The sequence below is a fragment of the Halomonas sp. KM072 genome (genome assembly GCF_050710315.1).
In the GTDB taxonomy this organism is placed as follows: Bacteria; Pseudomonadota; Gammaproteobacteria; order Pseudomonadales; family Halomonadaceae; genus Vreelandella; species Vreelandella hamiltonii.
Window position 1 is genome coordinate 1363353 of record NZ_CP136132.1, and the last position, 55732, is coordinate 1419084.

At 59.2% G+C, this 55732-nt stretch carries 56 protein-coding genes, 1 tRNA gene and 1 pseudogene (2 of these 58 only partly in view); 25 read left to right on the top strand and 33 right to left on the bottom strand.

The genetic code is table 11. The annotated features are described in order from the left end of the window. Positions 1-13: the beginning of a bifunctional acetate--CoA ligase family protein/GNAT family N-acetyltransferase gene (locus RVM26_RS06390; RefSeq protein ID WP_498941436.1), read on the bottom strand. Its footprint begins 2735 nt before the window's first position; 13 of the gene's 2748 nt are visible here — the first part of the coding sequence; it begins with the start codon at positions 11-13; its stop codon lies off the left edge, out of view. Between the two features lie 106 nt (positions 14-119). On the opposite strand from RVM26_RS06390, the gene RVM26_RS06395 reads away from it, so the two are divergent. Both RVM26_RS06395 and RVM26_RS06400 read left to right on the top strand, forming a co-directional pair. Continuing rightward, positions 120-1061: a histone deacetylase family protein gene (locus RVM26_RS06395; RefSeq protein ID WP_287805289.1), complete on the top strand. Its 942-nt coding sequence runs from the start codon at positions 120-122 to the stop codon at positions 1059-1061. 85 nt (positions 1062-1146) lie between these two features. Continuing rightward, positions 1147-1779, top strand: coding sequence for a helix-turn-helix domain-containing protein (locus RVM26_RS06400; RefSeq protein ID WP_287805287.1), 633 nt, complete (start codon positions 1147-1149; stop codon positions 1777-1779). Between the two features lie 27 nt (positions 1780-1806). Here the strand turns inward: RVM26_RS06400 and RVM26_RS06405 are convergent, their stop codons facing one another. The 6 genes from RVM26_RS06405 to RVM26_RS06430 all read right to left on the bottom strand — a co-directional run bounded on the left by RVM26_RS06405 (position 1807) and on the right by RVM26_RS06430 (position 4498). Further along, positions 1807-2157, bottom strand: a complete 351-nt coding sequence (locus RVM26_RS06405; protein ID WP_287805284.1) for a TusE/DsrC/DsvC family sulfur relay protein — start codon at positions 2155-2157, stop codon at positions 1807-1809. A gap of 1 nt (position 2158) precedes the next feature. After that, a complete protein-coding gene (tusB, locus tag RVM26_RS06410) occupies positions 2159-2440 on the bottom strand; it encodes a sulfurtransferase complex subunit TusB (RefSeq protein ID WP_287805282.1) in 282 nt (93 codons plus the stop codon). 13 nt (positions 2441-2453) lie between these two features. Next, positions 2454-2816: a sulfurtransferase complex subunit TusC gene (gene tusC / locus RVM26_RS06415; RefSeq protein WP_287805279.1), complete on the bottom strand. Its 363-nt coding sequence runs from the start codon at positions 2814-2816 to the stop codon at positions 2454-2456. A 9-nt stretch (positions 2817-2825) separates the two neighbouring features. Next, positions 2826-3215 carry a sulfurtransferase complex subunit TusD gene (gene tusD, locus RVM26_RS06420; RefSeq protein ID WP_498941437.1) on the bottom strand — a complete coding sequence of 130 codons (390 nt, stop codon included), beginning with the start codon at positions 3213-3215 and terminating at the stop codon, positions 2826-2828. A gap of 101 nt (positions 3216-3316) precedes the next feature. After that, positions 3317-3994 (bottom strand): Bax inhibitor-1/YccA family protein, encoded by a 678-nt coding sequence (locus RVM26_RS06425; RefSeq protein WP_039177898.1) that lies wholly within the window; start codon positions 3992-3994, stop codon positions 3317-3319. A gap of 339 nt (positions 3995-4333) precedes the next feature. Continuing rightward, complete coding sequence (locus tag RVM26_RS06430; protein ID WP_016913867.1) at positions 4334-4498, bottom strand: hypothetical protein; 165 nt, start codon at positions 4496-4498, stop codon at positions 4334-4336. A 70-nt stretch (positions 4499-4568) separates the two neighbouring features. Here RVM26_RS06430 and RVM26_RS06435 point away from each other — a divergent pair, with 70 nt between their 5' ends. After that, a complete protein-coding gene (locus tag RVM26_RS06435; protein WP_498940534.1) occupies positions 4569-5606 on the top strand; it encodes an IS630 family transposase in 1038 nt (345 codons plus the stop codon). 93 nt (positions 5607-5699) lie between these two features. Here RVM26_RS06435 and RVM26_RS06440 read toward each other — a convergent pair whose 3' ends face one another. Next, the gene (locus RVM26_RS06440) at positions 5700-6698 is read right to left on the bottom strand and encodes an aldo-keto reductase family protein (protein WP_498941438.1); all 999 of its coding nucleotides are present in this window, start codon (positions 6696-6698) and stop codon (positions 5700-5702) included. Between the two features lie 29 nt (positions 6699-6727). Next, the gene (locus tag RVM26_RS06445) at positions 6728-7180 is read right to left on the bottom strand and encodes an alpha/beta fold hydrolase family protein (RefSeq protein WP_498941439.1); all 453 of its coding nucleotides are present in this window, start codon (positions 7178-7180) and stop codon (positions 6728-6730) included. Between the two features lie 223 nt (positions 7181-7403). Between RVM26_RS06445 and RVM26_RS06450 the strand changes: the two genes are divergently transcribed. Beyond that, on the top strand, positions 7404-7598 hold the full coding sequence (locus RVM26_RS06450) for a hypothetical protein (protein ID WP_016913870.1): 195 nt from the start codon (positions 7404-7406) through the stop codon (positions 7596-7598). 2 nt (positions 7599-7600) lie between these two features. Here RVM26_RS06450 and RVM26_RS06455 read toward each other — a convergent pair whose 3' ends face one another. From RVM26_RS06455 to RVM26_RS06475, 5 genes are all read right to left on the bottom strand, one after another. Next, positions 7601-7783 (bottom strand): hypothetical protein, encoded by a 183-nt coding sequence (locus tag RVM26_RS06455; RefSeq protein WP_498941440.1) that lies wholly within the window; start codon positions 7781-7783, stop codon positions 7601-7603. 72 nt (positions 7784-7855) lie between these two features. Then, complete coding sequence (locus tag RVM26_RS06460; RefSeq protein WP_152607577.1) at positions 7856-8575, bottom strand: DUF6694 family lipoprotein; 720 nt, start codon at positions 8573-8575, stop codon at positions 7856-7858. Between the two features lie 37 nt (positions 8576-8612). Then, positions 8613-9590 (bottom strand): Abi family protein, encoded by a 978-nt coding sequence (locus RVM26_RS06465; RefSeq protein ID WP_498941441.1) that lies wholly within the window; start codon positions 9588-9590, stop codon positions 8613-8615. A gap of 316 nt (positions 9591-9906) precedes the next feature. Further along, a tRNA-Ser gene (locus RVM26_RS06470) sits at positions 9907-9997 on the bottom strand. A gap of 58 nt (positions 9998-10055) precedes the next feature. Beyond that, on the bottom strand, positions 10056-11762 hold the full coding sequence (locus RVM26_RS06475; protein WP_096922970.1) for a potassium/proton antiporter: 1707 nt from the start codon (positions 11760-11762) through the stop codon (positions 10056-10058). A gap of 259 nt (positions 11763-12021) precedes the next feature. Between RVM26_RS06475 and RVM26_RS06480 the strand changes: the two genes are divergently transcribed. Both RVM26_RS06480 and RVM26_RS06485 read left to right on the top strand, forming a co-directional pair. Then, positions 12022-13107, top strand: a complete 1086-nt coding sequence (locus tag RVM26_RS06480) for a type 2 periplasmic-binding domain-containing protein (RefSeq protein WP_498941442.1) — start codon at positions 12022-12024, stop codon at positions 13105-13107. Between the two features lie 21 nt (positions 13108-13128). Next, positions 13129-13635 carry a 3'-5' exonuclease gene (locus RVM26_RS06485; protein WP_498941443.1) on the top strand — a complete coding sequence of 169 codons (507 nt, stop codon included), beginning with the start codon at positions 13129-13131 and terminating at the stop codon, positions 13633-13635. 11 nt (positions 13636-13646) lie between these two features. Here RVM26_RS06485 and RVM26_RS06490 read toward each other — a convergent pair whose 3' ends face one another. From RVM26_RS06490 to RVM26_RS06500, 3 genes and pseudogenes are all read right to left on the bottom strand, one after another. Continuing rightward, complete coding sequence (locus RVM26_RS06490) at positions 13647-14453, bottom strand: alpha/beta fold hydrolase (RefSeq protein ID WP_498941444.1); 807 nt, start codon at positions 14451-14453, stop codon at positions 13647-13649. 17 nt (positions 14454-14470) lie between these two features. Next, positions 14471-15139 (bottom strand): 7-cyano-7-deazaguanine/7-aminomethyl-7-deazaguanine transporter, encoded by a 669-nt coding sequence (locus tag RVM26_RS06495; RefSeq protein WP_498941445.1) that lies wholly within the window; start codon positions 15137-15139, stop codon positions 14471-14473. Positions 15140-15277: 138 nt separating this feature from the next. Next, positions 15278-17215 (bottom strand): annotated as a pseudogene (locus RVM26_RS06500) (propionyl-CoA synthetase); the annotation flags it as partial. Positions 17216-17470: 255 nt separating this feature from the next. On the opposite strand from RVM26_RS06500, the gene RVM26_RS06505 reads away from it, so the two are divergent. Next, positions 17471-17791, top strand: coding sequence for an ArsR/SmtB family transcription factor (locus tag RVM26_RS06505; protein WP_039177873.1), 321 nt, complete (start codon positions 17471-17473; stop codon positions 17789-17791). A 10-nt stretch (positions 17792-17801) separates the two neighbouring features. On the opposite strand, the gene sohB is transcribed toward RVM26_RS06505, so the two are convergent. Next, the gene (gene sohB / locus RVM26_RS06510; protein WP_498941446.1) at positions 17802-18848 is read right to left on the bottom strand and encodes a S49 family peptidase; all 1047 of its coding nucleotides are present in this window, start codon (positions 18846-18848) and stop codon (positions 17802-17804) included. Positions 18849-19010: 162 nt separating this feature from the next. Between sohB and RVM26_RS06515 the strand changes: the two genes are divergently transcribed. Continuing rightward, complete coding sequence (locus RVM26_RS06515; RefSeq protein WP_144984837.1) at positions 19011-19322, top strand: SCP2 sterol-binding domain-containing protein; 312 nt, start codon at positions 19011-19013, stop codon at positions 19320-19322. Positions 19323-19326: 4 nt separating this feature from the next. Here the strand turns inward: RVM26_RS06515 and nudC are convergent, their stop codons facing one another. The 4 genes from nudC to RVM26_RS06535 are packed head-to-tail and all read right to left on the bottom strand — an operon-like array spanning position 19327 to position 22093. Further along, positions 19327-20100, bottom strand: coding sequence for an NAD(+) diphosphatase (gene nudC / locus RVM26_RS06520; RefSeq protein ID WP_287804260.1), 774 nt, complete (start codon positions 20098-20100; stop codon positions 19327-19329). Further along, positions 20093-20842: a DNA polymerase III subunit epsilon gene (gene dnaQ / locus RVM26_RS06525; protein ID WP_287804261.1), complete on the bottom strand. Its 750-nt coding sequence runs from the start codon at positions 20840-20842 to the stop codon at positions 20093-20095. Before dnaQ ends, nudC begins: the two co-directional genes overlap by 8 nt. Then, entirely contained in the window at positions 20830-21312 is a 483-nt protein-coding gene (rnhA, locus tag RVM26_RS06530) for a ribonuclease HI (RefSeq protein WP_287804262.1), read from the bottom strand. The genes dnaQ and rnhA overlap by 13 nt, the downstream gene beginning before the upstream one ends. Beyond that, positions 21305-22093, bottom strand: a complete 789-nt coding sequence (locus tag RVM26_RS06535) for a class I SAM-dependent methyltransferase (protein ID WP_287804263.1) — start codon at positions 22091-22093, stop codon at positions 21305-21307. Before RVM26_RS06535 ends, rnhA begins: the two co-directional genes overlap by 8 nt. 110 nt (positions 22094-22203) lie before the next feature. Here RVM26_RS06535 and gloB point away from each other — a divergent pair, with 110 nt between their 5' ends. Genes gloB through RVM26_RS06565 form a run of 6 tightly spaced genes read left to right on the top strand, consistent with a single transcriptional unit; the run spans position 22204 to position 29922 of the window. Then, positions 22204-22971, top strand: a complete 768-nt coding sequence (gene gloB / locus RVM26_RS06540) for a hydroxyacylglutathione hydrolase (RefSeq protein ID WP_498941447.1) — start codon at positions 22204-22206, stop codon at positions 22969-22971. 29 nt (positions 22972-23000) lie between these two features. Beyond that, positions 23001-24224 (top strand): lytic transglycosylase domain-containing protein, encoded by a 1224-nt coding sequence (locus RVM26_RS06545; RefSeq protein WP_498941448.1) that lies wholly within the window; start codon positions 23001-23003, stop codon positions 24222-24224. A gap of 52 nt (positions 24225-24276) precedes the next feature. Continuing rightward, entirely contained in the window at positions 24277-26142 is a 1866-nt protein-coding gene (locus RVM26_RS06550; protein ID WP_498941449.1) for an extracellular solute-binding protein, read from the top strand. A gap of 46 nt (positions 26143-26188) precedes the next feature. Next, the gene (locus tag RVM26_RS06555; protein ID WP_498941450.1) at positions 26189-27262 is read left to right on the top strand and encodes a microcin C ABC transporter permease YejB; all 1074 of its coding nucleotides are present in this window, start codon (positions 26189-26191) and stop codon (positions 27260-27262) included. A 1-nt stretch (position 27263) separates the two neighbouring features. Then, entirely contained in the window at positions 27264-28337 is a 1074-nt protein-coding gene (locus tag RVM26_RS06560; protein ID WP_287804271.1) for an ABC transporter permease, read from the top strand. After that, entirely contained in the window at positions 28330-29922 is a 1593-nt protein-coding gene (locus tag RVM26_RS06565) for an ABC transporter ATP-binding protein (RefSeq protein WP_498941451.1), read from the top strand. The genes RVM26_RS06560 and RVM26_RS06565 overlap by 8 nt, the downstream gene beginning before the upstream one ends. Positions 29923-30075: 153 nt before the next feature. On the opposite strand, the gene RVM26_RS06570 is transcribed toward RVM26_RS06565, so the two are convergent. Continuing rightward, the gene (locus tag RVM26_RS06570; protein WP_287804275.1) at positions 30076-30780 is read right to left on the bottom strand and encodes a pseudouridine synthase; all 705 of its coding nucleotides are present in this window, start codon (positions 30778-30780) and stop codon (positions 30076-30078) included. Continuing rightward, on the bottom strand, positions 30780-31595 hold the full coding sequence (locus RVM26_RS06575; RefSeq protein ID WP_287804277.1) for an amidohydrolase: 816 nt from the start codon (positions 31593-31595) through the stop codon (positions 30780-30782). Before RVM26_RS06575 ends, RVM26_RS06570 begins: the two co-directional genes overlap by 1 nt. Positions 31596-31667: 72 nt before the next feature. Here RVM26_RS06575 and rarD point away from each other — a divergent pair, with 72 nt between their 5' ends. Then, positions 31668-32573: an EamA family transporter gene (rarD, locus tag RVM26_RS06580; protein WP_498941452.1), complete on the top strand. Its 906-nt coding sequence runs from the start codon at positions 31668-31670 to the stop codon at positions 32571-32573. Here rarD and RVM26_RS06585 read toward each other — a convergent pair. Continuing rightward, positions 32547-34193, bottom strand: a complete 1647-nt coding sequence (locus tag RVM26_RS06585; protein WP_498941453.1) for a methyl-accepting chemotaxis protein — start codon at positions 34191-34193, stop codon at positions 32547-32549. The genes rarD and RVM26_RS06585 overlap by 27 nt on opposite strands. 236 nt (positions 34194-34429) lie before the next feature. Between RVM26_RS06585 and RVM26_RS06590 the strand changes: the two genes are divergently transcribed. Continuing rightward, positions 34430-36133: a SulP family inorganic anion transporter gene (locus tag RVM26_RS06590; RefSeq protein ID WP_498941454.1), complete on the top strand. Its 1704-nt coding sequence runs from the start codon at positions 34430-34432 to the stop codon at positions 36131-36133. Then, positions 36117-36308: a hypothetical protein gene (locus tag RVM26_RS06595; protein ID WP_498941455.1), complete on the top strand. Its 192-nt coding sequence runs from the start codon at positions 36117-36119 to the stop codon at positions 36306-36308. Before RVM26_RS06590 ends, RVM26_RS06595 begins: the two co-directional genes overlap by 17 nt. Here the strand turns inward: RVM26_RS06595 and RVM26_RS06600 are convergent, their stop codons facing one another. Beyond that, on the bottom strand, positions 36309-37346 hold the full coding sequence (locus RVM26_RS06600) for an IS630 family transposase (RefSeq protein WP_498940534.1): 1038 nt from the start codon (positions 37344-37346) through the stop codon (positions 36309-36311). It lies immediately after the preceding gene. A 208-nt stretch (positions 37347-37554) separates the two neighbouring features. On the opposite strand from RVM26_RS06600, the gene RVM26_RS06605 reads away from it, so the two are divergent. The 7 genes from RVM26_RS06605 to RVM26_RS06635 all read left to right on the top strand — a co-directional run bounded on the left by RVM26_RS06605 (position 37555) and on the right by RVM26_RS06635 (position 46670). After that, entirely contained in the window at positions 37555-38715 is a 1161-nt protein-coding gene (locus tag RVM26_RS06605; RefSeq protein WP_498941456.1) for a TAXI family TRAP transporter solute-binding subunit, read from the top strand. A 49-nt stretch (positions 38716-38764) separates the two neighbouring features. Continuing rightward, positions 38765-40771: a TRAP transporter permease gene (locus RVM26_RS06610; protein ID WP_498941457.1), complete on the top strand. Its 2007-nt coding sequence runs from the start codon at positions 38765-38767 to the stop codon at positions 40769-40771. Positions 40772-40791: 20 nt separating this feature from the next. Continuing rightward, entirely contained in the window at positions 40792-41937 is a 1146-nt protein-coding gene (locus tag RVM26_RS06615) for a TAXI family TRAP transporter solute-binding subunit (protein WP_498941458.1), read from the top strand. 184 nt (positions 41938-42121) lie between these two features. Then, entirely contained in the window at positions 42122-43561 is a 1440-nt protein-coding gene (locus tag RVM26_RS06620; RefSeq protein WP_498941459.1) for a Clp protease/crotonase-like domain-containing protein, read from the top strand. Next, a complete protein-coding gene (locus tag RVM26_RS06625; RefSeq protein WP_498941460.1) occupies positions 43558-44751 on the top strand; it encodes an acyl-CoA dehydrogenase family protein in 1194 nt (397 codons plus the stop codon). The genes RVM26_RS06620 and RVM26_RS06625 overlap by 4 nt, the downstream gene beginning before the upstream one ends. 10 nt (positions 44752-44761) lie before the next feature. Next, positions 44762-45880, top strand: coding sequence for an acyl-CoA dehydrogenase family protein (locus RVM26_RS06630; protein ID WP_498941461.1), 1119 nt, complete (start codon positions 44762-44764; stop codon positions 45878-45880). Positions 45881-45890: 10 nt separating this feature from the next. After that, positions 45891-46670 carry an enoyl-CoA hydratase/isomerase family protein gene (locus RVM26_RS06635; RefSeq protein ID WP_287804291.1) on the top strand — a complete coding sequence of 260 codons (780 nt, stop codon included), beginning with the start codon at positions 45891-45893 and terminating at the stop codon, positions 46668-46670. Here the strand turns inward: RVM26_RS06635 and RVM26_RS06640 are convergent. From RVM26_RS06640 to RVM26_RS06670, 7 genes are all read right to left on the bottom strand, one after another. Further along, a complete protein-coding gene (locus RVM26_RS06640; protein WP_498941462.1) occupies positions 46652-47611 on the bottom strand; it encodes an NAD(P)H-dependent flavin oxidoreductase in 960 nt (319 codons plus the stop codon). The two genes, RVM26_RS06635 and RVM26_RS06640, sit on opposite strands and share 19 nt — an antisense overlap. A gap of 70 nt (positions 47612-47681) precedes the next feature. Beyond that, positions 47682-48608: an electron transfer flavoprotein subunit alpha/FixB family protein gene (locus RVM26_RS06645; protein ID WP_498941463.1), complete on the bottom strand. Its 927-nt coding sequence runs from the start codon at positions 48606-48608 to the stop codon at positions 47682-47684. Positions 48609-48622: 14 nt separating this feature from the next. After that, positions 48623-49372: an electron transfer flavoprotein subunit beta/FixA family protein gene (locus RVM26_RS06650; protein WP_498941464.1), complete on the bottom strand. Its 750-nt coding sequence runs from the start codon at positions 49370-49372 to the stop codon at positions 48623-48625. A 124-nt stretch (positions 49373-49496) separates the two neighbouring features. After that, positions 49497-50882 (bottom strand): hypothetical protein, encoded by a 1386-nt coding sequence (locus RVM26_RS06655; protein WP_498941465.1) that lies wholly within the window; start codon positions 50880-50882, stop codon positions 49497-49499. Beyond that, the gene (locus RVM26_RS06660) at positions 50879-51349 is read right to left on the bottom strand and encodes a PaaI family thioesterase (RefSeq protein WP_498941466.1); all 471 of its coding nucleotides are present in this window, start codon (positions 51347-51349) and stop codon (positions 50879-50881) included. The genes RVM26_RS06655 and RVM26_RS06660 overlap by 4 nt, the downstream gene beginning before the upstream one ends. Then, complete coding sequence (locus RVM26_RS06665; protein WP_498941467.1) at positions 51346-52947, bottom strand: class I adenylate-forming enzyme family protein; 1602 nt, start codon at positions 52945-52947, stop codon at positions 51346-51348. The genes RVM26_RS06660 and RVM26_RS06665 overlap by 4 nt, the downstream gene beginning before the upstream one ends. Next, complete coding sequence (locus tag RVM26_RS06670; protein WP_498941468.1) at positions 52947-54098, bottom strand: acyl-CoA dehydrogenase family protein; 1152 nt, start codon at positions 54096-54098, stop codon at positions 52947-52949. Before RVM26_RS06670 ends, RVM26_RS06665 begins: the two co-directional genes overlap by 1 nt. Positions 54099-54292: 194 nt before the next feature. Between RVM26_RS06670 and RVM26_RS06675 the strand changes: the two genes are divergently transcribed. Further along, on the top strand, positions 54293-55732 hold the 5' portion of the coding sequence (locus RVM26_RS06675) for a 3-hydroxyacyl-CoA dehydrogenase (protein ID WP_498941469.1). Its footprint extends 93 nt past the window's final position; 1440 of the gene's 1533 nt are visible here — the first part of the coding sequence; its start codon is at positions 54293-54295; its stop codon lies off the right edge, out of view.

Genomic DNA, 55732 nt, shown 5'->3' on the forward strand with positions numbered 1-55732 from the left:
AGCGTGTGCTCACGAAGGCATCTCCTCTGACATGGGTCCCTACTGTGTACGACTTATTGACACTGTCGCGCAAGCCCCCGGGGCGATTAAGGTGGCTTTACCGTCACCGGAGCACTTGCATGATTACCGCCTACCTTACCCACCCCCATTGCGTATTGCACCACATGGGGCCGGAACATCCCGAAAGCCCTGAGCGATTGGAAGCCATTCGTGCACGCCTGTCGCTGAGCGGATTGCTGCAACAAACCATGCAGGGGGATGCCAAGGAAGCGGATGATGAAGCGCTTGCGCGGGTGCACCCCCTGCGCCACCTGAAAGCGCTGGAAAAGTGCGTGCCCGATGAAGGTATCGTGACGCTGGACAGCGATACCATGATGAACCCGGAGAGCCTGAAAGCGGCCAGAGTGGCGGCCGGCGCGGTGATTCGTGGTGTCGATCAGGTTTACAAACGACAGGCAGACAACGTGTTTTGTGCGGTCCGCCCTCCTGGGCATCATGCGGAAGCTGCCGACGCCATGGGCTTCTGCTTCTACAACAACGTGGCGGTGGGCGCTGCCCATGCCCGCGCAAAATATGGCGCTCGGCGTATCGCCATACTCGATTTCGATGTCCATCAGTGCAACGGCACCATCGATATTTTCAAGAATGACCCCGATGTGCTGGTCTGTACCAGCTTCCAGTACCCCTTCTATCCATGGCGTTACCTGCGCAGCGAGTGGCAGAACGTAGTCAACACCCCGCTGGAGGCCGGTACCGACAGCGCGGCGTTTCGCAGCGCCATCGAACGCCAGTGGCTACCGGCGCTGCATGCGTTCAAACCAGACCTGGTGATGCTCTCGGCGGGGTTCGATGCTCACCGCGATGACCCCATGGGCGACCTATGCCTGGAGGACGAGGACTTTTACTGGGTGACGCACCTGGCCATGGAGATAGCGGCCCTGTATGCCGACAACCGAGTGGTGTCCGTGCTGGAAGGCGGCTATAACCTGACTTCATTGGCCAGTAGCAGTGAAGCACATCTAAAGGCCCTGCTGGGGTTACCTTTCACCGATACGCCCTAGGGCGCCACCGCGCCCCTTTTGCCTGTGGTACCATGCGGCTTTCGTTGACGTTCTCTCTCATTGACGCTCTCACTACGTGACCTTTATGACCGCGACTTCCGAAGAGCATGCCGCGCTGCGCATTGCCTCAGGGCGAAAACCTTTTGTCGAACCGCTGCGCCTGGGTGAGCGGTTGAAGCAGATTCGTCTGGCCAACCAGTGGACCCTTGAAGATGTGAGCCAACGTACCGGCATTGCCCGTTCGACGCTGTCCAAGATCGAAAATGATCAGGTTTCGCCTACGTTCGGGGTGGTTCAGAAGCTGATCAGCGGTTTGAATATCGACCTGCCTCAGCTGTTTACGCCGCCCAAGCGTGAGCGCTACACCATGGGGCGTCGCGATCTTACCCGCAAAGGCAAAGGGCAACTGCACCCCACCCCCACCTACGAACACGAGCTACTGGGGCATCAGTTGGCGCAAAAGCGCATGATCCCGTTCAAGACCATCGTGCGCGCCCGTAGCTTTGATGAATATCATCAGTGGGTACGTCACGATGGCGAAGAATTTTTGATGGTATTGCATGGCGATATCATGCTGTACACCGAGTTCTATGCTCCGCTGATACTGGCAGAGGGTGACAGCATCTATTTCGACAGCGACATGGGCCACGCGCTGGTGTCGACCAGCCAGGACGATGCCGTAGTGCTCTCGGTCTGTACGCGTGGAGATCTGGTATAGCGCCTGCCATGGCCAGCAGGCGCATACTCATAGGCAGTTGGTGGGCTTGGGCAAGCCGGCAATCCTCGCAATACGTTTCGGCGGGCTGCCAGGAAAGAGTGTCATCAGATAGATCGAGCGCCCTTTTTCTGCTCCCAGTGCTTGTGTGGTGGCCTTGACCAACGGGCGCATGGCAGGTGCCATCTCGTAACGGGCGTAGAAGTCTCGTACCACATGGATGATTTCCCAGTGTTCCGCCGTCAACGACATGCCTTCGTCGTTAGCCAGCCACTCCGCTACTTCTTCTGACCACTGGCTTTGCTCTACCAGGTAGCCTTCAGGGTCGAGTTGAATTGTTTTCTCTGAATCAAGATAACGGTATAAATCTTTATCGCTCATATCAATACCAGGTCAAGATCTGCGGGTGCTGTTCGGTCAAGCGGACAAACATCTGCATATCCGCCAACGACTTGTCAGATACATATCCACTCAACCCGCGGGCTATCACATCGTCATGCAGCGCCAGCATCTCCACGCCTTCCATGCGCCAGCCCTGCCAGGCATCGTGCAGCACGGCCTGAACGGCGTCTTCGATGAGCAGCACCGTGTCACCCGGGGAAACGACTGCCAGCATCTGGTGTGCGGCACTGTGCTCAGGTGGTTTATTGACTATATGCAGCATCGTATGTCGCCCATTAAAAGGTGAGTACCTGTTCATGACGTGCCAGCAGCGCAGGCAGCTCCGCTGCTGGCAAGCACTTGACCCCTTCCAGCAGGTGATCGGGCGTCAAGCTCAGCTCGTCCAGCGCTTCTTCGGTCACCCACAGGTCGTTGATGTCGTACATTTCCAGCATGTTCATCGTTGGCAGCGTCGCTTTCTGGCCCGGCGCGCCAGCACTCTGCTCCTTGAGCAGTGCAAACACCCCCTGCCCCATGAACAACAGACCCACCTCTTCACCAAATGCCGCCGCCACCAGGGCCACATCCAGCCCTTCACGCAAGGCGTTGGACGCATGGGGTCCATGACGAATGATCACCAGACGTTGAGAAGTGCTCATCAATGGCTCCTAGGCAAAGGTGATCAGGCGATCACACTGCTGCTGTAACGTTAAAAGCTGGCCAAGCCCGGTCAGCGAGAACGGAGCCTCCAGGTTGGCCACGCTCTTGCCATGGCGTTTCGCCTCGGACTCATCGAGCAAACCCCGGCGCAAGGCCGCTGCCACGCATACATCGAGCATCACGCCGTGGGTCTGGTGAAGGTCTATCCACGCCTCGCGCAGGTTGAGCTCATCCTGGGGCGGCATCATCAACGACGACGCATTGTGAACCCCATCGCGGTAGAAGAATACACCGGCAACCCGATGCCCATACGCAATGATCTGATGGGCAAAGCGCAGCGCTGAATGAGGAGCGGCACTTGAATACGGAGCGCCCATCACTAACAGGCCATACTGCATGGCTCACCTCTCGTTTTAGCGAAGCCAAAAAAACAGACCCTACTGGGTAGGGTCTGTTGGTACTTGCATGATGCTCTCATTCAGTGAGCATTCCTGCTACATCAATCGTTGCTCATGATGCCCAGAATGGACAGCAGGCTGATGAACAGGTTGTAGATCGATACGTAGAGAGTGACGGTCGCCAGAATGTAGTTGGTTTCGCCCGCACGATGAACGATCTCACTGGTTTGGTACAGGATTGCCGCCGAAGCGAACAGCACAAAGCCAGCGGACACCATCAAGGAAAGCGCCGGAATGTTGAAGATCAGCCCGGCTACCATGGCCAGCACCAACACGATCGCGCCCGCCAGCAGGAAGTTGCCCAGGAAGCTGAAATCTTTCTTGGTCGTCAGCGCAACGGCCGACAGACCAATGAACGTCAGCCCCGTCATGGCCAGCGCGTTCATGATCAGCGCGCCACCGTTGGGCAGTGTCAGGTAGGCCGAAATGATGGGGCCCAGCGTAAAGCCCATGAAACCGGTGAACGCGAAGGTTGCCAGCAGGCCCGCGGCTGAATTGGCAGTCTTGTGCACCAGGAACATCAGGCCGTAGGCGCCGATGAAGAACACGAAAATGTTCAGCTGCTGAATGCCCATGGCCACGGACACCCCTGCCATGACGGCAGAGAACAGTAGCGTCATCGCCAACAGCGCATAGGTGTTTCGCAGAACCTTGTTGGCACTGGCACCACTGACCGTGGTGGTCTGTGCTCTCGCCAGGTTGGAATCGTTAAAAGCCATTATCAGTGCTCCCTATATGGTCATACTCACAACGGACAAGAATGCCGTCCTCAGGTTCCAGACGCAAGTTTTTGTCTTTAAACGCAACGAGTGTCTTGCGTTGTCGCCTCGAGCGGCGATTCAACTATGCTGATATTTCCTAACGTATATTGGACACGACAATGCGCCACAAGATCCCTGTCATCATCTCTTCCGTAGGTTGTTTCGCTTTGGCGGCCACACGCTATGAGGTCACAGTGGCTGGCAGAGATGCTTTGATCAGCACCCAAAAAACGACGGCAGCTTTGAGAGCTGCCGTCGTTTTTTTATCCAGACACGGTCAACGAACAACGCTGCCCCTTACACGGACGATTCGCTATCGCCCTCTTCATCCCGATGCGGTGTCACCACGGTAGAAGCAGACTGGCGGGCATCCTGAGCGTTGTAGAGACGAGCATCGATCACGTTCAGTACCGCCAACTGGGCAAACAGTACAGCGAAGCAGATAATCAGACCTTTCAACATGGCGGTATTCCTTGGGGGCTAACAGCCTGTTATTAACCCGGCATCCAAATAGATATGCTATAATGCCGGCATGAACAGAGAAGATGCTCGCACACTCCATCCCGCCGCTCAGGAAGAAAAGCGAAAACTTGCGGTTCGCCTTTCCAAGCGTGGGATGAAGAACAAAGAGATCGCCAAGGAGGTTGGCGTTCACCCTCTCACCGTCGGCCGGTGGCTTACGAAATACCGTGAAGGCGGTCTAAAGGCCTTGCTCGCCCAGGTTCGTGGGCGAAGAGAGGGCTCTGGCCGCCAGCTCACCCCTGATGAAGAAAGTCGACTCCAGGCCATGTTGGTCGACAAGACACCTGACCAGTTGAAGCTTCAGTATGCCCTGTGGACACGCAAGGCCGTACAGGAGTTGATCAAGCTGGAAACCGGGAAGTGGGTGCCAATTCGCACCATTGGCGAATATCTGAAACGCTGGGGGTTCACTGTTCAGAAGCCCAAGAAGCAGGCCTATGAGCAGCGTCCAGCCGAAGTAAAGCGCTGGCTGGAGGAGGACTACCCAACCATTCATGCCCGAGCCAAGGCCGAAGATGCCGAGATTTACTGGGGCGATGAGACCGGGTTGCGTAGCGATAGCCAGCATGTGCGTGGCTACTCACCCCAAGGCGTCACCCCCGTCCTCCGGCTCAATGCGAGAAGAGCGACGATCAATCTCATTTCCGCCGTCACTAACCAGGGCAAGGTACGGTTCCGGTTTTTCGACGGCACCATGAATGCGCAAATTCTGATCGACTTCATGAAGCGCTTGATTCGTGATGCCAAGCGGAAGGTCTTCCTGATCCTGGACAACCTCAAGGTCCATCACGCCAAGATCGTCAAGGCCTGGCTGGCGGAGCATCGGGATGAGATTGAAGTGTTCTACCTTCCACCCTACTCGCCGGAATTGAACCCCGATGAGTATCTGAACTGCGACCTCAAAGCCGGCGTGCATAGCGGTACTCCGGCGCGCAGCAGAGACCAGCTGAAGAGGAAGGCGATGTCTCACCTTCGGAAGCTTCAGAAGCTCCCGAGGCGAGTCGCGAAATACTTCAAAGCCCCGTCAATTCGATACGCCGCATCATAGCTATTTTATTGCCGGGTTAATAGCATAATTTGGATGTTAGCCAAATGCTGAAAGAATGCAACGGCACCGAAAAAATAAAATGCCCCAGGCGCGTCAGAACTCTTCGGTATCGATATCCGCCTGCTGGGCATCGGTGTAACGGCTGCCTGCTACCGTCTCTGGGCCCATCATCTGGCGGAGGCTGACCAATACATCCGCATCGAGGCGAAGGTTCTCTGCCGCCAGGTTCTCACGCATGTGCTGGGTAGAACAGCTGCCCGGTATCGGTACGACGTTCTCCCCCTGTGCACAGACCCAGGCCAGCGCCAACTGGGCAGGCGTCCACCCTTGGCGTGCGGCCAGCGCTTTGACATCAGCCAGTGCTTGTACGTTCTGCACCAGGTTATCGCCCGTGAAGCGTGGCATGTTGGCCCGCATGTCGCCCTGAGGGAACGTTGTATGCGTGTCCATTGTGCCCGTCAGGAAGCCTCTACCCAGGGGGCTGAAGGCTACCAACGCCACCCCAAGCGCTTCACAGACCTGTTTGAGGGCAATTTCGGGGTTGCGGGTCCACAGCGAATACTCGCACTGAACGGCCGCAATGGGGTACTCGGCATGAGCCCTGCGTAACGTCGCTGCTGACATCTCCGATAGCCCCACCGCGCCCAGCTTGCCCTCCTCTACCAGGCGCCCCAGCGCGCCCACACTCTCTTCGATCGGCACCTCACGGTCAAGGCGATGCAAATAGTAGATATCGAGATGATCGGTTTTCAGGCGCGCCAAGCTCTCTTCACACTGCCTGCGCAAGGTAGCGGGACGACCGTCGATCACCCGCTGGCCGCGCTCCATGTCCATGGCCATTCCGCCTTTACTGGCCAGCAGCAGCGCGTGACGTTTGTTGGCCAGGGCGCTCCCCAGCAGCCGCTCGTTGGCCGTACCGCCATACAGCGTGGCGGTATCGAAATGGCGATATCCCATCTCGAAGGCTTCTTCCAGGGCACGGATGGCCTCGGCGTCCGATACGCGTTGGCCATACCCATGGGACAGGTTCATGCAGCCCAGGCCAATGCGGGGAGACCCGACCTCGTTCAACCGCTTCAGAAATGCAGACATGAATAACCTCGACTTGCCTATTCAAGTGATCAAAACACGGCGCCGTGTACGGCTATTTGTGCAGCGAGCCAGTGTGGCACGCGGTGTTCGAGATAATAGCGTGGCCGCCATGGCGTGCCTTCGATAAATCCCACATGGCCCCCCTGTGCATGCAGCTCCAGCATGACGCAAGACGCCCACTCACCGCTCGGCGGCACGCTATGAGGATAAACGAAAGGGTCATCCGACGAATGAATCACCAGCGTGGGTCTTGCGATGCTGCCAATGAAGTAAGCACTGCTACAACGCCGATAATACTCGGCCGCACTGGCAAACCCATGCAAAGGCGCCGTCACGCGACCATCGAAGTCCCAGAAGGTGCGCATTCCCTCCAGACTTTGCAAAGCGCTCAAACGCGCCAACTCTTCCGTGCGGCCCTGGGCTTCGAACGCGTGACTGTTGCCCTTCAGGCCCATACCCATCCAGGTCGATGAAATCCCCATCCTGCAGGGTCAGGCGTTCACGGTGACGCGACAGGGCCACACGGCGACGTAACAGCAGGCTATAAACAGTTTGAAGATGGCCATTGACCAGCCAGCGGGACGGCTGAAACACAGGCAGGGCTCCTGTTACACGCTCAAGTAGCCGATAAGCTTAACAAACTTTCGGCAACCGTTGCCGAGATGCGCTAGGGTTAACGTACCCATCATGACCAAGGAGAGGATTATGGAACGTTTTGCCGTCTACCGTGCAGTAAAGGAAGGTGCCGAAATCGACGACCAGCCAGAGTGGTGGGTGGTCGACACGAGAGATGAAAACGAACGCGATGGCGAGCTGGTTCGCCACCGAGGCGCCACCAAGCCCGAAGCCGACGATGTGGCCAATACTCTCAACGAACAAACACACGACGAGCAGCCATAAGGCTACTCGTCAACATCGACCTTGCGCAGGTCTTCTACGGCCACGCCTTCCGGCAAATCGTCGAGCTGAGCAGCCAGCCACACGGGCGACAGGTCACTATCCTCTCGCCCATCGTCATGACGATGCCCCGGTATTCGATAGACCACCCGCTCTCGGCGATGGTCCCAGGCAAACACTTTATCCATGGTGCGCTCCTGCGCAAGTGATACCTCCATCCCCGCCTTGGCGGGTTTTGATGCGTCATGTCAGGCGCTTTCTCAAGGCCTTTCCCACAGCATGTCACCGGTGGGGCCATCCAGGCGCAGAACCTCGATACTCAGCTGCGCATCGTCGCTGATCGACGGATTCCCCCATGCCCCAGTGCTATCCGGGGCCAGGCTCCACTCCAGCGTTTCACCGGGCTCGATGCCCCCGGAAATGGTATAGAAGAAGGTTTCATCCACCCAAGGCGTCGACCGCCCCGGGCTTTGCAGTACGCCTCGAAAATGGGCCTGTGCCACCGGTTCGCCCGTGTTGTTGGTAACTCGAAGTTCGATCACCGGCGTGCTGCCAGCCCCCCCTTCATCGTTTAACCGATACTCGGCACTTTCCACCACGAACCGGCTCAGCATTTCTTGAGCAATGGGCTCTTCCAGCTCATGGCCTTCCTTGTCTTTCTCGGGCAAGTCCCCTGCCAGGGCCAGCACTTGCGGCCCACTCAACCCGTGCAAACTGCGCCGGGCCTCGGTCGCGAGGGCTTCCAGCTCGTCATCACGCAGTTCACTGAGCTGAACGATGGTCAGCCCCTGCTGGGAACGGCGCATCAGCAGCGTATTCACGGCCTCGTCGAAGCGTTCAGCCTCGCTGTCATCCAGTGAAGCACGAATTTCATCGAGGGATCGGTCAAAATATCGGGGGTTGGAAGCGTCGATGGTCGGGTCTGCAAAAGCAACGCCCGCCATGGCCATCGTCATCGCTACCGCTAATATCCGTTTCATAGAGTCACCATCCTGTTGGTTGATTTAACAACATAAGCTATCTGGTGGCGCTTTGGAAATAGCCTTCGAGGGCGGATTGATCACTAGGAACTCCCCTTCGGGCCAGTGGCAGCAGTGCTGTCCGCCAGTGATCGGGAAGGTGCATCGCTACGTGGGTGGCTTCGGTCTGCTTTTCCAGAAGGCTATACAACCGCCGCGGCCAGGATGTTCCAGGATTGATTACCACCATCAGGTGGCCAAGCATCACGAAATGGTTATAGATGTAACGGCCCTGTTCACCGGGTGTTTCTGGATGCAAGAGAAGCGGCATCCTACGGATGTGGGGATATTTTTTCGAGAAGCGACGGTTCCATAAGCGTGCATGATGGGCACACACATTACGTAGCTGACTGAGGTTATGAAAAATGCCTTGGGCTATTTCGATGGTCGGTAGATCAAGCTGCTGAATCACTACCTTTTTAATTTCTGTAGGCATGGTGAGTTCAAGCCACTGCGATAGCGCTCCAAATGTCAGTGTTTCCGCCATGATCCAGATAGGGGGCAATCCAGCCCCACGATACTTCTGGCGATAATGTTTTACAAACGCCTCTTCATTGTCTTGTAGATCGTTGGCTGCTCTGGCCACCTGCTTGGCGTGTTTGTAAGGACAATGAAAGTACTGAGCATCCAAATACGCATGCGGTCCTTTTTGAAGAGCAAATGCATTCACCCATAACGAGCGCAGGGAGACTTCCACCCGCTCCAAGGCTTCAAGACAAATCAGACGTAACTCACGGTCAAATATATAATGCTGGAGCACATCATCAAACGAGGTACCTGCAACGAAACGGTGGGTACGCCCAACGTCAGCGAGCGCATTAGGCTCTTCAAAAGGCAACCAGTAAGCGCTTAAGCGGTAATAGCCAATATGCGTGAGGTAATGCTCGGCACGAGCGGTATCTGGCACATTCATGCCCCGCTTGCGGAGTAGCGACACTTGCTGCTCAATAGGGATAGGAGGCTTGTCATAGTACATTTTGGAAGCCCCAAAATAGTAACCCCCCGGTTTGAGCATCACCGCAGCGCGCTGCAGGATAGGCTTGGGGGGTGTTGTTGAAATCTATTATAGGCATGTTGCTCATCAGCAGCAAGATAAACCCCGCGTTGACAGGTACTGGTTAATCGACAAGGCCCACCTGATACATATCCATGGTATCAAGCAGGCAGGCGCCCTGACGATAGCGTCCCTTTAAGTAGCGCTGGCAACGAATACAGATGGAGATAAATACATTCTCGGCCAAATCACACGCATAAAAAAAGCCCCTGACGAATCAGGAGCTTTTTCAAATAAGTGGCGGAGGGACAGGGATTCGAACCCTGGATAGGCTATTAACCTATGCCGGTTTTCAAGACCGGTGCATTCAACCGCTCTGCCATCCCTCCGGCTTATGGGTGCGTATAATAACAGCTTTCCCTTGGAAGTCAACGCCTTTTGAATCAATTAGTAGAGTCTTAAGCCTACTCGGGTAATGTCGCCGCCTTCCATCTCGCTGACCACCCAGTGAATGCCGTGCCAGTCCACGTCGTCCCCCACCACCGGGTGGCCGCCTACCCGCAGGGAGACGAACTCGGCCAGGGTCATCTCCTGCTCGCCGGGGCTCAGGGTCAGGCCGTAGGCCTGGGCGATGTCTTGCATCTGAGCGGTGCCGTCCAGGGTAAAGGTACCGAAGAACGCCCGCTCCTGCTTGAGCTTGGCATCGCCATTGAACAAGCGATTCAGGGCCACCAGGTCTTCACTGCGACCAATCACGCAGATCACATCCCCCAGCTTCAATCGGGTGCTGCCTTTGGGGTGGAGCATGACGTGGTTGCGAAACAGCGACGAGATCAAGGCGCCGGAGGGAAACCGCAGCAGCCGGATAGGCACATCGTCCAGGTCCTGGTTTTCCACCGTGTAGACGAACATTTCAAAATCGTTTTCCGGCAGGATGCCCAACGGGCCGCGCCGATTGGGCGTGGTGCCCACAGGCACCTGCACCTTCAACCAGCGGGCCACCAGATTGAGCGAACCGCCTTGAATCAGCAACGACATCAGCACCACCGCGAAGGCCACGTTGAAGTAGAGAGAAGCATTTTCGACGCCGCCAATGACCGGGAAAATGGCCAGCACGATAGGCACGGCACCCCGCAAGCCAACCCAGGCAATAAAGAAGGTCTCGCGCCAGCGGAACTTGAAAAACGGCTTGATGGTTATCAGCACCGCCAGCGGGCGGGCAATAAAGATCAAGGCCAATGCCACCAGACTGGCCGGAAGCGCTACTTCCCAGAGCTGGCTGGGCGCGACCAGCAGGCCCAGCACCAGGAACAGACCGATCTGGCTTAACCAGGCAAGCCCGTCGTGCACCGGCAGAATGAAGTTGAGGTGCCTGCCCGGCTGATTGCCGATCATCAGCCCAGCCAGGTAAATGGCCAGGAAGCCACTGCCGCCCAGCACGCTGGTAAGGCCAAAGACACTGAACCCCAGGGCAAGCGCCAGCATGGAGTAGAGGCCAGGCGCCAGGTCCAGCCAGCGCAACAACTTGGCGCTGCCCCAGCCGCCCGCCACGCCCACCAGCAGGCCGATGCCGAACTGAGAAACGAAAAACAGCAGCGTCTCGCTGATGCCACCAATATCCCCCACCAGCATCTCGACCAGCATCAGCGTCAGGAAAATCGCCATCGGGTCGTTGGTGCCTGACTCGATCTCCAGCGTTGCCCCAACCCGCTCGTTCAGGTTCACTCCACGACCACTGAGCATCGAGAACACGGCCGCCGCATCGGTGGAGCCGACGATGGCCCCCACCAGTAGCCCTTGGATCAAGGTGAGGTCGAAGACCCACATGGCAATCACGCCAACGATGGCGCTGGTGATGAACACCCCAAGCGTTGCCAGCGAAAGGGCTGGACGAAACCCCACGCGAAACGTCTTGAGTCGTGTACGTAACCCACCATCCAGCAGAATCATGGCCAGCGCTAGGTGGCCGATGGTGAAGGCCATGGAGTAGTCATCGAACTCGAGACCCAATAAGCCCTCCTCCCCGGCAAGCATACCCAAACCCAGGAAGATCAGCAGCAGCGGCACGCCCATCATGGAAGACAAGCGGCTCGCCAGGATGCTGAGCGCCATGAGGGTACCGCCTACCAGAAAGAAGGTATAAATTGCGTCCATGAGTCTCCGTCTCTACATCAATGCCGTTCTATTATTGCATGCCCAGGCTGATTTTACTGAGCGAGTTGGCCAGATTGCCCCAGGGCTAGCCAGAGACTTCTCCTGACAGCTAAACTCCGCCGTCGTACCTTCTGGAGTTCAGGTTATGTTGAACGCATTCTTGCGTGCCCGTTCCATCCTTACCCTAGTCTTAGCGTTTTTTTTATTATTTTCAATTTCAGCCACTTACGCAAATGATACGGAAACACCCGACACACCCTTGCAGCTGGAGAGCGACCTGGTGCTGCCTGAAGGGTTGTGGCACAGCGCTCCCCAACCCGAAGTAGAAGCGGCTACCGTCGAAAGCGACGAGCCTGAGACATCTGCCCCGGAACAAGCGTCCAGTGAAGACGATGCTCCCAGTATGGCGCTGGTGCCACCGCCGCCTCTGGACCCACCGCCCATGAAGCGTCTGAACCTGATGCTGGATTGGTACCTGAGCCCCCAGCATGCTCCCCTGATCGTTGCCAAGGAGCGCGGTCTGTTTGCGCTGCAAGGCTTGGAGGTGGAACTACAGACGCCTGCAGACCCGACCATCGCCATCAAACTGTTGGCGGCTGGAGAAGTGGATCTGGCGCTGTCGCGCCAGCCGCTGCTACACCTGAATGTGCATGATGGTGCCCCCATCGTGCGGATTGCCACGCTGGTCGAAACTCCGTTGAATGCCGTGGTCGTGGCAGGCACCGCCACTTCGCCCGACCCCCTCCAGGGATTGGGCAGAGTCCACTATGGCTTCTCGACCCGCGAAGGGCGCGACCTGCTGGCGGAACCGCTGGTGCCCCTGTCCCTGCGGCAAATCGATGAATTTTCGCCCGCCGAAAACGTCCACTTCGATGCGGCCGGCGCCCTGCGCGAGGGGCGCGTCGACGCCATTGCCGACGGCTTTTATCTGACCCTGCCGGAAGAGCTGGCCTCAGACGGTATCGTCACCCACACGGTGCGTTATCAAGCGCTCGACATTCCCCGTCATGATGGCCTGATTCTGCTGGCCAACAGCGATTCTGTCGCGCGGCGGGCAGCCACCTGGTCGCGTCTCGTGACGGCCCTGGAAGAGGCCAGCAACTGGATCGTCGACCACCCCGACGAGGCCTGGCAACTGATGATCAACACTCAGCCAGTGCTCGACAACTCGGTCAACCAGGGCGCCTGGGCAAATATCGTGCGCCGCCTGGCGCTGAGCCCGGCCGCCCTGGATGAGCGTCGTTACAGCGCCTTCGAACGTTACTTGCTGGCCTCCGGCACGATAGACGCCACGCTGCCTGCCTCGCGGCTGGCACTCAATCCGCATACCTTGGCCGAGCCATAAGCGCGCCCAGGCGGGAGCCGCATGAACGATACGCCACTGATTTTCATCGACATAGAAACCACCGGCACACGCGCTACCCGTGACCGCATCACGGAAATTGCCGCCTTGAAAATCAACGGCGGTCACGTCGTGGAGCGCTGGGTCAGCCTGATTCAGCCCACAACGGGAGTACCGGCCCATATCAGCCGACTGACAGGAGATGCACCGACCTGGCAGACGGCGTTGGCTGACGAGCAGCGTCACCGCAGCCTGCCCGCACACCTTCCCAGCGAGCAGCTGGCGGGCCTGCAGATCAGCGCCTGGCCGTGGCCGGGCCGTATCATTCTCCGCGAGCAGAGCCGCCCAACGGGCCCGGCGGCCTATCACTTGATCGATCACTGGTGCTATCTGGGCAGCGCCCCATCGCGGCAGGCTGCGATGGCGTTGAAAACACCTGCCGGGCAGTTCGATATGGATACCTACCGCATTCTCAACCGCTTCATCCGCGACGCCGATCAGCACGGGCTGTCGATCGAGCCGCTGGATTGAGTGGGCCAGCGTCAGGAGTGCGCCGCAATAAAAGCGTCGACCCCCTGTTGAAACGCTTCGGGCTGGTCGGCATGCAGCCAATGCCCAGCATTCTTCAGCGTCACCAGGCGGGCCCGTGGCAGCACTTCGCGTAGCCTGGGCAGCATCTCATCCGTCACGTAGTGAGAGTTGGCTCCACGCAGCACCAGCGCTGGCCCCTCATAGGCAGCCTCTCCTTCCGGCTCACCTATGATGTGCTCATAGCCACGCTGAATCTCGTCCAGCCCCACGCGAATGCTCATCCCCCCCTGCTCGTCTCGTACCAGGTTGGTGGCCAGGAACAGTCGCGTGGGACGCTCGCTGACATGCTCCGCCAATAGCGCATCGGCTTCTCGGCGGTTTGCAGGCTTGGCGTCTCTGACGCGATTCAGCGCCGCGAACACATCGTCATGACCATGCTGGTAGGCCACCGGAGCGATATCGGCCACCATCAGCGACAGGCAGCGCTCGGGGGCTTGCCGAGCCAGCGTCATGGCCACTTTTCCGCCCATGGAGTGGCCAAGAATATGCGCGTCCTCGATGGAGAGCTTGTTCATTACGGCCAGCACGTCATCACTCATGGCGGTGTAGCGCATGCCTTCGGCATGGGGCGAGCGGCCATGATTACGCAGATCCACCGCCACCACCCGGCGCTTGCGCTGCCACACCTTGAGATGCGAGCGCCAGTTGTCGGCACTTCCCAACAATCCATGAATGACGATCAGCGGCGCTTGCTGAGGTGCTTCCACCTCGGCGGGCAGATCGATCACGTGCAGGTCGACAGTGGCCTGTTCGGTCATGGGGGCTCCTTTGATGATTAAGCGGTGCGTGGTTCGACATCTGCCTGGCCGGTCCATACCACCAGCCTGCGCGTCAGCCACGCCAGCAATAAGCCGTACAGCGGCAGGAAGAACAGCAGGCTGATCGCAAGTTTGATGACGTAGTCCACCGTGGCAATTTCCACCCAGTGGGCGGCCATGAACGGATCGGGGCTGTTGTAAAAGGCGGTCGCAAAAAAGGCAAAGGTATCCGCCAGGTTACCCAGGATGGTGGAGCAGACCGGCGCTACCCACCAGGCCCATTGGCGCAGTCGGTCAAAGACCTGCACATCCAGCAATTGGCCCAGCACGTAGGCCAGGAAACTGGCCAAGGCAATCCGCGCCACGAACAGGTTCCACTCGCCCAGCGCTTCCAGGCCCGCGAAACTGCCACGGGGAAACACCACCGACACCACATAGGATACCAGCAGCGCGGGAAGCATGACCCGTAATACGATAGTGCGTGCAGGCCCTTTACCAAACAGGCGCACGGTCAGGTCGGTAGCCAGAAAGATGAACGGAAAGCTGAAGGCTCCCCAGGTGGTGTGAAAGCCGAACAGCGTAAAGGGAAGCTGCACCAGATAGTTACTGGCGGCAATGATAGCAATATGGAAAAGGACCATTACCGTCAGGCAACGGCGATGCTGAAGATCGGTGAGCGCAAACATGGAGCGAGACCTTTTTTTGGTGGCAAGAGGGGTTAGGGAACCCTCGTGAACAGCGTAATAACGCTACTGGGGCGCGCATTATACGCCTTCTCGCTGGTAATGAAAGCCGCCCAGGCTCTCCGGGCGGCCAACCTGATTTCAGTCCTGCTGCGGCTTCGCTTGCTCAGCGGCACCGATCTGACGCTGGCACATGGCTTCATGCACGTCATCGAGACTGGTAGGGTCATCGATGGTCGATGGAATACCGTAGGACTTGCCATCGGCGATATTGCGCAGCAGCTTGCGCAATATCTTGCCCGAACGGGTTTTCGGTAGCCGATTGACCACCAGCACCTGCTTGAAGCAGGCAATCGGACCGATATGTTCACGCACCCGCTCGATGAGTTCGGCTTCCAGCGTCGCTTCGTCGCCCTGGAAGCCATCCTTGGGGATGACCAGTCCTATCGGGAGCTGCCCTTTCAACTCGTCATGAATGCCAATCACCGCGCATTCGGCCACCGCCGGGTGGGCACCCACCACTTCCTCCATTTCACCGGTGGAGAGGCGATGCCCCGCCACATTGATCACGTCATCGGTGCGCCCCATGATGAACAGGTAGCCCTCCTCATCGAAATAGCCGCCATCCCCGGTGAGGTAAAAACCTGGGAAAGCCGCCATGTAGGCGCTGTGGAAACGCTGCGGGTCACGCCATACGCCGATCAGGCAACCTGGCGGCATCGGCTGCTTGATCACCACGCTGCCCTGCTGCATGGACTCGGCCTGCTCACCGTCGCGATCCAGAATGCGTACGTCGAAGCCGGGCACGGGATACGTGGCCGAACCGGCCTTGGTGGGCACGATTTCGATGCCGGGCAAGTTGGCGGCAATCGGCCAGCCGGTTTCGGTTTGCCACCAGTGATCGATCACCGGCACGTCCAGCAGGTCATCCAGCCAATGGAACGTGGGGGGATCGAGCCGCTCCCCCGCCACATACAGATGTTTCAGGCTGCTGATATCGTATTGCGAGAGTCGATTGGCGTCCGGGTCCTCTTTCTTGATGGCCCGGAACGCCGTAGGCGCCGTAAAGAAGCTCTTGACGCCATACTCCTCGATCAGCCGCCAGAATGCCCCGGCATCCGGCGTGCGCACGGGCTTGCCTTCGTACACCACCGTGGTGCAGCCACGCAGCAGCGGCGCATAGACGATATAGGAGTGCCCGACGACCCACCCCACATCAGAAGCCGTGAACATCACGTCGCCCGGCGCCAGGTCGTAAATGGCCTCCATGGAGTAGTGCAGCGCCACGGCGTAACCACCCGTATCGCGCACCACGCCCTTGGGCTTGCCCGTGGTACCTGAGGTGTACAGGATATACAGCGGGTCGGTCGCCTTGACGGGCACACAGTCGGCGGCCTGGGCACTGGCTTCGAGCGTCGCCCAATCGTGATCCTCCGGCTGCAGCTCGGCCCGGTGGGCATCGCGTTGGAACACCACGCACGCCTGGGGTTTGAAGCTGCTCAGCTCGATGGCACGCTCCACGATGGGCTTGTAAGGCAGCACCTTATCGACCTCGACCCCGCAAGAAGCCGCAATCACCACCTTGGGCTCGGCATCTTCGATGCGTACCGCCAGCTCGTGGGGGGCAAAGCCGCCAAAGACCACGGAGTGAACCGCGCCCAGGCGGGCACAGGCGTACATGGCAATCAGCGCCTCGGGCACCATGGGCATGTAGATGATCACCCGGTCACCTTTGGTGACGCCCAGCTGTGCCAAGCCACCGGCTACCTTGGCGACTCGGTCACGCAGCTGGCGGTAAGTGAGCGTCTGTTTGCAGCGAGTAACTGGCGAGTCCCAGAAAATGGCCGCCTGTTCGCCGCGGCCCTGCTCTACGTGTACATCGATGGCGGCGTGACAGATATTGAGCACGCCATCGCTGAACCAGCGGGCGTGCTGCTGCTCGTCGTAACGGAGGATGGTGCTGGGAGGGGTGAACCAGGGCAGCTTGTGAGCCTGCTCGGCCCAGAACGCTTCTGGCTGATCGACCGACTGGCGGTAAACGGAGTGATAACGATTCATGGTGGCCTTGTCATTGTTGTGAGCTTGATTGTTGACACTCTACAAAGCAAAGCATGCTTTCACCCTCATACTATCGGCTTAAATTCGACCAAAGCAAAAGCAAAAAACACAAATTGTCGACAAAAAATCAACACTTATCATTGATAGAACGTTAAACGTGGTTTTGGACAAAAAGCGCTAAATTAATGATCATTCAACAACCCAATCCTCGCGACGCGACGATGGCTACATAATCAATAACAACGCTGTTACCACAGTGTAGGCAAGGAGAGTTTCATGTCTGCTTCTACTAGCGCCGCTGCACGCCTTCTGGAACACAATGGACTCGCCATTGAGGCAGGCACTCAATTGCTCAAGGCCCTGGCCAATGAAAAACGTCTGCAAATCCTTTGCTTGCTGGCAGAAACGGAACTGTCTGTCACGCAGATCAATCAACAGCTGGCGTTGAGCCAGTCCGCGCTCTCCCAGCATTTGGCCATTCTACGGCGCGACAAGCTGGTCGAGACGCGCCGCGAATCACAAACCATCTATTACTCGCTCAACAGTGACAGTGCCAGGGCGATCATCAGTACCCTGGCCCAACACTATGCGGCCTGATTTTTTCAGGTCAACGACGCAGCCAACCGGCTGATTCGATCACCCCCAACGCTTTCACCAGCGCATTTTCGATACCCGCCGACACTGCAAGGCCAAACCTGCGCCCAATGGTTTTCGGCGGCTCCAGCTTCACCCGGTATACCTGCGCATCGGCCATGCGCTCGACCAGGTAGGCTTCGCTGGTGCCAACGCTGTCCACCAGTTTGTGCTCCAGCGCTTCGCTGCCGTACCAGATTTCTCCCGTGGCCAGCTGCTCGATGTCCATCTCGGGACGGTGGCTGGCAACGAAAGATTTGAACAGGCGATGGGTATTCTCCAAGTCATCAATGAACTTCTCACGCCCTTCCTGGGTGTTTTCTCCCAATATCGTCAAAGTACGCTTGTACTTGCCGGCAGTGAGCAACTCCACATCGATATCGTTGCGTTTGAGGAAACGGTGAATATTGGGCACCTGGGCCACGACGCCGATAGAGCCAATGACCGCAAACGGGGCCGCTTTGATGTGATGAGCGGTACACGCCATCATGTAGCCACCGCTGGCGGCGACCTTATCGATACACACCGTGGTGGTCAGCCCTGCTTCTCGCAGTCTGTCCAATTGGGCCGACGCCAGGCCATAGGCGTGCACCAGTCCGCCCGCCGACTCCAGGCGCACCACGACCTCATCACTGGCAGTGGCCACCTCGATCACCGCTGACACTTCCTGGGCAAAGGTTTCAGCCTGGGAGGCCTTGATATCGCCATGGAAATCCAGCACCCACACTTTTTGAACAGAATCAGAGGGATTCTTACCCTGCTTGGCCGCCTTTTGCCGCGCTTTCTCTTCCTGACGAAAGGCCTTGATCAGTTTCTTGCGGGCGCCCTGCTCAGTGGTGCTGACTCGCAGCCGTCGGCCACGGGCTCGACGCTGATCGTTCAGTGATTCCACCTGCAACTTCAGCCCCGATGACGGGGACTCCTTGCTACGCATCACCAGCATCAGCAACGCTGCCGCTGCTGCCAATATCAGCGTGGTTTGCAGCAGGAAGGTGCCCATTTCCACCAACCATTCCGCCATGCTTCGTCTCCTCAGGTATTTTTAAACGCTGGAAAGTATTAGTTTACGGGCTTTATCCGCAGATTGTGAGGAAGTGTCAACGAGGCTTGATTTAAACAACTGTTTGAAATACTCTCGTGAGATAACGTCAATCCGCACCAACTCGTTACGTGAGCATACCTTATGTCATCCAATACGCTTGAAAAACTGCAATCTCGTTTTAATCCCGACGCAGCCAAAGGCATGAACGAAGTTTTCCAGTTTCATTTTTCCGATGCTGGCAGCCACTATCTCTCGGTTCAGGACGGTAGCTTGGGGGTGCATGAAGGGGAGCACGACGACCCGTCTGTGAGCTTGAGCCTGAGCACCGATACCCTCAAGGGCATCATGAGTGGCGACATCAACGGCATGACCGCCTTCATGACTGGCAAACTCAAGGCGACCGGCAACGTCATGCTGGCCACCAAGCTGACCAGCCTGTTCCCGGCCAAGTAAGCCATCAGCGCCAACGGGCCAGATGCGTCTCGATCAAATCCCGTGAAATAGAGTACGGCGGCGGCAGCGCAGGCAGCTGCCGCGGCGAAAACCAGGCGGCATCGCTGATTTCGACCCCATCGATGGTGATTCGCTGGGTCGTGGCCTCGGCGAAATAGCCCAGCATCAGCGAATGCGGGAAAGGCCAGGCCTGACTGTGGTGATAGCGCAGTTGATCCACGTGCACGCCTACCTCTTCGAACACTTCCCGATGCACGGCCTCTTCTGCCGACTCCCCCGGCTCGATGAACCCCGCCAGAGTAGAGTAGCGGCCGGGTGGAAAACGCGGGCTGCGCGCCAGCAGCATGGCTTCACCCCGGGTCACCAGCGTGATGATACAGGGTGAAATTCGCGGGTAGTTGCGATGTCCGCACCCATAGCAGTGCATGGCGAACTCGGCTTCCAGCTTGGATGCCCGCTCACCGCAGCGGCTACAAAAACGGTGGTTTTCCAGCCAGGCGCCTACCTGCAACGCCGTGGCCAGCAGGCTAAACCAGGAAGCTGGCAGCTCCGCCAACCACTGGCGCCCCTCTATCCAGGCCTCCCCAGGCTCACTCTCCAGCTGCAAGGCCACGGGCTCATCATGCCAGTAGCACAAGGGCTGCATGTGCTCGTCCCAGGGTTGATGGGGCTGAAGCGGGGATAGCTCACCCACCAGCGGTGCCGGCGCAATGTGACTGCGCGCGACGCGAATCACTCGGCCTTCACGCGCATGGTGCGGGATTTCACGTCTAAGCATCGGCCGTACCACTCTCGCCGCTTGCCGACAGCCAACGCAGTTGATGCGTCTGACACTTTGCCTGATGAGCGGCCTGCTCTTCTGCGCTGGGGCGAATCACTCGTAGCTGGCCTGGCGCCAACGACAGCCGCTGAACCGACAGCCCTTCGTTGGCCTGGCGCTCTTCGCGCTGGTCATTGCCACTCTCGGCATCCAGGGTCAACGCCGTTTGCCCACCGGTCATCGCCAAGTAGACATCGGCCAGAATTTCCGCATCCAGCAAGGCCCCGTGAAGCACTCGGTGGCCATTATCGATGTCGTACCGTTTGCAGAGCGCGTCCAGATTGTTGCGTTGGCCAGGGTGCATTTCGCGGGCCATGACCAGCGTATCCAGGATACGGCAGTGCTCCCTGACCGGCCCCAGTATCGGCGACTTGCGCTGCTTGTTGAGCATGTTCAGTTCGTGGTCGATGAAGCCCACGTCGAACGGCGCGTTGTGAATGACCAGCTCGGCCCCATCGATGAAGGCCCAGAACGCGTCGGCAATCTGAGCAAATACCGGCTCGTTGGCTACTTTGGCATCATCGATGCCGTGAACGGCCACCACCTCGGCATCGATATGACGCTCAGGGTTGATGTATTGGTGATACGTGCGCCCGGTAAACCGCCGATTGACCATTTCGACGGCGCCAATCTCTACCAGACGGTGGCCATCCTTGGGGTCGATACCAGTCGTTTCGGTATCCAGAATTACTTGGCGCATGGGGTCTTGCTCCTCTGGTGCTCATCAATGGCCTCGTTGGCCAAGGCGTCGGCGCGCTCGTTACCGGGGTGGCCACTATGCCCTTTGACCCAGTGCCATTCGACACGATGGCGCTGGGTCTCTTCGTGCAGGGATTTCCAGAGCTCGGCATTTTTCACCGGCTGCTTGGAGGCGGTTTTCCAGCCACGTTTCATCCAGTTGTGAATCCACTGGGTAATGCCTTGGCGAACGTACTGCGAATCGGTCCACAACGCCACATCACAGGGCTTGTTGAGCGTGCGCAGTGCCATGATGGCCGCCATCAATTCCATACGATTATTGGTGGTGTTCGCTTCGAAGCCTTTCAAGGTCTTCTCATGGGTACCGCTGACCAGCAGCACTCCCCATCCGCCGGGGCCAGGATTGCCACGACACGCCCCATCGGTATACACCGTGACACGGGGCAGCCCATTGGCTACTTGGTTACTCACGCTCACTATCCTTTTCTATACAACGTTTTCCAGCGGGTAGCCGGGCGGCTGCGCTGGTGCGTGTGGCACCGATCGATGACGAAACCGGCGTACGCAAACCGAACTTGACGCGTTGAATGGGAGCATGACGCTGCCGACGCTGCGCCTGAATCATGTAACTCTCACCCAGCGGCATGTTGTGGCGTCGGCCAAGCCGCTCCCAGCGTTCGCGACAAGTGGTGCTCATGGGGCCACGAAAACAGCAGTAGTCTACGCGCTCCACCTCGAAATCGACAAACGCGAGCCAGTCCCGCAAGCGGTTCACCGTGCGCCACTGGCCTTGCCAAGGATACTCGGCCTTGCGCCACCGGCGACTGAGCCCGTTGAGGCCCACTGGATTGAAGCCAAACAGCACCAGCACGCCGTTGTCTGCCGTGACCCGCGCGGCTTCCTGAAGCGTGTGGTGCGCATCCGGCAAATATTCGAGCCAATGATGAATCACCATGACGTCCAGACAGCGGTCCGGGAGTGCCAGCTGTTCCGGGGGGCAAATCAGGGTGGATTCACTATGGGCGGCCTCTCTGCTGGGCGCCCAGACCACTTGATGAACAATGCCGGACATGGTCATCAATGGCGGGGCCATGCCCATCTCAAGGCTATGCCCACCTTTTCTGCCTTCCACCACGGGACCAAGGCAAGCACGCTGCGCATCCCACAAAGCGCGCCCAGCGTCTGTCTGCCAGTAGGCTCGCGCCTCTGCAAGCGAGTGGGCAAGGCGCGGTGCATTGGGCGAATTTGACATGAACGGCACTTGCCTCCACAGTATTGGGCTTTTGAGGGGCGCGCTGCCACGCTACGCAGCGCACGGCAAATTTTTCAAGCAGGTCTGACAAACTCCGAGGGATCTCGCCCATGATGAGCGTGACACCGATACCCGCCTTAAGCGACAACTATATTTGGCTGATAAGACAGGATAACAGTCAAGGCGTCTGCGTGGTGGACCCCGGTGAAGCGCCCCCCGTGATCGATTTCCTCGAGCGGGAATCCCTGACCCTCGATACGATCCTGATCACCCATCACCATCATGACCACACCGGCGGGCTGGCGGAACTGAAAGCGCGCTACTCGCCCATGGTGATTGGCCCGCACAACCCGGATATTCAGGGTATCGACCAGCGCGTCGGCGAGGGCGACCAGGTAAGAGTACTGGGCCGCGCCTTCGAAGTGATGGAAACCCCAGGCCATACGCTCGATCATATCAGCTACTTTACGCCGGGTATCCCCGCCCTTCTTTTCTGTGGCGACACGTTGTTTCATGCCGGCTGTGGCCGCCTTTTCGAAGGCACACCAGAGCAGATGCTGACTTCATTGCGTCGTTTTGCGGAACTCCCCCAGGAAACGCTGGTCTTTGCAGCGCATGAATATACTCAGGCAAATCTGAGCTTTGCACGTGCTGCGGATCCTGAAAACGATGCTGTAACACGCGCACAACAGGAGTGTGAAAAGGCCCGGGCGCTAGGCAGGCCCACCTTACCCAGCACGATAGGACGCGAGCTGAGGATCAACCCCTATCTGCGTGTCGGTACCGAGAGTGTGCGCCAAGCCGCAGGCATGCAAGGGGCAAATGACGACGAACTTGCTACGTTCACCACTCTGCGTGAGTGGAAGAACCGTTTTTAAGAACGCTATCGAATAGAAACGAACACACTATGACTTATCGAACGCTTCGCCAGCGCTTGCTATTGAGCGCCGGCAGTACGGTTATTATGGGCCTTTTTTTGGCCGCCGCTGCGAATACTCAAGCCTCTGCCACGGATCCCCAATGGGGCTCCCACACCAGCAATACCGACTCCTCTGCGCTAGGTGAAGCCGAGGATGCCTTGACGGCCCGACCCACTGCGTTTCAGCACCACTTCTGGGAAGCCCTCGAACTGCAACCCCAGGATGCCTGGAGCATCCTGCGCTCGAGTTTTCAGTGGCAGGAGAAGCACCTGCCCGCCGATGCCCAGGCACGGGTAGACGAGTGGATTCAATTCTACAGCGCCAGCCCCCAGAATATCGCTTCGATCACCGAGCGTGCCACGCCCTGGCTTGCCTGGATTGCCCAACAGGTATCCGAACGAGGCCTGCCCGGTGAAATTGCCCTGATCCCCTTCGTTGAAAGCTCTTTCGACCCCAGCGCCCGCAGCCATATGGGTGCCGCCGGATTATGGCAGTTCATGCCCGGCACCGGTGATGCACTGGGCCTGGTTCGCAACGGTCAGTACGATGGCCGCCTGGACGTGGTGACCTCCACGGATGCAGCGCTCAACTACCTGGAAATGCAGGCCGACGAGTGGTACGAAGGCGACATCATGCTCTCCCTGGCGGCTTACAATGCCGGCGCTGGCACAGTCAATCGTGCTCGCCAGCAGGCTCAGAATCAGGGCATGGCGGGCCACTACTGGGATTTGGCGCTGCCCAACGAGACCATGCAGTACGTTCCCAAATTGAAAGCCATTGCCACCATCATCGACAATCCTGAACGTTACGGCGTCAGCTTGCCTGACATTCACGCGGAACCGGCCTTCGCCAAAGTACAGCTGGAGCAGCCCGTCAGCCTGGCACAAGCCTCTCGCTTACTGGATGTCAGCCAGTCGGCCCTGGCCGAGCTGAACCCGGGCCTGCTGAATGGCAGTATCGATCCCAACAGCGCACAAACGCTGCTGGTACCCGAGGAAGTGGACACCCAGGTGCTGGCACAGCTATCACAATCCAGCGGCAGCTACGTGGCAGCGGACTCCCCTTCGGTACACCGCGTTGAACGGGGCGACAATCTTTCCACAATTGCCGCACGCTATAATCTTGATCAGCAAGATTTAATCAGGTGGAATGGGCTGGATCGCCCGGAAGCCCTACAGCCCGGTCAGCTGCTCTCGTTATCGGGTGGCTAGGGCGGCCTGAACCCCGTGACCACCCCGGTTTTGCCACTACAGGACTTTACCAATGCCACGCGGTGAGTTGTTTTCAAAAGCAGTCCTACTGGTCAGTGGCCTATTGCTGAGTACCACTCTATGGGCTTCACCGCTAGGTGAGAGCGGTGTTCCCGTCCCCACGGTGCACGGGCTATCGCTTTACGATAGCCCTGAGCTGCCCGAAGACTTTGCCTACTTCCCCCACGTCAACCCGCAGGCTCCCAAGGGCGGCTCCATCACCCATACCGCGGTGGGCGGCAGTTTCGACTCCACCAACCCTTTCATCATTCGCGGCACTCCCGCCACCGGCATCTCACAAATTTACGACACGCTGATGGAGAGCAACCCCAACGAGCCGTTCAGCCTGTATGGCCTGCTGGCCCGTGGCGTGCGTCTGGACCCTGAGCGTGAGTGGATCGAGTTCGATCTGCACGAGCAGGCACGCTTTCAGGATGGGGAGCCGGTCACCGCTTACGACGTAGTCTTCACCTTTGACCTGCTGCGCGAACAGGGCAACCCTTTTTACGCCAGCTACTATGCCGGGGTAGAAAAGGTCACGGCGCTCAGCGAACATCAGGTACGTTTTGAATTCAACGACACTCAGTCTCGCGAGCTGCCTTTGATCGTCGCGCAGCTGCCGATCTTGCCGCGCCATTACTGGGAAGCCCGCGACTTTACCGCCCCCACCCTGGCGGCCCATCCGGGGTCTGGTCCCTACCGCATCAGCGAGGTCGACCCTGGCCGTCGCATCGTCTACCAGCGCGACGACAATTACTGGGGCAAGGACCTTCCCGTTAATGTCGGGCGCTATAACATCGACCGCATCACCTACGAGTATTATCGGGATCGTGATATCGCCTGGGAGGCTTTCAAGGCGGGCTTGACCGATTTTCGTATCGATGCCCGCGCTGCCACCTGGGCGATTGGCTACGACTTTCCGGCCTATCGCCAGGGGCAGGTCAAACGGATTACCGTGCCCGACGTCAATCCCTCGATGATGCAAGCCTTCGTGTTCAACCTGCGCCGCGAGAAATTCCAGGACCCACGGGTACGCGAGGCGCTGAGCCTCACCTTCGATTTCCCGTGGCTGAACACCAATATCTTTTACGATACGTACTACCGCACCGAGAGCTTCTTTCAAAACTCCGAGATGGAAGCCGTCGGCCTGCCTACCGAAGAAGAGCTGGCACTGCTCGAACCTTTCCGTGACGAGCTGCTGGCGTCGCATCGATCCGAGCGGCTGTTTACCGACCCGCTCCCCATCGAGCACCCCACCGAGCTGCGCGAACGGCTCAGGCGTGCACTGACGCTGTTGGAAAATGCCGGATACGTGGTGGAAGATGGCGTGTTGGTCAACGAGCAGACGGGGCGGCCGCTTAGCCTGGAAGTATTGATGTACGACTCCGGCATGGAACGGGTGGTACAGCCCATGCTGCGTAACATGGCGCGCCTGGGTATCCAGACCTCCATGCGCATCGTCGATATCAACCAGTACCTGAACCGCGTGCGCAGCTACGATTACGACATGGTCATCAGCCACTTCCCCCAATCCAACAACCCCGGCAACGAGCAGCGCGACTACTGGACCAGCGCGGCCGCCGAGTCGCCACAGAGCCGTAACCGCATGGCTCTGGCGCATCCGGCCGTGGACTCGCTGGTGGAACAGCTGATTCGTGCCGAGGATCGAGAAACCCTCGACACCATCACCCACGCGCTGGATCGTGTGCTGCGCTGGGGGTTCTATGTGATTCCGCACTACCACTCGGGGGAAACCCGGATTGCCGTGTGGGACAAGTTTGGTTATCCCGACCCGGCACCCGCCTACGCCATGGACCTGGATGCCTGGTGGGTCGACAGTGAGCGCGAAGCTGCGCTGGAGCGTCGCAACCGCCGCTGAACGCAGAACAAGACAACCGCTCAACTCTCATTTCATGGGGTGCACCTTGGCACGCTACACACTTCGTCGATTGCTACTGATGATTCCGACACTGCTCGGCATCATGCTGCTGAACTTCGTGATCGTTCAGGCAGCGCCGGGAGGGCCTATCGACCAGATGCTGGCCCGTTTCGAAGGGGCCGACGCCATGGCCAGCACGCGCCTGGACATGGGCGGTGCCGATATCCAGGTAAGCGATGACTCCCGTGGCGCGCGCGGTATCGACCCACGCTTCCTCGAACAGCTGGAGCAGCAGTTCGGGTTCGACAAACCCGCCCATGAGCGCTTTATCGGCATGATGCTGGACTATCTGACCTTCGATTTTGGCACCAGCTTCTTTCGCGACCGCCCGGTGATCGAGCTGATGATCGAGCGCTTGCCGGTTTCCATCTCGCTGGGCCTGTGGACCACCCTGCTGGTCTACCTGATTTCGATTCCGCTAGGCATTCGCAAGGCGCTGCGTCACGGCTCTCGATTCGACGTGTGGAGCTCAGGGCTCGTCATTGTCGGCTACGCCATCCCCGGCTTTCTGTTCGCCATCCTGCTGATCGTGCTGTTTGCGGGGGGCTCGTATCTGGACTGGTTCCCGCTGAGAGGCCTCACTTCCCCCGATTTTGCCGACCTCTCCACCTGGGGCAAGATCAAGGACTACTTCTGGCATATCACGCTACCGGTACTGGCCGCTGCCATAGGCAGTTTCGCCACGCTCACTATGCTGACCAAGAACAGCTTCCTGGATGAAATCCACAAGCAGTATGTGTTGACGGCGCGCGCCAAGGGCGCCGACGAGCAGCGTATCCTGTATGGCCACGTGTTTCGTAATGCCATGCTGATCATCATTGCCGGCTTACCCTCGGCGATGATCGGCATATTCTTTACCGGCGCGCTGCTCATCGAAGTGATTTTCTCGCTGGATGGCCTGGGGCTACTGGGTTTCGAGGCGGTCATGCAACGCGACTACCCGGTCATCTTCGGCACCCTGTTCCTGTATACCGTCATCGGGCTGGTGCTCAAGCTGATCTCCGACCTGACCTACGTGTGGGTCGACCCACGTATCGATTTCGCCTCCAGGGAGTCCTGATATGCACGCTATCTCCTCCCGCCTTTCCCCGATTACCCGGCGGCGCTGGGCGGCGTTCAAGGCCAACCGGCGGGCACGCGTCTCGCTGTGGCTGTTTGGCGTACTGTTCATCATCAGCCTGTTCGCGGAGCTGATCGCCAACGACAAACCCATCGTGATGCAGTTCGACGGCCAGTGGTACGTTCCCTTGTTGGTCGACTATCCGGAAACCGAGTTCGGCGGCTTTTTGCCCACCCGTACCGACTACCTCGATCCGTTCATCCAACAGCAGATCAGCGACCATGGCTGGGCGCTCTGGCCCATCATCCCGTTTTCGTATCAAACCCTCGACATGCAGATGAGCCGCCCCTCTCCGGCCCCACCCGATGGGCGCCACTGGCTGGGTACCGATGATCAAGGGCGCGATGTCATGGCCCGAGTGATTTACGGCTTTCGCCTCTCGGTGGCCTTCGCGCTGGTGTTGACCGCAGGCTCGCTGGTCATCGGGGTCATTGCCGGTGGCCTGCAGGGCTATTTCGGCGGCAAGGTGGATCTCATCGGCCAGCGTTTCACGGAAATATGGTCCGGGCTGCCGGTGCTGTTCCTGCTGATCATTCTGGCCAGCTTCGTGCAGCCGAGTTTCTGGTGGCTACTGGGCATCATGCTGCTGTTTTCCTGGCTGGGTCTGGTGGATATCGTGCGCGCCGAATTCCTGCGCGCCCGTAACCTGGAGTACGTGCGGGCTGCCAAGGCCATGGGGCTTCCTTCCCGACTCATCATGTGGCGCCATGTCCTGCCCAATGCCATGGTGGCGACGCTTACGTTCATTCCGTTCATCTTTACCGGCGCCATCGGCACCTTGACGGCACTCGACTTTCTGGGCTTCGGCTTGCCCCCAGGCGCCCCTTCGCTGGGTGAACTGGCGGCACAAGGCAAGAACAACCTGCATGCGCCCTGGCTCGGCATCACAGCCTTCATGACGCTGGCTATCATGCTGTCACTGCTGGTATTCATCGGCGAAGGTCTGCGGGATGCTTTCGACCCTCGCCACGTCAAGCAAGGCGCCAATGCTGCCGGGGAAGCCGCCCATGTCTGAACTTAGCTCTGCCCCTTTGCTGCACCTGAACGACTTCAGCGTGGCGTTCGATGGCCAGGTGGTGGTCGACAAACTGTCGCTGTCGCTGAATGCGGGGGAAACCCTGGCCATCGTCGGAGAGTCCGGCTCGGGCAAGTCGGTCTCCGCGCTGGGCGCCATTGGCTTGCTGCCCAGCAATGCCCAGGTCGTTGGCCAGCGCCTGCTGGAAGGCCGTGACGTGAGCCAGCTGCATGAGCGCGACTGGAACACGCTGCGGGGCAACCGCGTCGGGTTCATTTTTCAGGAGCCGATGACATCGCTCAACCCGCTGCATCGCATTGGCAAGCAGATAGGGGAAACCGTGCGCCTGCATCAGGGGTTGAGCGGACAAGCCGCCAGGCAGCGGGCGCGTACGCTGCTGGAGCAGGTCAAACTGCCCCGCCCCGACGAGCTGCTGGACGCCTGGCCTCACCAGCTCTCGGGAGGCCAGCGCCAGCGCGTCATGATCGCCATGGCCATCGCCAACAACCCCGCACTGTTGATTGCCGACGAACCCACCACGGCGCTGGACGTCACGGTACAGCAGGAAATTCTGGCATTGCTCAAGGAGCTACGCGATCACCACGGCATGGGGCTGCTGCTGATCAGCCACGACCTCAACCTGGTTCGGCGCCATGCCGATCGTGTCTGCGTGATGTATCGCGGCAAGGTAGAAGAAACCGGGCCTGTCGCACAGGTCTTCGCCAACCCGCAAAGCGACTACACCCGAGCACTCATCGCCGCCGAGCCGGAGGGCCGACCTGCAGCGCCGCTCAGCAGTGCTGCCCTGCTGAGCGCCCGCCAGCTGCGCGTCAGCTTCAAACGACCCAAGACGCGGCTGTTCCAGCGCCAGCCCCCAGCTTTCGAAGCGCTGAAAACCACCGATCTGCACATAGCGCCCGGTGAAACCCTGGGCATCGTGGGCGAGTCCGGGTCGGGCAAGACCACGCTGGCCTCGGCCATCATGCGGCTGGTGCCCAGCGAGGGAGATGTCAGCCTGGGCGATGCACGGCTGAGCGAGCTGACGGGAGATGCTCTGCGTCGCCAGCGCCATCGGCTGCAGATGGTGTTTCAGGACCCCTACGGCGCGCTTTCTCCGCGCATGCCCGTGTTCGACATCGTCAGCGAAGGGTTGCGCTTTCACTTTCCGCGCCTGAGCGACAGCGAGGTCCGCGAGCGCGTCCGCCAGACCCTTAAGGAAGTCGGCCTGCCCGAAAGCTGTGCCGACCGTTACCCCCACGAGTTTTCAGGCGGCCAACGACAGCGTATTGCCGTGGCCCGGGCCATCATACTGGAGCCCGAGCTGCTGGTCCTCGATGAACCCACCTCTGCCCTGGACCGCACCGTGCAAAAGCAGCTGGTCACGCTACTGCGAGAACTGCAGGCCAGACGGCAGCTCAGCTATCTGTTCATCAGCCACGACCTGGCCGTCGTCCGCGCCATGGCACACCGCATCATGGTGTTGAAAGATGGTGAGGTGGTCGAACAGGGGGATTGTCTTGACGTGCTGGCCAACCCTCGCCACCCGTATACCCAAGCGCTTTTGAGTGCGGCCCACCTTTCTTGAGCTGGCTGAGAATCTGATCACGAAGGACATTTCTGGCAAAAAACATTTCTGGCGGAGAGGCTCGACCCGAGTCTCTCCGCCAGCGCCTGAAAACATCCCAAGGTGTGTTCATATTTTCAGGCAAGGCAAGATAACGGTATAAATATAGCCCGTTTAGAAGCTGTCGATCTCTTCCTGGGTCAGCGCCCGCCACTCGCCCGGAGCCAAATCATCGGGCAGCGCGAGGCTACCGATCGAGTGCCGATGAAGCGCCTCGACGTGGTTGCCCAAGGCAGCAAACATCCGCTTTACCTGATGGTAGCGGCCTTCGGTAATGGTCAGCTCTGCCTGCTGCGGGGTAATGAAACGCAGCGTGGCCGGCTGGGTGGGGGTCTCTTCACCTTCGAGCAGCAGGCCTTCAGCCACGCGCTCGACCGCCTGCTGAGCCGCCTCACCTTCCATGGGCTCGGCCAGTTCGGCGAGATACACCTTGGCACAGCGGTGGCGCGGCGATGTCACTCGGTGGGACCACTGCCCGTCATCGGTCAATAGCAGCAGTCCGGTGGTGTCCACATCCAGGCGCCCTACGGGCTGAAGGCGCTCTACCTTGGGCTCATCGATGATATCGATGACCCGCGGATACACCCCCCGGCGTGCAGTGCACTCCACGTCCTTGGGCTTGTGCAGCATGATATAGCGCAGCCCCACCAGCTCGAGGCGCTCGCCGTTCAGACACACCTCGTCCTGGGCCGTGTCGATATGGGTAGCGGCTTGCTTGATGGGCTCGCCATTCAGCGTCACTTCGCCATTTTTCAAGGCGCGCTTGGCGAGGCTGCGGGTCAGTGCAGAGGTTTCACTCAAAAAACGATCAAGGCGCATTATTGGCCCACTCCTGGCAGTAGCGAAAAGCGATCGGCATCTTGCCAGGCAGGAAATTTGTCACGAAAGGCATCCAGTTCCGTCTTGTCGAGCGTTCCGGTATCGATGAACGCGGTATGGACAGGATGGTCGATGAGCGGTTCACCCTTGAAATCGACCAGCATGGAATCGCCGCTATAGGCCAGCCCCTTGGCGTCTTCGCCCACACGATTGACGCCTATCACGTAGGCGAGGTTTTCCACCGCGCGTGCTTGCAGCAGCGTGCGCCACGGATGGCGACGAGGGGCGGGCCAGTTAGCCACGCACAGCACGGCATCATACTCGAAATGCTCGCCTTCTGCTGGCTGCTGGCGCATCCACACCGGAAACCGCAGGTCGTAGCAAACGCTGAGCTGCAGCTTGAATCCCTTGAGTTCGACGATCTGCCGCGCCGACCCCATACCGTATCGCTCATGCTCTCCCGCCATACGGAACAGGTGGCGCTTATCGTAGTAGCGCAGTTCGCCGTCGGGCGTTGCCCATACCATGCGGTTGTAGTACTGGCCATCATCCACGACGGCCACGCTGCCAGTCATCACGCAACCTCGAGCCTGCGCTTGCGCTTGCAGCCAGGCCACGCTCTGGCTCTCGGCCATGGGCTGGGCCATCTCGCGAGAGTTCATGGTAAAGCCGGTGGCGAACATTTCGGGCAGCACGATCAAGTCCGTGTCCCGGCTATCCAGGTCGCCCAGCAGTTTGGCCAAATGCGTGTGGTTGGCGAGGGGGTCTTCCCAGCGTAAATCGCACTGCACCAGGCTGGTTTTCAGTTGGCTCATGCCATGCCTCCTTTGCATCAATGTCTTGGCCGATTGTGTGCTAGATTAGCATTTTTAGTTAATGAGGCTGCTATGCTTCCCTCTGCACCCAGAGATCCTGAAGCGGTCAAGGGCGTCATGTTCGGTTTGACCGCCTATACCATGTGGGGTTGTTTTCCGCTGTTCTTTGCGTTGTTCGATGGAATAACGGCCTTTGAAATTCTGATCCACCGCATTTTGTGGTCATGCCTGTTCCTGGTCGGGCTGATCAGCGTCCTGCGCCGCTGGCCTCCGGTGGTGGCCGCGCTGGTCGAGCCCAGGCGCCTGGGCAGGGTGCTCGCCTGCGCGCTGCTGATTGCCTTCAACTGGGGCATCTACATCTATGCCGTGGAGAGCAAGCAGGTGCTGCAAGCCAGTCTGGGCTACTTTCTCACCCCGCTGGTCAACGTTGCGTTGGGCATGCTGGTGCTCAGAGAAGTGATGGCCCGACTACAGCTGGTGGCGCTTGGTCTCGCCAGCCTGGCGATTGCCGTGCAATTCATCATGCTGGGGGAGTTGCCGTGGATCAGCCTGCTGCTGGCGCTGAGTTTCGGCAGCTATGGGCTCTTTCGCAAGCAGGTGCCATTGGATGGGCTGTCTGGCCTGTTCGTGGAAACACTGCTGCTCTTCCCGCTGGCCCTGTTGGCGCTGAGCTGGATGAGCTGGCAAGGCACGTCACACTTCCTGCACGACGCGCCCATGTCGGCGTTACTGGTAGTCAGCGGTATCCTCACGGCCCTGCCGCTGATGGCGTTTGCCGGGGCCGCACGCCGCTTGCGGCTGGCCACCTTGGGGTTCTTGATGTACATCAACCCCAGCATTCAGTTTTTGATTGCACTGACCGTGTTTGGAGAGCCGCTGGGCCTGATTCAGCTCGTCACGTTTCTGATGATCTGGACAGGCCTGGCGCTCTATTCATGGTCGTCCTGGCAATCACGTCCGCGCCAGGCGGCCGCTTGAGGGCAGCGTGGCAGGTGCCTGATCAACGGCTTGAAGCTGTGCGGCTTGCTCAGGCTGATAGCCCACACGGAAGCCACCCCAGTGCTTGCCGTGCACATGAATGGGAACCGACAGGTCGTGCATGATCTCGCCCGTGTCGCGCTTGTAGGTTTGCAGCAGCAGCGGCTGCTCATGGGCACCACAGCGACGACCGGTAGGGTCATCGAAAATGCGCTTGCTGCGGCAATATTTCAGGTCGTGTTGCGGGTCGCCAGTGGGTTCACGGCTCACCGCCGCGTTATGGGTGGGCACATAGCCATTGCGGTCACAGGCAATGGCGTAGCTCAGGCCGTGACTTGCCAACAGCGGCTCCTGCAGGGCGGGCAGTTGCTGGTCGGTGAAGGCATCGAAGCCGGTATGATAAAGCGGCGGCTGGGTCCCGGGGATCACCGCATAATCCGGATGGAACAGCGCGGCCTCCGATAGCTCGCCTCGACTCAAGGCCTTTTCAAACAGCTTGCCAATCTGGTCGGCGGTTTGTCGAACCACCTTGAATACCTGCTGATGGCGCCCTTCAAGATGCTGCTGGGCCAGCTCTGCATCCACGCTTTCGGCAGCCTCCATCAAGGCGTGAGCTTGCTGGGCAAGGGCGTGCATGTGGCGGTTCCCTTCATCTACATCGTGCTCCAGCTGGTCGAGACTGTCCGCCACGGTCTGGCTGTGGGCCCGCGTACTGTCCATGGCACCCGCCACGCTGGTGATTTCCTGCTGCACCTGGTCGAACTCCTGGGTAATGGTGGCCAGGCTGCTCCCTACCTGCTGCATCTCCTCAGCCCGGTCTCGCACCCGGGTCATCAGCCCGCCCATGGTACTCACGACACTCTGGCCGCTTTGGTGCATATCCTTGACCAGCCCATCGATACTCTGGGTGGCCGTGGACGTTTTCAACGCCAGGTCGCGCACCTCTCCCGCCACCACCGCAAAGCCTCGGCCATGCTCGCCGGCCCTGGCAGCTTCGATGGATGCGTTCAGCGACAACAAGTGGGTCTGTTCGGCCACCCCCTCGATCATGGAAGTCACGCTGCGCACCCGTTCGATCTTGTCGTTCAGTTCGGTGAGCATATCCAACGCCTGGCCGGAGCGTTCGGCCACATCAGTCATGTCCTGAATGATATCGGCCAGGGCATCATGGTTGTCATGACTCGCCCGGTGGGCACTTTCGGCCAGGGTCGCTACCTGTGTCGCGCTAGCGCTGACTTGCATGATGGCAGCGTTGATGGCGCTCATGCTGGAAGAGGCCTCACTGGCCATGTTTTCTTGTTTGGCAAGACGTTGGGCCATCAGGTCGGCGTAATGGGACACCTCCGCCGAGGCAATGGCGGTACTGCTGGCGCGATGCATCAGGCGATACGCCATGCCGCGTAGCGCACCATAGTCCTGAATCGGCCTGATACTGCGGGGCACCGATACCAAACGCTGATGATCGGCACGGTACACGTCGTACAGGGCGGCGGCCACCAGCGCGCCCCCCGCGAAAAGGGCGCTGGCGAGCCCAGCATACGCCCAGAAGCCTCCTCGCCAGGTCATCCCGACGGCAGCACTGATCAATAGCAGCGGTAACAGCCAGCGAAGCAGTCGCATAGTGAGTACTCTTTTATTGTTGAGATCGTCGAGCCATGGCGCAATACAGGCCGCGTTTACCACTCAGTCAGCTTACCAGTTACGCATTTGAAATAAGTAGCACTTTGGTGGGATAGCAAAAGGTAATATTTGGCCTTGAGGCAAGTGGGCATGACATTTTTATAACTAAACAGGCTAAACTATGTTCCGTTTTGCAGGTCCCGTTTTCCCTGATATGGCCAACGCTGCGAGAAACTATGTTGAAGCGCTATTTGCCCATTCTTGCCTGGCTACCCCACTATCATCGGCGCCTGCTGGGGGCCGACCTCATGGCGGGCCTGATCGTGACGGTCATGGTCATTCCCCAGTCGCTGGCATACGCCCTGCTGGCCGGGCTACCTGCCGTGGTAGGGCTTTACGCCAGTCTTCTTCCCCAACTGCTCTACACCCTGCTGGGCACCAGTCGAACCCTGGCGGTGGGGCCCGTGGCCATCATTGCGCTGATGACGGGAGCGGCACTTTCGTCGGTGGCCGCCCCCGGTAGCGCCGAATACCTGCAAGCCGCTCTGGTGCTGTCGCTGCTCTCGGGCATGATCCTGCTGATCATGGGCAGCCTGAAAATGGGTTTTTTCAGCAACTTCCTGAGCCACCCGGTCATCTCTGGCTTCCTGACGGCTTCCGGCATTCTGATTGCGGTCAGCCAGCTGGGCGGCCTGCTGGGAATTGCCAGCAGCGGCTTTACGCTCGTCGAACGGCTCATGACGCTGCTGCCCAACCTGCCTGACATCAATCCCTACACAGCGACCATTGGCGTGGGGACGCTGCTGTTTCTGGTGGCCCTGCGCCGCTACGGCAAACGCTCGTTGATCTGGCTAGGCGTGCCTGTATCCTTGGCTGACCTGCTGACCAAGGCAGGCCCGGTATTTGCCGTGCTGATCACGACGCTGGTCACCTGGCACTGGCAGCTGGCCTATCAGGGTGTGGCGGTGGTGGGTACGATTCCCAGCGGCTTGCCCGCGTTCAGCCTGCCCTGGGGGGATGCCTCGCTCTGGCGGGCACTGTTGATTCCTGCTCTATTGATCAGTCTGGTGGGGTTTGTGGAGTCGGTCTCCATGGGCCAGATGCTGGCCGCCAAACGCCGCCAGCGTATCTCACCCAATCAGGAGTTGATCGGCCTGGGCGCCGCCAATCTGGCGGCAGGCTTTACCAGTGGCATGCCGGTCACCGGCGGGCTCTCGCGCACCGTGATCAACTACGATGCCGGGGCACAGACCCCGGCCGCAGGGGCCTTTGCCGCCTTGGGCATTGGGTTGGTGACGCTGGCGTTTACCGGCTGGCTCTACTACCTGCCCATCGCCACCCTGGCGGCCACCATCACGGTCTCCATCCTGACGCTGGTGGACATTCCCATGCTGCGCCAGACCTGGCGCTACTCCCGCAGTGACTTTGCCGCCATGGCGGTCACGATTCTGCTGACTCTGGTCGAAGGCATCGAGGCCGGTATCATTGGGGGCGTCACACTCTCCATCGCACTTTTTCTCTATCGCACCAGCCGCCCCCACAGCGCGTTGGTTGGTCGGGTGCCCGACACCGAACATTTTCGCAATACCGAGCGCCATGATGTCGAAACCGCCCCGCATGCAGCGCTGCTGCGCATCGATGAGAGCCTCTACTTCGCCAACGCCCGCTACCTCGAAGATACCGTCTACAATCTGGTGGCCAGCCGACCCGAGCTGGAACATGTGGTACTGATCTGTTCGGCCGTCAATTTGATCGACGCCTCGGCCTTGGAAAGCCTGGATGCCATCAACGCACGGCTGAAGGATTCCGAAGTGAAGCTGCACCTTGCCGAGGTCAAGGGGCCGGTCATGGATCAATTGAAGAAGAGCGACTTCCTCGAAGAACTGTCTGGCCGCGTGTTTTTGAGCACCTATGCTGCCTGGCGTGAATTCTCCCCATAGCCTAGCCATTCAAGCCATTCAAGCCATTCAAGCCATTCAAGCCATTCAAGCCATTCAAGCCATTCAAGCCATTCAAGCCATTCAAGCCATTCAAGCCATTCAAGCCATTGAAAATAAATCGAAAAGCCGAGCCAATGCTCGGCTTTTTGCATTTATTAACCCGGCAATAAAATAGCTATGATGCGGCGTATCGAATTGACGGGGCTTTGAAGTATTTCGCGACTCGCCTCGGGAGCTTCTGAAGCTTCCGAAGGTGAGACATCGCCTTCCTCTTCAGCTGGTCTCTGCTGCGCGCCGGAGTACCGCTATGCACGCCGGCTTTGAGGTCGCAGTTCAGATACTCATCGGGGTTCAATTCCGGCGAGTAGGGTGGAAGGTAGAACACTTCAATCTCATCCCGATGCTCCGCCAGCCAGGCCTTGACGATCTTGGCGTGATGGACCTTGAGGTTGTCCAGGATCAGGAAGACCTTCCGCTTGGCATCACGAATCAAGCGCTTCATGAAGTCGATCAGAATTTGCGCATTCATGGTGCCGTCGAAAAACCGGAACCGTACCTTGCCCTGGTTAGTGACGGCGGAAATGAGATTGATCGTCGCTCTTCTCGCATTGAGCCGGAGGACGGGGGTGACGCCTTGAGGTGAGTAGCCACGCACATGCTGGCTATCGCTACGCAACCCGGTCTCATCGCCCCAGTAAATCTCGGCATCTTCGGCCTTGGCTCGGGCATGAATGGTTGGGTAGTCCTCCTCCAGCCAGCGCTTTACTTCGGCTGGACGCTGCTCATAGGCCTGCTTCTTGGGCTTCTGAACAGTGAACCCCCAGCGTTTCAGATATTCGCCAATGGTGCGAATTGGCACCCACTTCCCGGTTTCCAGCTTGATCAACTCCTGTACGGCCTTGCGTGTCCACAGGGCATACTGAAGCTTCAACTGGTCAGGTGTCTTGTCGACCAACATGGCCTGGAGTCGACTTTCTTCATCAGGGGTGAGCTGGCGGCCAGAGCCCTCTCTTCGCCCACGAACCTGGGCGAGCAAGGCCTTTAGACCGCCTTCACGGTATTTCGTAAGCCACCGGCCGACGGTGAGAGGGTGAACGCCAACCTCCTTGGCGATCTCTTTGTTCTTCATCCCACGCTTGGAAAGGCGAACCGCAAGTTTTCGCTTTTCTTCCTGAGCGGCGGGATGGAGTGTGCGAGCATCTTCTCTGTTCATGCCGGTATTATAGCATAGCTATTTGGATGCCGGGTTAATAGCAATCGGCATTTTTGGGTACTTCATCAAACGGCGTTGACAGCCTCCACCGGCTTACCTACTATCACCTGACCACTTAGCAGAATCAAATACCGCATAGCAAAACACAATGTAGCAAAGCGTAACAACCTGATAGCGACCATCACAACCACAATAAAGGAGCATGAAAATGCATCCATTTGCTCACCGCCTACTCATCACCGCCCTGCCGCTTTCTCTACTGGGTGCGGCCGTCAGCCACGCCAGCGAAGTAGAACTGCCGCGCACCATGGCGTGGACGGCCTACGGCACCAACTCCAGCGGCTACGCCCAGGCCGTTGCCATCGGCAACATGCTGCAGAACCATTACGGCTCTTCGGTGCGCATCCTGCCCGGCGACAACGACGTTTCCCGCATGACGCCCCTGAAACAAGGGCGTGTCGACCTGTGCGCCTGCGGTATCGCCAGCTACTACGGCGCCGAAGGGGTCATGATGTTCGCTGATCGCGACTGGGGCCCACAGCCGCTGCGCGTGATCACCACGTCCACGGCGTCATTCGGCCTGTCATTGGCCGTGGCAGGCGACCTGGGCGTTGAAACCCCCGCGGACCTGGCTGGCAAGCGCATTGCCTACATTCGTGGTGACGATGCGCTGAACAAAGGCACCGAGGCATATCTGGCCTTTGGCGGGCTCACCTGGGACGACGTGGAGCGCGTCGACTACCCCGGCTACGCACGCTCTTTCGACGGCATTATTGCCGGTGATGTGGACGCCTCTTTTACTACCACCGTTACACCGCCCGCTCAGCAGCTCGCGAGCAGCCCACGGGGGGTTAGCTGGCCGGTGCTTGACCCTAACGATGAAGCTGGCTGGGAGCGCATGGCGGCGGTGGCACCCTATTTCCGCCCCCATGAAGTCACCGCCGGTGCAGGCGGTATTAGCGCCGACAACCCGGTACCCAGCGCCAGCTACCCGTACCCGATCATCGTCGCCAACCAGGATCTTGATGACAGTGTCGCTTACGGTTTAATCAAAGCGATGCAGGAAAACTACGACGACTACAAAGATAACGCGCCAGGTGCAGTGGGCTACGCGCTGGAGTACCAGGATCTGCAGTGGGTAATCCCTTTCCACGACGCAGTGGTGGAGTACTACAAAGAGATCGACGTGTGGACCGATGAGATGCAGGCACACCAAGACCAACTCGTTGAGCGTCAAGATGTGTTGATGCAAGCCTGGGAGCAATTTATGCAAGACGCCCCCAGCGATGCCGAGACGTTTACCACCGATTGGATGGCCGCCCGCGCCACGGCGCTTAGCAGTGCTGGATTCGAGCCGATCTTCGAGTAACTCGCCATGGGGCGGTGTCCGCCGCCCCTGCTGATTGATGGAACGCCCTATGACCACCGATACCGCACCTGCCAGCACGCCGCAGGTTAAAGAAAAAATCAGCCAAATCCGCGAGCTGCCTTTGGCGCTTCGTTGGGTGCCTGCCACCGTCACCGTACTACTCATGATGATGACGCTGGACTACCTGTTTAACTGGGGCTTGCTCACGTTCGTGACCGGGCTGGAAACTCAGTTTTACTATGCCGTGGTGGCACTGCTTCTGCCGCTCGTGTTTCTGCTATGGCCCATGCGCAGCAGCCAACAGGAGCAATCCATTCCCTGGTATGACTACCTGCTTAGCGCTGTCACGCTGATCGTGGGTGGCTACTTTGTGTATAACGCTGTTCCCATTCTGGAGCGCGGCTGGGCGTTTGCAGCTCCAGATATCGCCATTTATTTCAGCTATGCCTACTGGGTATTAATTATCGAAGCCGCCCGCCGAGCCGGCGGTTTGCCGATTGCCATCATTGCCGGTGTGTTCTCTCTCTACCCCTTAGTAGCCGATATCGTTCCTGGCCCCATCCAGGCATTCCCTTCTAGCCTGCCTGAAACGGCGATGTACCACACCATGAGCACCGAAAGCATCATGGGGGTTCCGCTACAGGCTTTTGCGGGCCTGGTGATTGGTTTTCTGGTGTTTGGCGTGGTGCTGCAAAAAAGCGGCGGCGGCAAATTCTTCATTAATTTAGCCTTTGCGCTTTTAGGCCATGTACGCGGCGGCCCGGCTAAGGTGTCAATTTTCTCAAGCGGCCTGATGGGTTCCATGAGCGGCAGCGTGATCAGTAACGTGCTGACCACAGGGGTGCTCTCGATTCCGGCCATGCGCCGAATTGGCATGAGCCGCTCGTTTGCGGGCGGTGTGGAAGCCTGCGCCTCAACTGGTGGCGTATTGATGCCCCCGGTGATGGGTGCCACCGCCTTCGTGATGGCCATGTTCCTGGATATTCCCTACTCAGCGGTGGCGCTGGCAGCGGTCATCCCCTCGATTCTCTATTTCCTTGGCCTGTTCATTCAAATTGATGCCTACGCGGCCCGCAATGATATTAAGGGCTTACCCGCGATTGAGCTGCCTTCAATTAAGCAAACGCTCAAAGAGGGCTGGTACTTTATCTTCGTCTTCGGCCTGCTGGTGTGGATGCTGCTGATCATGCAGCGCGAAGCGGTTGCCCCGTTCTATGCGACCGCCCTGCTGTTAGTGCTCAACCAGCTCTCTAAGCAGAACCGCTGGGGTTGGAAGGATGTCACCGAGACGCTCTCGTCAGCGGCCAAGCTGTTTGCTGAGCTTATCGCCATTCTGGCGGGCGTGGGTATGTTGGTAGGCGCGCTCTCCATGACCGGCCTGTCGGGCACCATTGCCAACGACTTTATCAATATCGCCGGCGGCAGCGTACCATTGCTGCTAATTATGGGCGCGGTTACAAGCTTTGTGTTGGGCATTGGCATGACCGTCACAGCAGCCTATATCTTCCTGGCGGTGGCACTCGCTCCTGCGCTGATTCAAGGCGGCGGTCTAGACCCCATGGCGGTGCACATGTTCATCCTCTACTGGGGCATGCTCAGCTTTATCACGCCACCCGTGGCACTGGGCGCCTTTGCCGCTGCCACCGTGGCCGGTGCCCGCCCGATGGAAACCGGCCTGCAGGCCATGCGCCTAGGCAGCGTGATTTACTTTATCCCCTTCCTGTTCGTGCTGAACCCCGCGCTGATCATGCAGGGCGAACCATTGATGATCATTGCCGTGTTTATCCAGGCAGTCATCGGCATCATTCTGTTTGCCTCTGCCATGCAAGGGTATCTGATGGGTGTTGGGCGATTGGGCTACGGCGCGCTGCAGGAAATCGTCATTCGCGCGCTAGTGCTCATCGCGGGCCTGCTGTTGGCGTTGCCCGGTGGCGGCATGGTGCCTTTCAGCCAGTGGGAATTAATTGGCTTGGCCGCAGCGGCGCTGCTACCAGGCGTTGCGCTTGCGCGGCTTAGCCAGCGCCATCACCAGCGTTCGCTCACTGCCAACGCTTAATACCACCTTCGAGGATATTTATGAGCACAAAAACAAACCTCACCCTCGTACTCGGTAGTTTAACGGCAGGCCTGCTGGCGGCTGGAAGCGCCAGCGCCATGCCTAGCACACTGAATTGGACCGCGTATGGCACCGGCACCAGTGGCCATGCGCAGATTATGGCCATCAGCCAGCTGCTACAAGAGGAGCACGGCACTCAGTCCCGCGTTATTCCGGGTGAAAACGACACCATGCGCATGACGCCGCTGAAAACTGGCCGCGTGGATCTGTGCGCCTGCGGCATTGCCAGCTACTACGGCTCTGAAGGCGTGATGATGTTCGCCGGGCCGGACTGGGGCCCGCAGCCTATTCGGGTGATTTCCACCTCCATGGCGAGTTTTGGCATAGGCATGGCGGTGGCAGGCGACGTAGAAATGGGTTCCATCGCTGATCTGGAAGGTAAACGGCTAGCCTACCTGCGCGGCGACGACGCGCTGAACAAAGCTGCTGAAGCCTACCTAGCATTCGCAGGTTTGACCTGGGATGACGTTGAACGCGTCGACTTCCCCGGCTACAACGCCGCCTTCGACGGCATTATCAGCGGCCGTGCCGATGCCGCAATTACCACCACCGTGACACCGGCGGCGCAGCGGTTAGCGGCTAGCCCTCGTGGCTTACAGTGGCCAGAACTGCCCACTGACGATGAAGCAAGCTGGGCACAGATGCTGGAACTGGCGCCCTACTTCCAGCCCCACGATGTGACATCAGGCGCGGGTATTAACGCTGAACAGCCGCTGGCCAGCGCCAGCTACCCTTACCCCATTCTAGTGAGCAACGCCGATTTAGCCCCTGAAACGGTCACCGGCTTGATCACTACGCTAGTGGAGTCGTTTGACGACTATAAAGATAACGCCCCAGGGGCTAGCGGCTATGCCCTTGAGAATCAAAATATGACCTGGGTGGTGCCGTTCCACGATGCCGTGGTGGCGTACTACCAAGAAAGCGGCGTATGGACCGATGAAATGGACGCCCACCAAAACGCCTTGGTGGAGCGGCAACAGCTGCTAATGGACACCTGGGAAGCCTATCAAGCCGATGCCCCCGAAGACGAAGCGGCATTTATCGCCGGCTGGATGGAAACTCGGCGCGCCGCCTTACAAGAAGCTGGGTTCAACCCCGTTTTCTGATGTTGCTTCAATCACGACGGAAGTCATTACCAAGGCCGCCTCTGTGCGGCCTTTTGTTTAGCCAGCTATATTCCGCAATGCAGAACGTTGTTTTGCATTATTGACTCCAACGGCGTCTTTCGCCATGATCACTTAATTCCGAATAACAACTTTAAATTTCATATAGCGAAACACGGGAGCCACTATGAGTGTTCACTACCAGCGACATGGCGAGGTCGGGGTCATCAGTATCGCTAACCCGCCCGTCAATGCTTTGGGCCAAGCAGTGCGAAGCGGGTTGCTCAATGCACTGAAAGAAGGGATCGCTGACCAGCAGGCCCAAGCACTGGTGGTGATGGCAGAGGGGCGCACCTTTATCGCCGGGGCCGATATACGTGAATTTGGTAAGCCGCCCCAAGCGCCGCTGCTACCGGATGTGATTTCACAGCTAGAAGCCTGCCCCAAACCGCTTATCGCATCACTACACGGCACCGCGCTAGGCGGCGGTTTGGAAGTCGCGCTGGGCTGCCACTATCGCGTCGCCCTGAAAGGCACTCGCGTCGGGTTACCGGAAGTGAAGCTTGGCTTACTCCCAGGCGCAGGGGGTACACAGCGCCTCCCCCGTTTGGTAGGTGTGGAAAAATCCCTGGAAATCATCACCAGCGGGCGCTTTGTAGAGGCCACTGAAGCACTTGATATCGGCATTATTGATGACATCAGCGATGCCCAGACGCCGCTGGAGTCAGGGCTAGCAGCGGCGCAAACGATCATGTCCGGCCAGCAGCACACGCGCATCACTGGGCAATTACCTGCCCCAGAGGCCAACCCCCAGGCCATTGCCGCGATGCAGGAACAGCTGGAAGCCACCGCACCAGCGCTGTTTTCACCGTTTCGTATTGTGGAAGCCGTTGACGCCTGCACGAAAGCGGCTTCGCTGGAAGAGGGATTGCGCCGCGAGCGGGAGCTGTTTCTGACCTGTATGGACTCACCGCAGCGCGCAGGGCTGATTCATCTATTTTTTGCCGCCAGAAATCCCCACGTGGTACCTGGAGTAGAGAACGCTGTGCCGTTTGGACATGTCGCCCTGCTCGGTGAGCATCCGCTGTTCGAGAAGCTTCAGCATGCTGCCCAGCGCGCTAACGTGACACTTTCCAACACCCCTGACGAGAGCACAGAGCTGTGCCTGCTCGCCCCTGGCGCGGATGCTAGCGCCTGCCCTGCTCAAGCGATTACCGTAGCGCTAAAGCTACTTACCGGACATGCCTCAGCATCGCCCCTCAGCCTAGTGCTTGCCGAGCACGGCCCCTTCCATGAACTGGTCAATCACAGCGCCAGCGCTAACGCTCAGCAGCGGGTTGCACTAACGCTCAAAGCGCTGCGGGCCAACGTGGTGGTGAGCAAGTCGCCTAGCGTGCTGAGCACGCTTTATAACGCCGCAGAGCAAGCGCCCGCCAACGAGGCTCAGTCAGCCATGGAGCAGGCGAGCCTGACGCTAGCGCAGCAAGGTGCTTGCTACCGCGAGAGCGATATTGATCTGCTGGCCGTTGAAGCGCTGGGCTACCCCCGACACCTGGGCGGGCCGCATCGCCATGCCTCTCTGCCATCTACTCATTCATCGACACCTTCCGAGGATGCACACTCATGAACCTGACGTTTAGCCCTGAAGAGCAGGCATTCCGCGAGGAAGTCCGCCGATTTTTAGCCGATGCACTGCCCAGCGATATTTGTGAGCGGGTGCGTCTTGGCCGGCATCTACGTGCCGATGACCACCTACGCTGGCAGAATATTCTCAGCGATCAAGGGTGGCTTGCCGCCAACTGGCCTGTTGAGCACGGCGGCCCAGGCTGGGGTCCGGTGCAGCGGCATATCTTCGATGAAGAGTGTGCCGCCGCCCACGCCCCTACGGTGGTGCCCTTTGGCGTCAATATGGTCGCGCCAGTGATCATGAAATTCGGCAGTGTGGAACAGCAACAGCACTACCTGCCGCGGATTCTTAATAACCAGGACTGGTGGTGCCAAGGTTATTCTGAGCCGGGTGCTGGCTCGGATTTGGCGGGCTTATCCACCCGCGCCGTGCTCGATGGCGACCACTACATCGTCAATGGCCAGAAAACCTGGACCACCCTAGGCCAGCACGCCAACATGATGTTCTGTTTGGTGCGCACCGACCCCCACGCGAAAAAACAGGCGGGTATCAGCTTCTTGCTGATTGATATGCAGACCCCCGGCATTACCGTACGGCCGATTATCACCCTCGACGGCGCTCATGAAGTCAACGAAGTGTTTCTCGATAATGTCCGCGTGCCGGTAGAAAACCGCGTGGGTGAGGAGGGCCAAGGCTGGACCTGTGCCAAATTCTTGCTTACCCACGAGCGTACCGGCATTGCCGGGCTTGGTCACGCCAAGCAGGCGCTGCGCCATTTGAAATCCCTCGCCTCTCGTATGCAGCATCGCGGCAAGCCGCTTTTATCGCTACCCAGCTTTCGCCAACGAGTGGTCAAAGCCGAGCTTGAGCTGATGGCACTGGAAGTGACCAACTTGCGCGTGATTGCCGCAGCGCGGGATGGCGGCGTGCCGGGTGCGGAGAGCTCGCTGCTAAAAGTGCGTGGCTCTGAGCTGCGTCAAGAGATTAGCGAGCTCACCCGCCGCGCGCTTGGGCCTGCTGCCCTGCCGTTTTTCCCCGAATTTCTCCATGGTGATGAATCGCTGGATGATGAATACGCCCAAGGCGCTGCCGCCAGCGCCCAGTATTTTAATCGTCGCAAGCTGTCGATTTATGGCGGTGCCAACGAGATTCAAAAAAGCATCGTCGCTAAAACCATTTTAGGAATGTAAGGGGGTCACCATGGATTTTGCACTCACCGACGAGCAGCGCATGCTCGAAGAGACACTGACACGCTTAGTGGCCGACCAGGTAACGCCCGAGCAGCGCCGCGCTATGCTGGATGCGCCTGTCCAAGGGGCCAGCCCGCTATGGCGCACGTTCGCAGAATTAGGCCTGCTGCATATGCCTTTTAGCGAAGACGTAGGCGGGCTAGGCGGCGACGGCACCGATGTAATGATTATTATGCAGGCCTTGGGGCGCGGCTTGGTGCCGGAAGCGTACCTGTTTGGATTAGTCATGCCCGGGCAGCTGCTTGCGCTATGCGCCAACTCAGCACAGCAGGAGCGCTGGCTGGCTCCGTTGTTGGAAGGTGAACACCAGCTCGCCTTGGCTTGGCATGAACACACCGCCCGCTATGACGCTTTCGATATTTCGACCCAAGCGAGCCAACAAGATGGCCAGTGGAAGCTTAACGGCCGCAAAGATGTCGTAATGAACCTCGGCAATGCCGCCGCCACGCTTGTGACCGCCCAACTGCCTACCGGCAAGCTAGGCGTGTTTATCGTCCCTGCCAATACTCAAGGCGCCACCTTACAGACCTATCGCACAATGGATGACCAGCCCGCCGGTGACCTAACGTTGAACAGCGTGGCACTGCCGCTAGAGAACTGCCTGAGCGAAGACGCAGGTGACGCATTGGCAGAGTTGCTGGCCCTGGGCCGCGCCGCGCTGTGTGCCGAGGCCATCGGCGCAATGGAAACCGCCTGCGACCAAACCCTCGCCTATTTAAAAGAGCGCAAGCAGTTTGGCCTGCCGCTGGCCACGTTTCAGGCGCTGCAGCACCGCATGGTGGACATGCACCTGCACCTGGAGCAGTCGCGCTCCATGGCGATTCTTGCCGCCACCAGCCTCTCGCTGCCCGCCCAGGAACGGGATGCCAGGCTGGCCGCAGCCAAGGCGTACTGCGGAGAATCAGCGCGCTTCATTGCCGAACAGGCCATTCAGCTGCACGGCGGCATGGGCATGACCGAAGAGTGCTACGTGGCCCATTACGCCAAGCACCTGGTCATGTTCGATCACTACCTGGGCGATAGCGACTTCCACCTTGAAACGCTGGGCGAACAGCTGGACGCTGCCTGAGGAGCCGAATATGAGTCAGCAAGACACGCCGCTGGTGCGGGTCCACCCAACGGCAGACGGTATTGCCCATATCGCCATTGCGCGCCCAGCGGTGCGCAATGCCCTCAGCGAGCCCACGGCCCTGGCACTCAACGAAGCCCTTGCCAGGGCGGCAGCGGACTCACAGGTGCGCTGCGTGATTCTCAGCGGCGAAGGCAGCGCCTTCTGCGCCGGTGCCGACCTGGCAGAGTTCGAGAAAGCCTCCACACAGCCCGCCAGCGAGCGGCTGGCGACGCTTTTTCTGCCGGCGCTGCGCACCATGATGACCATGGAGAAGCCGGTGATCGCAGCGGTCAGCGGTGCCGCTGCGGGAATTGGTGTCTCTTATGTGCTAGCCAGCGACATGGTGGTCATGGGCCGCTCGGCTTACCTGAAACTGGCCTTTATCAATATCGGCTTGATTCCCGATGGAGGCGCGTGCTGGCACTTGGTGCGCAAACTAGGCCACGCCCAAGCGTTTGAGATGGCGGCGCTAGCTACCCCAATAGATGCCGAGCGATGCGTGGCGCTGGGCTTGGCCAACCGGGCGGTGGAAGATGATCAGGTGTTAGCCGAAGCCCGCGGGCTGGCACAGGCGCTGGTGGCGCAATCCCCCCAAGCGCTGGGGGCAACGAAGCGGGCCATGCGGCAAGCGGGGAACCTATCCCTCGACGAGACCCTCACGCTTGAAGGCGAGCTGCAGGATGCTTGTAAGGCCACCGAGGATTTTCACACCCGCGTGGCCGCCTTTCGTCAACGCCGCCGCAAGTGATCTAGTGCCTGCTGATAATCCGCTCGCAGCGTGGCGACCTCATCGGCCACGCTGTTCAGTGTGGTAATACCCCCCACTCCCTGCCCGGCACCCCAAATATCCCGCCACGCTTTTGCTTTGCTACTGCCACCTGACCCATAGCGCATGGCGTTCTTGTCGCCCTCGGGCAGCGCATTCGGGTCCAACCCGGCCAGCTCGATGCTCTGGCGAAGATAGTTGCCGTGCACGCCGGTAAACAGGTTGGTGTAGACGATATCCCCGGCAGCAGCCTCCAGCACCATCTGCTTATAAGCAGGCTGGGCATTGGCTTCCTGGGTGGCAATAAAGCGCGTGCCCATGTACACCATGTCCACGCCCAGCGCCTGAGCGGCGACGATCTGCTCGCCTTTGGTAATCGCCCCGGCCAGCACCAGTGGGCCATCGTAAAACTGCCGCACCTCTGCTACAAACGCGAAAGGGTTGAGCCGCCCCGCATGGCCGCCTGCCCCATGGCAGACCAGAATCAGCCCATCCACCCCGGCCTCGATGGCTTTTTTAGCGTGTCTTATTGTAGTCACATCGTGAAATACCAAGCCGCCATAGGCGTGTACTTGCTCAACCACCCGATTGGGCGCATGCAGGCTGGTGATAATAAGCGGTACTTTGAACTCAGCGCATAGCGCTACATCGTGCTCCAGGCGGTCATTGGTGGGGTGCACGATCTGGTTCACCGCAAACGGTGCGGCGGGTTGTTGCGGGTGCTGAGCGTTATAGTCCTCCAGCGTCGCGGTAATCTGCTGCAGGCACTCCCGAAGCACTTCCGCAGGCCTGGCGTTCAGCGCAGGAAACGCGCCAATGATGCCCGCCTGACACTGGGCAATCACCAGCTCAGGGCCAGAAACGATAAACATGGGAGAGCCGATCACCGGCAGCGTCATCGAGGCAGTCAGTTGGGTCAGCATAAGCTACTCGCTAATTTTTATTAAAAGCTGGAAGCGAAAAAAGCCCCTTTCGGGGCTTTTTAGAGGAGGTTTACAGCTTGCTCTCCAGCTCCGGCAGGATCTCGAACAGATCGCCCACCAGGCCGTAGTCGGCTACCTGGAAGATCGGGGCCTCTTCGTCCTTGTTGATCGCGACGATCACCTTGGAGTCTTTCATGCCCGCCAAGTGCTGAATCGCGCCTGAAATACCCACCGCAATGTACAGCTCGGGGGCGACGATCTTGCCGGTCTGGCCCACCTGCATGTCGTTGGGCACGAAGCCGGCATCCACCGCCGCACGAGACGCACCGATGGCCGCGCCCAGCTTGTCGGCAATGCCGTCCAGCAGTTTGAAGTTCTCGCCATTGCCCATGCCACGGCCGCCGGAGATCACGACCTTGGCACCGCCGAGTTCCGGGCGGTCGCTTTGTGCCAGCTCCTGCTTCACAAAGCTGGACTGGGCGTTGTCGACGACCACGTCCACGGCTTCCACGCTGGCGCTACCGCCGCTGCCTACCGCATCGAAGGCGGTGGTGCGCACGGTGATGACTTTCAGCGGGTCGTCGCTTTTCACCGTGGCGATGGCGTTACCGGCGTAGATCGGGCGCAGAAAGGTATCAGCGCTTTCGACGCCAATCACATCTGACAATTGGCTGACGTCTTTCAGTGCCGCCAGGCGCGGCAGGACGTTTTTGCCCGTGGTGGAGGCGCTGGCCAGCACGTGGGTGTAATCGCCCGCCAGCTCAACCAGCAGCGCGCCCATGGGCTCGGCAAGCTGATGGGCGTAGACGGCGTTGTCTGCCACGCGCACCTTGCTCACGCCGTCGAGTGTCGCGGCGGCTTCGGCGGCGGCCTGGACGCCTTCACCGGCGACCAGTACATCGATATCGCCACCGATCGCCTGGGCGGCTGCCACGACGTGGGCGGTGGCGCTGGCCAACTGACCTTCATGCAGGTCGGCAAGTACCAGAATGCTCATGAGATCAGCTCCTTTTAAAGCACCTTGGCTTCGTTTTTCAGTTTGTCGATCAGCTCGTCCACCGAGGCGACTTTGATACCGCCTTTACGCTCCGCCGGGGATTCTACTTTGAGCAGCGTGACCTTGGAGGCCACTTCAACGCCGTAGTCGGCGGGGGTCTTGACGTCCAGCGGCTTTTTCTTGGCCTTCATGATGTCCGGCAGCTTGGCGTAGCGCGGCTCGTTGAGGCGCAGGTCGGTGGTGACGATGGCGGGCAGCGTGAGGGCGACGGTTTGCAGGCCGCCGTCGATTTCACGAGTGACGTTCACCTTGTCGCCATCGATGGCGACTTCCGAGGCGAAAGTGCCTTGGGGCAGATTGGTCAGCGCCGCCAGCATCTGGCCGGTCTGGTTATTGTCGGTGTCGATGGCCTGCTTGCCAAGAATCACCAGACCAGGCTGCTCCTCATCCACCACCTTGGCCAGCAGTTTGGCCACCGCCAGCGATTCGGCGCGCTCGTCGGTTTCAATGTGGATAGCGCGGTCGGCCCCCAGCGCCAGCGCGGTGCGCAGCTGCTCTTGGGCGGCCTTGGGGCCCACGGTCACGGCCACGACCTCGGTGGCCACGCCCTTCTCTTTCAGGCGCACGGCCTCTTCCACGGCGATTTCGCAGAAGGGGTTCATGGCCATCTTGACGTTGGTCAGATCCACATCGGAATGATCCGCCTTGACGCGGATCTTGACGTTGTAGTCGATGACGCGTTTTACCGCGACGAGGATTTTCATAAGGCATGCTCCAGCGATTGAACCATCGGCTTTTATTCCGCATAGCAAAATAATATTTCATTTTATAAAAATAACAATAAAAAAACGCCTGCCAAAGGTCAAGCGTTTCCTTGAACAGCCCACCTCAGAAAGGCGACCAACCAAACCATAACGCCAGCAGCGGTATCGCCGCGATCAGAAAGCGCCCGTTCCAGCGGTAACCGATTCGAGTGGCAGGTACGCCGGTAAAGCGCGAGAGAATCAGCATGGAAGCGGTCATTGGTGATGACATCAGCGCAAGCGCCCAGCCTACCATTAACGATGCCCCAATCAGCTCAGGCGTTAACCCCTCAATGCCCAGCGTGGGGAGCAAGCCCACCAACAGCGTCACCGTAACAATCGGGTTGACGCCTATTTGCGCTAGCCCCACTACCATCAGCATGGCCAACACCGCATTTAAAGTGCCGAGTGGGTCTAGCACCGCCAATAGCGGTGCAAACTGCTGAGTATCCACCAAGCCCACGCATACATGCCCCAAATAGCCTGCCGCCCCCAGCACAACGATTTCATTAGCGCTGGGAGACAGCAACCAAGGTAGCTGACGATGCACCGCCGTTATGGCGGCAGGCAGCCCGCCAAAGCCCAGCCTGCGACGCTGCCAAGCCAGCCATAAAAGCGCCCCGGTAGGCGCGCCCAACAGCGCGGCAATGGGCAGTCGTAACTCCAGCAGCCACGCAATGGAAAACACCAGCGCCACAATGCCGATTAGCAAAACGCTAAACTGCGCCAACGGGCGCAACGAAGGGGTGACATAGGTTTTATGGGCGGGTGGGTGCGGGCCGGTGAAGTAGTCCACCGCCCAGCCCGCCATAAAAATCAGCGCGGCGGCCCCTAGAATATAGGGTGCCAGCTGTGGCCAGGTGACCTGGGGAAGGCTTGAAAGCACCACGGCTACCCCAATACCCATGGGCGAAATCAGCGGTGCCAGCGAAAATCCGCGCAGCAGCGCCAGCATCATGCGCCGCTGGCGGGCTTCCCGCACCCAGGCGCGCCCTTGGGCGGCACTCAGGGTATTGCTCTTCTCGATCATCGCAGCGAACAGATTCAGCACGCCAATGTTAAGAATGATGCCAAACAGCGCCGAGCCCAGCGATAAAATTGGGTAGCGGCGGCTGGGGGGTTGAAGCAGCATACTTTGCCCGCAGCGGCGCACTAAACGGGAGCGATAGGCAGGTAAGCGCAACATACTCAGCGCCACTATAAAGGTGGCAAAAAACGCGAAACGCCCGCTCGCCTCAAACAGCAGCTGCCCAGGCGTAGGCGAGCGCCACAGCGCGAGCAGCGTGAGTACGCCAGCGGCACACAGCAGCCCCTTGGCCATGCGGGTGAGTTGACCTTTCAGGGTCATCAAATAGAGCAGCAGCGCAACAATGCCTGCGGCTTGCCACGCCACGCTGCCACCCACCAAATGAATCAGCGTGGCAAGCGTTACCAGTAGCAAACAGGAAACCCGCAGGCGGGCTGGGCTCACTCGCTAGGCTCCCTCAACTGCGGGTCGGGAACGCCTTGTGACGATTCGCTACCGCCACGGCGACGAAAAGCGCCTTCGCCCATAGCGACAAGGTTGCCCCGCTCATCCACGATCTCACCGCTGGTCATGAAGGTTTTTTGCCCGCCGCCACGCAGCGTGCCCGTGGCCCGCAGCACGCCTTGCCGAGCAGGCCCCACAAAGGTGGTGGTAAGTGACAGCGTCATCCCGCGACGAATATTCCCCGGCACCTCGCAGTGCAGGCCCGCCAGGCTTAAGGCGCTGTCCAGCATGGAAGCCAGTACGCCGCCATGCACGTTGCCGCTGCGGTTAAGGTGCTTGGGTTCAATGGTGAGTTCCACCACTGCGCGCCCCTCTTCCCACTCCACCACGTGCATGCCCAGCAATTCGTGATAGCCCATCAGCGCCTGGGGCGTGGTAGAAGCGATCGCGCTGTCTGTGTCGCTCATAAAGCGCTCTCCTGCTGGGCCAAGTCGCGTAGCCGCCCTTTTAAAATCTTACCGCTGGCGGTGGAAGGCAGCGCATCCATCAGCACAATTTGGGTCGGACGCTTATAAGGCGCAAGCCGTTCGGCAATAAAGGCTTTGAGTTCTGCCATATCGACTTCAATGCCCGGCTCACACTGCACAAATGCCACCACCTCTTCATTGCCTGCCACTTGCCGCCCTACCACTGCGGTTAACGTCACCGCAGGGTGCTCATTAATCACCGCTTCCACATCCGGCGGGTAGATATTGAAGCCCGAGCGAATAATCAGCTCTTTACTGCGGCCCACGATATAGAGCTGGTCGTCGTGATCCAGCTTGGCAATATCACCCGTATTGAGCCAGCCATCTTCCGTTAAGGTGGCGCGGGTGGCGTCGGGCTGGCGGAAGTAGCCCTTCATGATATTGGGGCCACGCACCCACAGCTCGCCGATCTCATCGCCCGCTTTTTCTGACGTGCCGCTGCTCCCTAAGGGCTCCAACCGATACTCCAACAGCGGCAACACGCGGCCCACGGTGCTGCTCTGGTGGCGGTCTTCAATGCGGGTTTGACTAATCGTTGGGCTGGCTTCGGTGAGGCCGTAGCCATTGTGCAGCGTTAGGCCAAACGCAGCTTCAACACGGGTTTTGGTATCGCTATCCAGCGGCGAGCCGCCTGCAGACATATAGATAAGCGCCGGCGCTTCTAACGCTCGCTGCTCACGCTTCAAGTACTCCAGGGCGCGAGCGTACATGGCCGGCACACCCTGAAGCACGGTAATGCGCTCCTCTTTGAGCGTTGCCAGCAGCTGTACCGCGTCAAAGCGGGGCACGGTGTACAGGCACGCGCCGTTATACAGCGAGCCCATACACACCGATGAGAGACCAAACACATGAGACATGGGCAGCACGCCATACACCCGCTGCCCTTCGCTCAGATGGCGCATGCCGCCGGAAATAGAAGCGATATACAGAATACCGCGATGGGTCAGCATGACGCCTTTCGGCGTACCGGTGGTGCCTGAGGTGTAGATCATCGCCGCCACCTGCTCAGCACCGCTGGCGTGAACAGGCTCTGGCTCGCTCTCAAATAGCGGTGAAATCGCTAGGCCGCCCAACTGCGGATGCTGATAGCGGTCGGCCGCGTGGCGCTCGGCGTGCTGGCTCGCCTCTCGGGAGGCTTCGCAGGTGTAAAACACTCGGCGCGGCAGGCAGTTGCCTTGGATTAAATCCACTTCCTGAGCGGAGAGGCGCGAATTGACAATCGCGACCCAAACATCCATTTCACTGGCGGCCAACAGCAGGACCACCAGGGCACGGCAGTTTTCACTGACCGTCATAATACGGTCGCCGGGCCGTACGCCTAAATTAGCTAACCACTCGCAGGCGGCATGAATCTCTTGCCCCAGCTCGGCGTAGCTCCAGCGAACGTTGCCATCCACAAGCGCGGGGTGATCCGCCAGGCGCTGAGCGTTTTCCAGCACGCGGGTGCTCAAGCGCTCGGGTAGCTCCGCCAGCAGCTCGCTCGCTAGGCGTCCAAAAATCGTCTCATCTGGCGCTTGGTAAGGGACCGACAGAGCCATTAGGACGCCTCCCGCACCATGTTCCGGGCAATCACAAGCTGCTGAATTTGCGTCGTCCCTTCGTAAATGCGGAACAAGCGCACATCGCGGTAGAAACGCTCTACGGCGTATTCCGACATATAGCCCGCACCGCCGTGCACCTGCACGGCGCGATCCGCGACGCGACCCACCATCTCGGCACAGAACAGCTTGCAGCAGGAGGCTAGGGTTGAGACGTTTTCGCCGTCATCCTTACGGCGTGCGGCGTCCATTACCATGGTTTTGCCTGCGTAGGCCTCGGTTTTGCTATCTGCCAGCATAGCCTGCACCAGCTGATGCTCTGCCAGCGGCGCACCAAACTGCTTACGCTCCATGGTGTAGCGCAGCGACTCTTCGACCAAGCGCTCGGCTACGCCCACACACACCGCAGAAATATGAAGCCGCCCACGGTCGAGCACTTTCATGGCGGTTTTAAAGCCTTGCCCCTCTTTACCGCCAATGATGTTTTCAGCCGGTACGCGGCAGTTATCAAAAATGATATCGCAGGTATGCGCGCCCTTCTGGCCCATCTTGTTATCTGCCGGGCCGCGAATCAGACCAGGCGTATTGCCTTCAACAATAAAGGCAGAGATACCGCCAGCGCCTTTGTTGTCTGGGTCGGTACGCGCCATCACGGTGAACAGGTCCGCCTCCGGGCCGTTGGTGATATAGCGCTTGGTGCCGTTTAACACGTAGTGGTCGCCATCGCGCACGGCGGTGGTGCGCAGGCTGGCGGCATCGGAGCCGGAATCCGGTTCGGTCAGGCAGAAAGAGCTGAGAATTTCCCCGGTGGCCAAGCGCGGCACGTATTTGGCTTTCTGCTCTTCAGTGCCGTCAATCAGAATGCCCTGGGCACCGATGCCATTATTCGTACCGAATACCGAGCGGAACGCGGGAGACGTTTTGCCGATTTCCATGGCTACCAGAACTTCTTCTTCCATCGTGAGCCCTAAGCCGCCGTACTCTTCAGGAATGGATAGCCCGAACAGCCCCATCTCCTTCATTTCCGCCAGGATCTCGGCGGGCACTGCATCCTCTTCGGCAAGCCGTGCCTCATTGGGAATCAAACGCTCCCGGACAAAGCGGGCAATGGTATCAACCAACTGATTCAGCAGTTCGGGATCACGGATCATAACGGCTCCTGGTAGCAACGATATTTTTATGGTTGGCGTTCGCGCGGGCAGTGAGGCTTGCAATAATTCTGCATGGCGAAACTAGCGTTCACTCTCTTGTCAGGCACTTTTGCATAGCCTAGGATGGCAGTCAATAAACGAAATGCTATTTTGCAATGCAGAACAACAAACACTTGCAGCGAGGATTTTGACCTATGTCCAACGACGCAGTCGCCCATTCGTTCAACACTCTTGGCATTGTCGGCACGGGGGCCATGGGTAGAGGGATTGCTCAGCTCGCCGCGCAGGCTGGCCTGAACGTCATGCTATTTGATGTAAAAGAAGGCGCGGTGGCGGAAGCGACTGCCTTTATTAATGGGTTATGGCAGCGTAGCGCCGACAAGCAGCGGATTACCCAAGCCCAAGCCGAGCAGTACGGCGAACGATTGATTGAGGCCCGCGACCTCGCCGCCCTCGCCCCCTGCGATATCGTCGTTGAAGCGATTATCGAGAAGCTGGAAGCCAAGCAGGGGCTGTTTAGCGATTTAGAAGGCATTGTTCGCCAGGATGCCGTTCTTGCCACCAACACCTCTTCGCTGTCGGTGACCGCGATTGCGGCCGCCTGCCAGCACCCTGAACGGGTGATTGGCTTTCACTTCTTCAACCCGGTACCGCTGATGAAAATCGTCGAGGTGATTCCGGGGCTGAGAACGGATCACAGCGTTACCCAGCGGGTCGATGCCCTGGGGTCTGCCATGGGCCACTTCACCGCCCAGGCCACCGACACCCCCGGTTTTCTGGTCAATCACGCCGGGCGAGCCTTTGGCACCGAAGCGCTGCGTATTCTGAGCGAGAGCGTGGCCGACCCCGCCACCATTGACCGCATCATGGTCGACCAGGGCGGCTTTCGCATGGGGCCATTCACGCTGCTGGACCTGACCGGTCTCGACGTTTCCCATGCGGTGATGGAATCGGTGTACCACCAATATTATGAAGAGCCGCGCTTTCGGCCCTCACCCCTGACCCGCCAGCGGCTTTCAGCGGGGCTGCTGGGGCGCAAGACCGGCGAAGGCTTCTACCGCTACGTGGAGGGCCAGCAGCAGATGCCAGAGGAGCGCCCCCGCCAGTCGACGCCTGCTTGCCCAGTGTGGATCAGCCGGGAGGACCCGGACAGCGCCGCTCAGCTTGCCGGGCTGGTCGAGGCCGCTGGTTGGCCGCTGGAGAGCGGGCAGCAGCCTTCTCCCGAGGCGCTGTGTCTGTTGACGCCGCTGGGCGAAGACACCACCCAGTGCGCCCTGCGCCAGGGCCTGAACGCCGAGCAGTGCGTGGCGGTGGACATGCTGGCAGGGCTGGAAAAGCGCCGCAGCCTGATGGCGTCGCCCTTGACCCGCGAAGGCTTCATCGAGGCCGCAGCCAGCCTGCTCAATGCCGATGGCACGCCGGTCAGCACACTTCAGGACAGCAATGGCTTCGTGCTGCAGCGGGTGGTGGCCTGCATCGTCAATGTCGGGGCGGATATCGCTCAGCAAGGGGTCGCAGCGCCTGCCACCATCGACCGGGCGGTAGAACTCGGCCTAGGCTATCCGTTCGGCCCGCTACGCATGGGCGACCACTACGGCGCCTCGCGCATCCTCACCATTTTGCACAACCTGCTG

Excerpts from the sequence above, each read along its gene's own strand:
- RVM26_RS06450 (WP_016913870.1), top strand. The coding sequence starts at position 7,404 with ATGGAACGTTTTGCCGTCTACCGTGCAGTAAAGGAAGGTGCCGAAATC.
- RVM26_RS06560 (WP_287804271.1), top strand. The coding sequence starts at position 27,264 with ATGCACGCTATCTCCTCCCGCCTTTCCCCGATTACCCGGCGGCGCTGG.
- nudC (WP_287804260.1), bottom strand. The coding sequence starts at position 20,100 with ATGCTTAGACGTGAAATCCCGCACCATGCGCGTGAAGGCCGAGTGATT.
- RVM26_RS06665 (WP_498941467.1), bottom strand. The coding sequence starts at position 52,947 with ATGGCTCTGTCGGTCCCTTACCAAGCGCCAGATGAGACGATTTTTGGA.
- RVM26_RS06600 (WP_498940534.1), bottom strand. The coding sequence starts at position 37,346 with ATGAACAGAGAAGATGCTCGCACACTCCATCCCGCCGCTCAGGAAGAA.
- tusD (WP_498941437.1), bottom strand. The coding sequence starts at position 3,215 with ATGCAGTATGGCCTGTTAGTGATGGGCGCTCCGTATTCAAGTGCCGCT.
- RVM26_RS06635 (WP_287804291.1), top strand. The coding sequence starts at position 45,891 with ATGAGTCAGCAAGACACGCCGCTGGTGCGGGTCCACCCAACGGCAGAC.
- RVM26_RS06440 (WP_498941438.1), bottom strand. The coding sequence starts at position 6,698 with ATGTCTGCATTTCTGAAGCGGTTGAACGAGGTCGGGTCTCCCCGCATT.
- rarD (WP_498941452.1), top strand. The coding sequence starts at position 31,668 with ATGCTTCCCTCTGCACCCAGAGATCCTGAAGCGGTCAAGGGCGTCATG.
- RVM26_RS06650 (WP_498941464.1), bottom strand. The coding sequence starts at position 49,372 with ATGAAAATCCTCGTCGCGGTAAAACGCGTCATCGACTACAACGTCAAG.
- RVM26_RS06465 (WP_498941441.1), bottom strand. The coding sequence starts at position 9,590 with ATGTACTATGACAAGCCTCCTATCCCTATTGAGCAGCAAGTGTCGCTA.
- RVM26_RS06475 (WP_096922970.1), bottom strand. The coding sequence starts at position 11,762 with ATGGACGCAATTTATACCTTCTTTCTGGTAGGCGGTACCCTCATGGCG.
- RVM26_RS06460 (WP_152607577.1), bottom strand. The coding sequence starts at position 8,575 with ATGAAACGGATATTAGCGGTAGCGATGACGATGGCCATGGCGGGCGTT.
- RVM26_RS06645 (WP_498941463.1), bottom strand. The coding sequence starts at position 48,608 with ATGAGCATTCTGGTACTTGCCGACCTGCATGAAGGTCAGTTGGCCAGC.
- sohB (WP_498941446.1), bottom strand. The coding sequence starts at position 18,848 with ATGGCGGAATGGTTGGTGGAAATGGGCACCTTCCTGCTGCAAACCACG.
- RVM26_RS06550 (WP_498941449.1), top strand. The coding sequence starts at position 24,277 with ATGCCACGCGGTGAGTTGTTTTCAAAAGCAGTCCTACTGGTCAGTGGC.
- RVM26_RS06615 (WP_498941458.1), top strand. The coding sequence starts at position 40,792 with ATGAGCACAAAAACAAACCTCACCCTCGTACTCGGTAGTTTAACGGCA.
- RVM26_RS06495 (WP_498941445.1), bottom strand. The coding sequence starts at position 15,139 with ATGTTTGCGCTCACCGATCTTCAGCATCGCCGTTGCCTGACGGTAATG.
- RVM26_RS06430 (WP_016913867.1), bottom strand. The coding sequence starts at position 4,498 with ATGTTGAAAGGTCTGATTATCTGCTTCGCTGTACTGTTTGCCCAGTTG.
- RVM26_RS06625 (WP_498941460.1), top strand. The coding sequence starts at position 43,558 with ATGAACCTGACGTTTAGCCCTGAAGAGCAGGCATTCCGCGAGGAAGTC.
- RVM26_RS06425 (WP_039177898.1), bottom strand. The coding sequence starts at position 3,994 with ATGGCTTTTAACGATTCCAACCTGGCGAGAGCACAGACCACCACGGTC.
- RVM26_RS06490 (WP_498941444.1), bottom strand. The coding sequence starts at position 14,453 with ATGACCGAACAGGCCACTGTCGACCTGCACGTGATCGATCTGCCCGCC.
- RVM26_RS06545 (WP_498941448.1), top strand. The coding sequence starts at position 23,001 with ATGACTTATCGAACGCTTCGCCAGCGCTTGCTATTGAGCGCCGGCAGT.
- RVM26_RS06670 (WP_498941468.1), bottom strand. The coding sequence starts at position 54,098 with ATGATCCGTGATCCCGAACTGCTGAATCAGTTGGTTGATACCATTGCC.
- RVM26_RS06575 (WP_287804277.1), bottom strand. The coding sequence starts at position 31,595 with ATGAGCCAACTGAAAACCAGCCTGGTGCAGTGCGATTTACGCTGGGAA.
- tusB (WP_287805282.1), bottom strand. The coding sequence starts at position 2,440 with ATGCTGCATATAGTCAATAAACCACCTGAGCACAGTGCCGCACACCAG.
- RVM26_RS06505 (WP_039177873.1), top strand. The coding sequence starts at position 17,471 with ATGTCTGCTTCTACTAGCGCCGCTGCACGCCTTCTGGAACACAATGGA.
- RVM26_RS06395 (WP_287805289.1), top strand. The coding sequence starts at position 120 with ATGATTACCGCCTACCTTACCCACCCCCATTGCGTATTGCACCACATG.
- RVM26_RS06660 (WP_498941466.1), bottom strand. The coding sequence starts at position 51,349 with ATGAGCGACACAGACAGCGCGATCGCTTCTACCACGCCCCAGGCGCTG.
- dnaQ (WP_287804261.1), bottom strand. The coding sequence starts at position 20,842 with ATGCGCCAAGTAATTCTGGATACCGAAACGACTGGTATCGACCCCAAG.
- RVM26_RS06585 (WP_498941453.1), bottom strand. The coding sequence starts at position 34,193 with ATGCGACTGCTTCGCTGGCTGTTACCGCTGCTATTGATCAGTGCTGCC.
- RVM26_RS06605 (WP_498941456.1), top strand. The coding sequence starts at position 37,555 with ATGCATCCATTTGCTCACCGCCTACTCATCACCGCCCTGCCGCTTTCT.
- RVM26_RS06405 (WP_287805284.1), bottom strand. The coding sequence starts at position 2,157 with ATGAGCGATAAAGATTTATACCGTTATCTTGATTCAGAGAAAACAATT.
- RVM26_RS06435 (WP_498940534.1), top strand. The coding sequence starts at position 4,569 with ATGAACAGAGAAGATGCTCGCACACTCCATCCCGCCGCTCAGGAAGAA.
- RVM26_RS06400 (WP_287805287.1), top strand. The coding sequence starts at position 1,147 with ATGACCGCGACTTCCGAAGAGCATGCCGCGCTGCGCATTGCCTCAGGG.
- RVM26_RS06445 (WP_498941439.1), bottom strand. The coding sequence starts at position 7,180 with ATGGGGATTTCATCGACCTGGATGGGTATGGGCCTGAAGGGCAACAGT.
- RVM26_RS06485 (WP_498941443.1), top strand. The coding sequence starts at position 13,129 with ATGAACGATACGCCACTGATTTTCATCGACATAGAAACCACCGGCACA.
- gloB (WP_498941447.1), top strand. The coding sequence starts at position 22,204 with ATGATGAGCGTGACACCGATACCCGCCTTAAGCGACAACTATATTTGG.
- RVM26_RS06620 (WP_498941459.1), top strand. The coding sequence starts at position 42,122 with ATGAGTGTTCACTACCAGCGACATGGCGAGGTCGGGGTCATCAGTATC.
- RVM26_RS06535 (WP_287804263.1), bottom strand. The coding sequence starts at position 22,093 with ATGTCAAATTCGCCCAATGCACCGCGCCTTGCCCACTCGCTTGCAGAG.
- RVM26_RS06630 (WP_498941461.1), top strand. The coding sequence starts at position 44,762 with ATGGATTTTGCACTCACCGACGAGCAGCGCATGCTCGAAGAGACACTG.
- RVM26_RS06565 (WP_498941451.1), top strand. The coding sequence starts at position 28,330 with ATGTCTGAACTTAGCTCTGCCCCTTTGCTGCACCTGAACGACTTCAGC.
- tusC (WP_287805279.1), bottom strand. The coding sequence starts at position 2,816 with ATGAGCACTTCTCAACGTCTGGTGATCATTCGTCATGGACCCCATGCG.
- RVM26_RS06570 (WP_287804275.1), bottom strand. The coding sequence starts at position 30,780 with ATGCGCCTTGATCGTTTTTTGAGTGAAACCTCTGCACTGACCCGCAGC.
- RVM26_RS06590 (WP_498941454.1), top strand. The coding sequence starts at position 34,430 with ATGTTGAAGCGCTATTTGCCCATTCTTGCCTGGCTACCCCACTATCAT.
- RVM26_RS06610 (WP_498941457.1), top strand. The coding sequence starts at position 38,765 with ATGACCACCGATACCGCACCTGCCAGCACGCCGCAGGTTAAAGAAAAA.
- RVM26_RS06515 (WP_144984837.1), top strand. The coding sequence starts at position 19,011 with ATGTCATCCAATACGCTTGAAAAACTGCAATCTCGTTTTAATCCCGAC.
- RVM26_RS06455 (WP_498941440.1), bottom strand. The coding sequence starts at position 7,783 with ATGGATAAAGTGTTTGCCTGGGACCATCGCCGAGAGCGGGTGGTCTAT.
- RVM26_RS06640 (WP_498941462.1), bottom strand. The coding sequence starts at position 47,611 with ATGCTGACCCAACTGACTGCCTCGATGACGCTGCCGGTGATCGGCTCT.